Raw genomic sequence first — 57671 nt, 5'->3', positions numbered from 1 at the left:
AACAGGTGATTGGGCACCATGTCACGCAGTGCGCCGGTGTGTTCGTAAAAACTGCCACGGGTTTCGACGCCGACGGTTTCGGCGGCGGTGATCTGCACGTGGTCGATGTAATGATTGTTCCAGAACGCTTCGAACAGGCTGTTGGAAAACCGGCTGACCAGAATGTTCTGCACGGTTTCCTTGCCCAGATAATGGTCGATCCGATAGATCTGCTTTTCGGACATCACCTTGAGCAGGCAGGCATTCAATGCTTCGGCGGTTTGCAGATCGGAGCCGAACGGCTTCTCGATCACCACCCTTCTGAACGCTTCCGGGGTTTCTTCAAGCAACCCGGCGCTGCCCAGTCGGCGCACCACTTCGCTGAAAAAGCGTGGCGCGGTGGCCAGGTAGAACACCGCATTGCCGGTGCCGCTGTCGGCGATTTTCGCCGCCAGCGCGGAATAAGTGCTGTCGTCCAGGAAGTCGCCCTGAACGTAGCTGATACCTTTGGCGAGCTTGGCCCACAAGGCCGGATCAAGCATCTGATCGCCCTTGCCGACCTTCGCCGCCACTTCGGTACGGATAAAGTCTTCGAGCTTCTGCGCGAAGGCTTCATCGGTAATGGCGTTGTGATCAACGCCCACGATCCGCAGATTTTCGTCAAGCAAGCCGTCGCGACTGAGGTTGTACAGCGCCGGCATCAGCAAGCGCTTGACCAGGTCGCCGTGGGCACCGAACAGAAACAGCGTGGTCGGTGGTGCGGGTTCTGCCTTGGATTTTCTGCGGATCGTATGGGTCATTTCTTCGGTGTCTCCACGTGGCCGCCGAAGCCGAAGCGCTGGGCCGAAAGAATCTTGTCGCCAAACGTGCCCTGACCGCGCGAGCGGTAACGCGAGAACAGCGAGTTCGACAGCACCGGTACCGGCACCGCTTGTTCCATGGCCGCTTCGATGGTCCATTGACCTTCGCCGCTGTCGGCAACCGAACCGGAGAAACCGTCGAGCTTCGGATCGCTGGCCAACGCGTCGGCGGTCAGGTCGAGCAACCACGACGACACCACACTGCCACGGCGCCACACTTCCGCGATGTCCGCTACGTTCAGATCAAAACGCTGATCTTCCGGCAGGCGCTCGCTGGATTTGGTCTTGAGGATGTCGAAGCCCTCGGCGAACGCGGCCATCATGCCGTACTCGATGCCGTTGTGAATCATCTTCACAAAGTGCCCGGCACCGGCAGGACCGGCGTGGATGTAGCCGTGTTCGGCGCGGTGGTCGTCGGACTTGCGATCCTTGGTGCGCGGGATGTCACCCATGCCCGGCGCCAGTGCGGCGAACAATGGGTCGAGGCGCTGCACGGTTTCAGCGTCGCCGCCGATCATCATGCAATAGCCGCGTTCCAGGCCCCAGACGCCGCCCGAGGTGCCGACGTCGATGTAGTGCAGGCCTTTTTCGGCCAGAGTCTTGGCCCGGCGAATGTCATCCTTATAGTTGGTGTTGCCGCCGTCGATGATGGTGTCGCCGGCTTCGAGCAGAGTGCTCAGGGTGTTGATGGTGTCTTCGGTGGGTGCGCCGGCCGGCAGCATGACCCAGACCGCACGCGGCTTGGCCAGGCCGGCAACCAGTGCCGGCAAATCGGCGACGCCAGTGGAGCCCTCGGCGACCAGGTTATCGATGAAAGCGGTATTGCGGTCGTAAACAACGGTGGTGTGACCGTTGAGCATCAGACGTCGCGCAATATTGCCGCCCATGCGGCCCAGTCCAATAATCCCGAGTTGCATGTGCTGATGCTCCTTACTACAAATAAATGTGTGTCATTGGTTATAGCCCAACGCGACTGATGGAGGTTAGTCCAGAGCGTTGCGATGAAGTTTCCGGGCATTGTGCCCGATCCAGACTGATAACGCCCCGAATCATGCAGAAGACACACCGACCATGAAAAATAAAAAAGTTCCATTCACAGGCAAAAGAAATCAAAATCGGCGCCGATAGTAGATCTGTACCGCAAGCCGGGACGACCTACAGTTGATGCACGCCATTTGCGAGGTGAGCAATGGGCACAGTACACACAGCAATGCCGCCACAAACCCTGTACGTGACGATTCGTCGCGATGAATTGCGTCAGTTGAAAGACGAACGCGACCAGTTGAAGCAGGAGCTGGCGCAATTGCGCCTGTTGACCCAAGGTGCGCAACCGCAGCCTTTGCCGGTCGTTCAGCGTCATCCCCACGCCTGATCCCCCGCCTGATTCGGGAACGGCAGCGGCTGTTCCCGACACGCTACCCTCTGGCCGCATGCCCCACGGCAAAAGCGCCGCTTAACAAAACTTTCACATTCTCTTCGTAATACTCCGCCCCATTCTGGCCGTACCTGCGTGTACGGCCTCCGTTCGTCGGCTTCATGGATGTTCCGGCGGTGGTTGTAACGAGTGAGCTGGAGCGCCGAATGGCATTGTTCAAACGCAGCAAAACGACTGCGACAGGTTTCGACTGGGCCGGTTTTCTCTGGCTGTTTGTATTCTTCTGGTACTTCTCGGGTATCACCCAACTGCTGATCCAGCTGACCGGTACCTCCGGATTCACCGGGTTCCGTCAGGCGTTCGTCATGAGCGCGATCTGGCTGGCGCCGATGCTGCTGTTCCCCAAACGCACCAAACTGCTCGCCGCCATCATCGGCGTGGTGTTGTGGGCCTGCTCGATGGCCAGCCTGGGTTACTTCTTCATCTATGAGCAGGAATTCTCCCAGAGCGTGATCTTCATCATGTTCGAGTCGAACGTGTCCGAAGCCGGCGAGTACATGACCCAGTACTTTGCCTGGTGGATGGTGCCGGCGTTCCTCGCGCACACCGCGTTCGCTTACTTCCTGTGGACTCGCCTGCGCCCGGTGTACATGCCCCGTGGCCGTGCATTCGTCGCAGCGATGGCCATCCTGATTGCCGTAATCGGTTATCCGCTGGTCAAACAAACCATGCGCATGGGCACCTTCGCCCAAGGCTTCGAGAAATTCGAAACCCGCATCGAGCCGGCGGTGCCATGGCAGATGGTCGTGGCCTATCACCGTTACCAGGAAACCCTCGCCGACATGCAGGGCATGCTGCACAACGTGAGCAAAATCCCGCCGCTGAAAAACCTCAAGGACGGCTCGGCCGACCAGCCGAAGACCCTGGTGCTGGTGATCGGCGAATCGACCAACCGTCAGCGCATGAGCCTTTATGGCTATCAGCGCAACACCACGCCGGAACTGGACAAGCTCAAGGATCAACTGGCGGTGTTCGACAACGTCGTCACTCCACGTCCGTACACCATCGAGGCGCTGCAGCAGGTCCTGACCTTCGCTGACGAAGAAAACCCGGATCTGTACCTGTCGACACCGTCGCTGGTCAGCATGATGAAGCAGGCCGGCTACAAGACCTTCTGGATAACCAACCAGCAGACCATGACCAAGCGCAACACCATGCTCACCACGTTCTCCGAACAGGCCGACGAGCAGGTGTACCTGAACAACAACCGTAACCAGAACGCCGCGCAGTACGATGGCGACGTGATCGAGCCGTTCAACAAGGCGTTGGCTGACGCCGCACCGCGCAAACTGATCGTTGTGCATTTGCTCGGCACGCACATGAGCTACCAGTACCGCTATCCACCGACGTTCGACAAGTTCCAGGACCGCAACGGCGTGCCGCCCGGCGTGCGTGACGACCAGGTACCGACCTACAACAGCTACGACAACGCCGTGCTGTACAACGACTTCGTCGTATCGAGCCTGATCAAGGATTACGCCAAATCCGATCCGAACGGCTTCCTGCTGTACCTTTCAGATCACGGTGAAGACGTGTTCGACTCGGTGGGCCACAAGACCCTGGGCCGCAACGAAAACAAACCGACCGCGCCGATGTACACCATTCCGTTTATGGCCTGGGCGTCGCCGAAGTGGAAGGCCAACCACGACTGGAACTTCGCCGGCGACCTCGATCGCCCGTACAGCAGCTCGCACCTGATCCACACCTGGGCCGACCTCGCCGGTTTGAGTTTCGATGAACTCGACCACAGCAAGAGCCTGGTCAGCGACAGCTTCAAGGTACGGCCACTGCTGATCGGCGACCCGTACCAGACTGAACAGCGGGCGTTGATCGACTTCAGTTTGATGAAGCCGAAGAAAATCGACAGCGCGCCGGCGGATGTCGCACAAAAGTAAAGCCGCTGTGGATTTACCGAGATGATGGCAACCGAAGAGCGCTTTGCCTGATCCATTGAAAAGCTCTGTATCGAAAGATGCAGAGCTTTTTTTTATCTTCAGAAATCCGGATCGCTCGGTGAACAATCCGTTCTGCAAACGCCTACCGCACGTCGGATTTCGGCCCTTACCTGTCAGATCTGACAGGTGCGAAATCCCACCAATGCGCTTTCAATCACTCCGTTACCTCACCGAACGGAGCTCGCCCCCATGTCCAACCCAACACCGGATGCCCTGAAGTCCCTCTACTTCCCTGCCCTGAACCCACTCGACCCAACGGAAGACTACGATGGCGGCATCCCCATTCGTGGCGTGGAAAACGGTTTGCAAGGCACTGTGCCTGCCTGGCTCTCCATGAGCATCGGCGACCGGGTCGAGGTTTTTTGGAACAACGCCACGCAGGCAGTGTGGAGCAAGACCATTCAATACGAGTCCGAACTCAATCGGGATGTGATCTTCACCCTGGCCAAGAATTTTGTGCTCGACGGTGATGCCACCAACGTTTACTACAAGATTTCCGGCAAGAACTATCCCGGCGAAGAATCCAGGCCCCGCTTGAAACTGCTGGTCAAACTCACCCGCCCCGGCGAATACGACGACATCCCCGGTGATGACGGCCACTCCGACCTCAATTTTTCCCTCGACCGCTACGAGGTCGATCAGGATTTTCCGCAAAACGGCGTGGTGACGATGCGCATCGTTCCCTACCGCAACCTGACCCGCTACGACCGCATCCACGCCCGCTGGGGCAGCCAGCAAGTGATGCATCTGGTCAGCCCGGAACAGGCGGCGGATCCGCAGAAAAACCCGATCGACATCACTTTCGATTACGACCTGATCAAAGCCGCCGGCGATGGCTCCGCGGTGGCAGTGGCGTTTCAGGTGGTCGACCGCTGCGGCAACTACCCGGACGAGCGCGCCCCGTGGTCGGCCCTACAGCGGGTGCTGGTGGACATGAACGGTGACCGCCTGGACGCACCGCTGGTGCTGGTCAAAGGCCAGCCAACTGATCGTGTGGACCTCGACACGCTGGGTGACGACGACGTCACCGTTCGCGTATACACCACTGCCAAAGACTTCGCCGTGAAAGATGAAGTGCTCCTGACCTGGACCGGCACCCCCGCGCAAGGTCCGCAAATCATCGTCGGCCCGTTATCGATGACGGTGGAATTCGTGCCCTTTCAGCTCGACTTCATCATCCCCAACGAAGCCGTACGCGCCATCGCCAAGGGCAGTGCGTCGGTGGGCTTTGTTCGGCGCCGCGAGGGTGAGACCGACCGCCCCTCGAAAAACGCCAGCGTCAGCGTCGTGGGCGATATCAGCCGATTGCTCGCACCTGGCGTCGTCGAGGCACCGGGCGGGACGTTGCCAGTCGATACGCCGTGGGCGACGGTGAGTGCGCCGTGGTACGTCGGTCGCAACGGCAGTGATCTGCTGAATGTGATCTGGGAGGCAAAGGCGCCCGGCGACAACCCTGTTTACTACGAGGACCCGCGCCAGGTCGGCAACGTAGCGGATGGCGAGCCCGTCTTGCGCGCCGTTGCCCAGAGCGATATCCAGCGTTTCGATGGCTTGAGCGTCAAGGTCTACTACGTCGTCACCAACAGAGACAATCTGCTGCTGAGCGTGCGCGAATCGCTGCCGTTCATGATGCAGGTGGGCGCGGCGAAGCCAATATTTGATCGCCCGGAAGTCGAAGAAGCAGACGATAACGACGTGCTGAATCCGGAAAACGTGCCGCCGACCGGCGCAACCTTGGTCTTGACCCACACCGATACCCAGGACAAGGACCGGTTTTACTTCAACTGGACAGGCTCGGCCAGCGGCGGCAGCTTCAGTGACCATATCGACCTGATCCCCGCCACCGCCGGCAAACCTGTGCGAACCACCGTGCCCAAACAGTACGTCACGGCCAACCTCGACGGCGCGGTGGTGGCGGATTACCGGATTGAGCGGGGGGGAGAAACGTTGGGGCATTCGCGGGAGTTGACGTTGGAAGTTGGCCAGGCAACAGCTCCATCTATCGATTCGGTGAAAGGCTCTCCTAGCGGTGTCGAAATCCCCCAAGGCGGGAGCACAGTAGAAACGGCCGTAACCCTGAGCGGCGTCGCTGCCAAAGGCCAGAAAGTCGAAATCTTTGACGGCGCTGTCTCCAAAGGTCCGGCAACTGCAGATCCCACAACCGGTGTCTGGACGCTGCTCGTCAGTGCCTTGGCTGTGGCTGCACACAGCTTTACCGCCAAGGCGTTGTACGGTTCCGGTGCCGTGTCTGCCGCCAGAACACTGACCGTCACCGCCGCCACCGCTCCGACTTTGACGTCGGTCAAAGGCTCTCTTAGCGGTGTCGAAATCCCCGAAGGCGGGGTCACGGTGGAAACGGCCGTCACCCTCAGCGGCGTCGCTGCCAAAGGCCAGAAAGTCGAAATCTTTGACGGTGCTGCCTCCAAAGGTCAGGCAACGGCGGATCCCACAACCGGTGTCTGGACGCGGCTCGCTGGTCTGGCTGTGGCTGCACACAGCTTTACCGCCAAGGCGTTGTACGGTTCCGGTGCCGTGTCTGCCGCCAGAACACTGACCGTCACCGCCGCCACCGCTCCGACTTTGACGTCGGTCAAAGGCTCTCCTAGCGGTGTCGAAATCCCCCAAGGCGGGAGCACAGTAGAAACGGCCGTAACCCTGAGCGGCGTCGCTGCCAAAGGCCAGAAAGTCGAAATCTTTGACGGCGCTGTCTCCAAAGGCCCGGCAACTGCAGATCCCACAACCGGTGTCTGGACGCTGCTCGTCAGCGCCCTGGCTGTGTCTGCACACAGCTTTACCGCCAAGGCGTTGTACGGTTCCGGTGCCGTGTCTGCCGCCAGAACACTTGCCGTCACCGCCGCCACCGCTCCGACTTTGACGTCGGTCAAAGGCTCTCCTAGCGGTGTCGAAATCCCCCAAGGCGGGAGCACAGTAGAAACGGCCGTAACCCTGAGCGGCGTCGCTGCCAAAGGCCAGAAAGTCGAAATCTTTGACGGTGCTGTCTCCAAAGGCCCGGCAACTGCAGATCCCACAACCGGTGTCTGGACGCTGCTCGTCAGCGCCCTGACTGTGGCTGCACACAGCTTTACCGCCAAGGCGTTGTACGGTTCCGGTGCCGTGTCTGCCGCCAGAACACTGACCGTCACCGCCGCCACCGCTCCGACTTTGACGTCGGTCAAAGGCTCTCCTAGCGGTGTCGAAATCCCCCAAGGCGGGAGCACAGTAGAAACGGCCGTAACCCTGAGCGGCGTCGCTGCCAAAGGCCAGAAAGTCGAAATCTTTGACGGCGCTGTCTCCAAAGGCCCGGCAACTGCAGATCCCACAACCGGTGTCTGGACGCTGCTCGTCAGCGCCCTGGCTGTGTCTGCACACAGCTTTACCGCCAAGGCGTTGTACGGTTCCGGTGCCGTGTCTGCCGCCAGAACACTTGCCGTCACCGCCGCCACCGCTCCGACTTTGACGTCGGTCAAAGGCTCTCCTAGCGGTGTCGAAATCCCCCAAGGCGGGAGCACAGTAGAAACGGCCGTAACCCTGAGCGGCGTCGCTGCCAAAGGCCAGAAAGTCGAAATCTTTGACGGTGCTGTCTCCAAAGGTCCGGCAACTGCAGATCCCACAACCGGTGTCTGGACGCTGCTCGTCAGTGCCCTGACTGTGGCTGCACACAGCTTTACCGCCAAGGCGTTGTACGGTTCCGGTGCCGTGTCTGCCGCCAGAACACTGACCGTCACCGCCGCCACCGCTCCGACGTTGACATCGGTCAAAGGCTCTCCTAGCGGTGTCGAAATCCCCCAAGGCGGGAGCACAGTAGAAACGGCCGTAACCCTGAGCGGCGTCGCTGCCAAAGGCCAGAAAGTCGAAATCTTTGACGGCGCTGTCTCCAAAGGCCCGGCAACTGCAGATCCCACAACCGGTGTCTGGACGCTGCTCGTCAGTGCCTTGGCTGTGGCTGCACACAGCTTTACCGCCAAGGCGCTGTACGGTTCCGGTGCCGTGTCTGCCGCCAGAACACTGACCGTCACCGCCGCCACCGCTCCGACTTTGACGTCGGTCAAAGGCTCTCCTAGCGGTGTCGAAATCCCCCAAGGCGGGGTCACGGTAGAAAGGGCCGTCACCCTGAGCGGCGTCGCTGCCAAAGGCCAGAAAGTCGAAATCTTTGACGGCGCTGTCTCCAAAGGCCCGGCAACTGCAGATCCCACAACCGGTGTCTGGACGCTGCTCGTCAGCGCCCTGACTGTGGCTGCACACAGCTTTACCGCCAAGGCGTTGTACGGTTCCGGTGCCGTGTCTGCCGCCAGAACACTGACCGTCACCGCCGCCACCGCTCCGACTTTGACGTCGGTCAAAGGCTCTCCTAGCGGTGTTGAAATCCCTCAAGCCGGGGTCACGGTGGAAACGGCCGTCACCCTCAGCGGCGTCGCTGCCAAAGGCCAGAAGGTCGAAATCTTTGATGGTAGCGGTGCGAGCGCAGTATCCAAGGGGGTTGCGACGGCCCATGCAACCACGGGTATCTGGGAACACTCGATCACCGTGGCACTGGGTGCTCGCCGGTTATATGCAAAAGCGCTTTATGCCGTGAGTCCGGTGTATTCGAACGTTCGCAACCTGACCGTTACAGCCGCCACCGCGCCTACGCTGACCTCCGCGAAGGGCTCGCCGAGCGGTGTTGAAATTCCCCAAGGCGGGGTCACGGTGGAAACGGCCGTCACCCTCAGCGGCGTCGCTGCCAAAGGCCAGAAGGTCGAAATCTTTGATGGCGCTGTCTCCAAAGGTCCGGCAACTGCAAATCCCACAACCGGTGTCTGGACGCTGCTTGTCAGTGCCCTGACTGTGGCTGCACACAGCTTTACCGCCAAGGCGTTGTACGGTTCCGGTGCCGTGTCTGCCGCCAGAACACTGACCGTCACCGCCGCCACCGCTCCGACTTTGACGTCGGTCAAAGGCTCTCCTAGCGGTGTCGAAATCCCCCAAGGCGGGGTCACGGTAGAAACGGCCGTCACCCTGAGCGGCGTCGCTGCCAAAGGCCAGAAAGTCGAAATCTTTGACGGCGCTGTCTCCAAAGGTCCGGCAACTGCAAATCCCACAACCGGTGTCTGGACGCTGCTGGTCAGTGCCCTGACTGTGGCTGCACACAGCTTTACCGCCAAGGCGTTGTATGGTACTGGGCAGACTTCTGCCGCGCGAACCCTTACGGTGGCCCCCGCGTTCATCATAGAAACCTCAACTTTAGTAATATCTGGTCGCAACTTTTCCATCGCGAATTCCGGTCCCAGATGGATTCGTACCGGAAAGGACCCCTTCGGCACCACAGCCGACCGAACCCCGTTAAGTGGCGTCCCCCCGTACACTTATAGGTCAGGCGACAGTGGCATCGCTTCGGTTGAGGAGACGACAGGGCGCGTGCGGAGTGAGTGGAACGGAACGACCCGTATCTATGTGACCGACAGCCTGGGACGCGACGCCAGCTACGAGGTAACCGTGAGCAATGTAATTAGGCTAATAAAGTACACGGGCGGAGGCTACACCTCGGCACAAGCACTAGCGTGGAGACAATCTCTAGGGGGCGCCCTCGTCGGGCGCGATGACATAGCATTATTAGCTAAATACACCAGGGTCGGATCCCCCGATTGGGACAGCGGGAAAGGCGTTTACATCGCACCCCTCCTCAGCCACCCAACAGTACCCCCACACCCTCGCCCAGGGCACTATATTGACTACCTGGACGGGGGCGGCAGCGAAGGGGTATGGTGGATAAGAGACGGAATAAACAATCCAACGCGCGACGACTTCATCCACACCAACTTGCTCGTATGTTTAGTACCATAATCGCCGAGCCATAACCCCATAAATAGCCAATAGGTTAATACGAAAAAACGTTAATCCACCTCATCCACGTCCGAGGACGCGGGTGAGGTTTGCTCCTAAAGCTGGCATTCTTTCGATGAACAGAAACTAACACAAGTGGCTATTGGACGGGGGTAACGCTTTCCCAGGAAAGTGAAGCCCCGTTCAATACGTCCGACATAAGTTTTGTCGAGATGCTTTTGTAGATCAAACTCTTCAAACAGGTCATTGACCACACGCACAGCCTGATATTAAACGGGGCCAGACCACGTTTTCCGATTTTTAGACTAAAAGGTCGCAGCCTTCTGCGGCTCAGATAACTGTGTAGAAGTTGCCGGAGATTGCGATTTTTTGTTTTGGGGAAAACTGGCGGAAGGCATCCGGCCGAACTTGTCCGGGATCGGATGCCGTCCCCGACCGCGTTTGAAGCTCGGCCGCGCCACCGGGTGCGATTGCCTTCCTTGAACTCATTGCGCGTCTGCATGGGCCAGGACGGCTAATAGGAATAGACCAAGTTCACCCAGACAATCTTCCGATCTTTTGCCTTTTAAACGCAGGTGTTTAAAAGACACCTCTAGACACGCCTTCAAGGCTACAAATTCTTGCGCCATTGCCTACAGCTACGCCAGAATCCGCCGGCTTGTGCGCCTTGGGGTCGGGTTCTATTGTGGTGCGGTCGCTGACGAATCAGCGATCGGGTTTAGCGACTCGAATTCAAGTTCAAAGGTGCATCAGCGTTCCAGGCTTCGTTGCGGATCTGTATTTTCGCAATTTCGTCATGGTGGCTGTATGCGGGAGACCCTCGGGTCTGCCGGGTGCCTTTGACCGGTTCGCTAACCTGCGTACAGCCGCCACCCCTCCTGTTTAGCGACAGGTTGTAGCGGCTCCACTTCAAAGGAGCTTCACCATGATCAAACCAACACCCAACCTACCCGAAACCGACGCCACCTCCCGCTACGAATCCCTCGATTCAAAAAAACTCCACGAAGCCGCCGACCGCGCCCTCGATCACTACCTCTGCCCACCCGGCTCGACCCCACCGCCACGCAAAACCCGCCGGATGTACGCCGTGACCGCGGAATTCAAAAACGAGGAACTGCTGGCCGATGCCAGCGAAACACTTGCCTCAGCCAGAACCATCGCCCATGACCTCGCCCATCTCATACCGGCGTCGCAGCGTCGTACTTTGTTGGGGATTGCACAGCTGATAATGCTGGGCGAACTGGCGGTGAATCGGGTGATGGATAATCTGGAGTTGCCGCAGTAGCAGGGATACAGATCGTTCCCACGCTCTGCGTGGGAACGATCATATCCACACCTGGGCCGACCTCGCCGGTTTGAGTTTCGATGAACTCGACCACAGCAAGAGCCTGGTCAGCGACAGCTTCAAAGTACGGCCACTGCTGATCGGCGACCCGTACCAGACCGACCTGCGTGCGTTGATCGACTTCAGTTTGATGAAGCCGAAGAAACCGATACCAACCGTCGCGGATGCGGTGGAGCAGTAAAACCGAAGGGGCCTTTATGGCCCCTTTTTCATGGCTACCGCTAGCCACGGAAGCATTGTCATGGTGAATTTGTCGGGCGTCGCCGATGCACCACGTCAACCTTCAGCAATCATCCCAAGTCCTGCTCCTCACACCGCCTTCGAAGGCAAGCAAGTGCGCCTCAAGGAAATACTGCAGCGGTTGACTGCCCTACCCTCACTCCCTATCCTCGCGCCTGTCACGACTCATTCGTGATCGGGTTTGACGGCTCGGCGGTTTTTAAGGTGTGCATTGTTCCCCAACTTTGCTAGCGCGCTCGCGTGCTCGAAACAAAGCTAAATGGTGACTGTGTGCGGGGCACTTTCGAGTGCGCCGGGTACCTTAGACCGGTCCGTCAACCTGCGCACAGTTGCCACCCATTCGTTTGACGGCGATCTGGTGGCAGCTCTTGATGACTAAGGAGTTACACCGATGACCGATCCAACCACGCTATCCACCCCCTTCGCCCCCTGCGACCACGTCGCCCACCACCTCTTCACCGTCCAACCCGACATCCCCCTCCTCGACGCTCTCGAACACGCCACCGTCTACCTCAACTGCGCCGAAGCCCTCGCCCACCAAGCCCCGACCGCCACCCGCCCGGAACACAGCGGCTCACTGCACTGGGCCAGTCAGCAAATGCTCAGCAGCGCCCGCGCACTGGTGCTGGCCTCCGTCGCCGGTTTGCATGCCGCACAGGCCGGAGGTGAAGCATGAGTTCGCACATTTCGATGACTCACAACGAGGGCAGCATTCCGGTATTGCTGGTCTCCACCGAAGCCCCGCTGGATGTCTTGCACAGCAGCGCGGCCAGTCGCTTTCTGGCGGTGACGCAGATGATGGAAAGTCTGGCCAGTCTGGATATCTCGTCTGCCAAGGGCGCCGATGTGCAGCAACTGGCCCATGCGGCGGCGATGTTGTTGCGTGATGGCTGTGATGTGATGGATGTGTTGGGTCGGCAGATTCGTTTGCGCGTCTGATACCCGCAAAGTCAAAAGATCGCAGCCTTTGCCAGCGCCTATATCGATCAATGTAGGCGCTGGCGAAGGCTGCGATCTTTTGCTTTTCAAGCGAGGTCGAGTCAAACCTCCGAAACACTTTCAAATAATAATATTTCTCGTTTGATACTAAATCCCAGCCGCACCTTTCGTCTTTGAACAAACGGAATTTTTCCCTCGAAGACAAGGAGTCGGCTGCGATGTTCGCGCCCATTACCCGTTCCATGACCCTCACCCTAGGCCTGTGCGGCGCTGCGTTCAGCGCCGATCTGCTGGCTGAAACCGAAGCCAAAAATCCGCAGCAGCCCGGTAATCCGGCGCTGGAGCTGGCCGCAACCAACGTCAGCGCGCAAGGCTTGGGCACCACCACCGAAAACACCGAGTCCTACACCACCGGAGCGATGAGCACGGCGACGCGGCTGAACCTGTCGATCAAGGAAACCCCGCAATCGGTGTCGGTGATCACGCGCCAGCAAATGGATGATTTCAAGCTCGGTACATTGTCCGAGGCCATGCGCCAGACCACCGGTGTGGTGGTGCAGCATCTGGATTCGGATCGGGTCAGTTACTCGTCGCGCGGCTATGCGATCAACAATTTCCAGATCGACGGGATGCTCAACACCTTCGATCGCATGAAGTCCGATTCCGACACGATCATTTACGACCGTATCGAGGTGGTGCGTGGTGCCACCGGGCTGACCACGGGTGCGGGTGATCCGTCGGCGACGATCAACATGGTGCGCAAGCGTCCGACCGCGCAGTGGCAGGCGCTGGCCGGGGTCAGTGGCGGCAGTTACGACAATTACTACAGCTACGTCGATGTCGGCGGGCCGCTGGCGTTCGACGGGCGCTTGCGCGGGCGCACGGTGTTGGCCTATCGCGACAACCAGTCGATCAAAGACAAATACGCGCTGCAACGGGAGGTCGGTTATGGCGTGCTTGAGGCGGATCTGAGCGATTCCACCGTGCTGGCGGTCGGTTACGACTATCAGAACAAGCATGTGCAAGGTTCATCCTGGGGCACCGTGCCCTACTGGAATGCCGATGGCAGCAAGGCCGGTCTTGGGCGCTCGACCAACATGGCGACGTCGTGGAGTTCCTGGCCGCTGCAAGACAAGACCGCATTTGCCACCCTCGATCAGCAACTGGCCGGCGGCTGGCGCCTGAAAGCCGCGTACACCCATCGCGAGAGCAACACCGATGGCAAGGTCTATTACGGTGGTGCCGGTTTTCCCGCAGCGGACCGCAGCGGCATGCTCGCCTACACCTCGCACATGATCGGCACACAGAAAATGCAGGCGTATGACTTCAATGTCTCCGGCCCCTACTCGCTGCTCGGCCGTGAGCACGAAATGATGTTCGGCTACGGTGAAGCCGAGCGCCGCTCGAATTCCCCGTACACCATTGCCGGTGCGCGTCCCAAGGACTATGGGAGCATCCGCGACTGGAAATACATGGGCGACATCGCCAAGTTCAGCGACACCGTCACCGACCTCACCGGGTCCAAGGACGATACCCGGCAGAAAGCCGGCTACATCGCCACGCGCCTGAGCCTGACTGATGATCTGCACGCCGTGCTCGGCAGCCGCTATGGCAGCTGGCAAGCGTCCAGTACCAGCAACAGTTACGACGCCAATCGGCAACTGACCGAGGTCGACTACACCAGTCAGAAACAGAACGACGTCTGGACGCCTTACGCCGGCCTGCTGTATGACCTGACCCCGGAATACACGGTGTACGTGAGTTACACCGACATTTTCAAACCCCAGGGCAACCGCGACAAGAATCGCAAATACATCGACCCGGTGGTTGGCAAAAACTATGAAGTGGGCATCAAGGGCAGTCTGCTCGAGGAGCGCCTGAACCTGTCCACCGCGGTGTTCTGGAGCAAGCAGGATAACGTCGCCGAACTCGATAACTCGGTGCCGGCGGATCCGGTTACCCGTGAGCAGTTCTACAAATCCGGCGGCAAGGGCAACAAGGTCAACGGCTTTGAAGCTGAAGTGTCCGGGGAAATCCTTCAGGGCTGGAACATGACCGCCGGTTACACCTACACCCACTCGGTCAACGGCGAAAGCGAGCGTACCAATACCAATCAGCCGATGAACCTGTTGCGCGTCTCCACCGCGTACCGCCTGCCGGGCGAATGGCAGGCGCTGACCGTGGGCGGCGCGGTGAACTGGCAAAGCGATGTGTATGGCACGTCGAGCCGACCGGTTGGCGGCGACACCGAACAAGCGCGAATCGCCCAGAGCGCCTATACCGTGGTCAATCTGATGTCGCGCTACGAGTTCGACCGGCATCTGTCGGCGTCACTGAACGTCAACAACCTGTTCGACAAGAAGTATTACGACAACGTCGGCTTCTATAACGGCGTGTACTGGGGTGACCCGCGCACCGTCACTCTGAGTCTCGACTGGAAGCTCTGACCCCCGCCTCTCGGGTGCGGCGCACCTGTGCTTGATGTGCGCCGCGTCTGTCCGATATTGCCCCGCAACATGCTGCAAAACCTACACTGAACCGGCGTTAACCCCGTGTTAATTCATGCCACCCAGACTCTCTTCCGAGATCTGCTTCATGGACGAACGGCTCCCACTTGTTCAGTAGGAGGCACCATGAAAATCACTACCGCAATCCTTGCCGGGCTGTTTGCCCTGGGTTCTGCCAGCGTCTTCGCCGAGGGCGGCGCTGAGCGCATGCGTTATTACTACGACAACTTCCCGGTTCAGCACGCCCAGAGCGAGCAGAAGAGCGACGCCAACGCGAAAGAAATTCGCGTTCCCGCCGACCAGACCGCGCAAGTGACCGAGTCCTATCGCAACTGAGATTTAGCGAGCAACCGATGGACCTCCCGTGGCTCCGCTCTGGCCTGGGAGAGGACAGTTTGGCGCCCTGATTGGGGCGCCTTTTTTTGTGGGCATTGAGCGGGGTGTTCGACCTTATGCTGTCGCGAGTTCGCAGATTGGGTTGGGTCAGCAAGAACCAACCCCCTCACCCCAGCCCTCTCCCCAAAGGGGCGAGGGGGAAAGGGAGCCGATTTTCATGCTTTTCAAAACCTACGTTCGGCTCGATGTTTCAGGTCGGCGTACCTTGCCCAAACACCTCGGTCAGTCCCCTCTCCCTCTGGGAGAGGGCTAGGGTGAGGGGCTTCTAGGCCTGCAAACTCTTGATCCAGAACTGCATGCGCCCGTGATCCGGGTCAAACATGCCCGGCGCGAAGCCGAACTTGCGGTAGGAACCCTGCGCCACAGCGTTACCTTCAAGCACTTCAAGGGTGATCTTGCAGCAACCGCGCTGACGAGAGATTTCCTCGACTTTCTGCAGCATTTTCTGGCTCAGACCGAGACCGCGAAACTTGCCCACCACCGCCACGTCGTGGACGTTGACCAACGGTTTGCAGGCAAACGTGGAAAACCCTTCAAAGCAGTTCACCAACCCCGCCGGTTCACCACCGACAAAGGCCAGCACGCTGAACGCATGCGGGCGACGGGCGAGTTCTTCGGGCAGTCGACGCAACAGGTCAGGGTCGAGCGAATGACCGCCGCCCATGGGGTCTTCGGCGTAATGATTGAGCACGAAACCGATGGCCTCGGCGTGCGTTGGATTGCTGTAGCTGGCTTGAAGTACAAGAATCTCTGCGGAATCCATTTCCATCCCCAAACACAAAAGCCCCGGCGCGCAAAGTGCGTACTGAAAGGCTGACTGACCTTAGCGCGGGGGTGATCGGGCGGGCAACCCGCAAATGCAAAAGATCAAAAGATCGCAGCCTTCGGCAGCTCCTACAGATAATCGGGTGCAGGAGCTGCCGAAGGCTCGGGCCGCGATCGGACGATCTTTGGCTTTTTCAGTGGCCCCAAATCAACTCTTCAGTCCAGCCCAGTTCGGCGAAATCCCCGGCGCGCAGGCCACTCTCGCCGATACAGAAAAACTCATCCAGTTGCGGCGGTTTCACCACGGTATCGCTGAGCATCGCATGCACCTGCCCCCGGTGATGAATCTGATGCTCGAACAGGTGCGACAGCATGCGCAAACGACTGTCGTGCTGCGGCGTATCACGGGCAATAGTGACGATCCGGGGCAGATCGGCATCGCGCAGTTGCTCGCAATAGGCAATCAGTCGCCGATCAACGTGAGCCTGCTCTTCGCGCAGTTGCGGGCCGCCGGTAAACGGCTCGTCCACGTTGAAAAACACGTAGCAATCGGGGTGAGGTTCAGCGCCGCGCAGCTCGCGCTCCAGCGCATCGACGTAGAACCAGTCGCAGGTGAGGATGTGATTGAGAGTCAGGCGAATGCTCGGAAAAAAACTCACCCGAGGCGCCGCCAGATCCGTCGCACTAAGCTGCGTCCAGGCCTTGGCCAGCCGATGATTGGCCCAGGCATTCTGATAAGCCATGGTCAGCAGATGATGGGATAACGCTTGGCTCATGTCGGCGCCCTCTTCACTCAAGCTTCGGCAAAACGTTGCAGCTGCATTTCCTGCAAGCGACTGAGGGTACGGCGGAACGGGAATTCCAGATAACCCTCGGTGTAAAGCGCGTCCATCGGCACTTGCGCCTCGATGTACAGCGGCACTTTGCGGTCATAGCACTCGTCGACCAACGCGATGAAACGCCGCACACCGTCATCGTGCACCGACAATTGCGGCAACTCGCGGTCACCGGCCACTACCCGTTGCGCGCCATCTTCAGTGCCGCGCGCGATGCGCCCTTCGCGTTTCTGTGCGCTGAGATTGGGCACCTCGCTCAACAGAATAGCCGTGTAGCGGTCGCACAGCGCGATGAAATCCATGGCGGCGAACGGTTGCTCGCACAGATCCGCGTAGCGGCACCACAACACCGTTTCACTGGCCTGCACCACGTTCAACCGGCGATGCCCGACCGACACCGGTTCGCTGCTGGCCGCTTGCCCGGCGGTCAGTGTCTGAAAGACTTCCTCTAGCGCGCTCACCGCAGACGTAGAGACAAAGTAGCGTTGCAGGCCCGCCCCCGGATGCAAACGATGATCCTCGGCGCCATTCACCGCAACCACCTGCATATGCGCCTTGATCGCGGCAATCGCCGGGACAAAACGGTCGCGGTTGAAGCCATCGGCGTACAGATCATCCGGCGGCAGATTGGACGTGCAAACGATCACCACGCCTTCGTCGAACATCACCTGAAACAGCCGACCGAGAATGATCGCGTCGCCGATGTCGTTGACGAACAGCTCATCGAAGCACAGCACCCGCACCTCGGCCGCCAGCTCCCTGGCCAACGCGCGCAATGGATCGGCAATTCCGGTCAACTGGAACGATCGCTGATGCACCCAGCCCATGAAGTGATGAAAGTGTTGACGTCGCGCCGGCACCCGCAGGCTCTGATAGAACTGATCCATCAGCCAGGTCTTGCCGCGCCCGACCGGCCCCCACAGATAAACGCCGGTGACCGAACGGGCACCGGCGTGCAGGGCTTCATGGCATTTTTGCAGCGCCCAGACCGCATGTTCCTGGGCTTCATCCTGGATGAAACCCTTGTGTTGCACGGCGTGTTGCCAGGCGCTGAGGGGGGAGTCGAAAGTCATGCGCGGCAGTATGCCACGACTGTTACTGCGCCAAAGATCAGCATTGGCAAATGCCCGTTCATCATCACGCCGCGCAGATCGAATGACCGTTGAGCAACAAGGCACTTGACGCTAAATATTACCAGCATCATATTGGCGAAAATATGTTGCTCGTAATTTTAATTCTTGCCACGTTTTCGATCTGGAGTATCGCCATGCATTACAAGGTTTTCGGCCGCAAGACCGGTCTGCGTGTTTCTGAACTGGCGTTGGGCGCCGGCAATTTTGGCACCGGTTGGGGTCACGGTGCCGAACGTGATGAAGCCAAGCGGATCTTTGATGGTTTTCTCGATGCTGGCGGCAATTTCATTGATACCGCCAATGGCTATCAGGGCGGGCAATCGGAGTCGATGCTCAGCGAATTCATTGCGCCGGAACGTGATCGGCTGGTGATCGCCACCAAGTACAGCATGGGCACAACCCCGGCCGACGGTATTTCCCACACCGGCAACAGCCGTAAAAACATGGTGCGCGCGGTTGAGGAAAGTCTCAAACGCCTGAACACCGATCACATTGATCTGTTCTGGGCCCACGTGACCGATGGCGTGACGCCCATGGAAGAAATCCTGCGCGGTTTTGATGACTTGGTGCGCGCCGGCAAGATTCACTATGCCGGCCTATCCAACTTCCCGGCATGGCGCATTTCCCGCGCCGACGTACTGGCGGAACTGCGCGGCTTCGCGCCAATTGCAGCGATTCAGGTCGAGTACAGCCTCGCCGAGCGCACTGCCGAGCGCGAATTGCTGCCGATGGCCGAAGCGCTGGGGCTGGCGGCGACGCTGTGGTCGCCACTGGCCGGTGGTTTCCTCACTGGCAAGTACCGCGGCAGCGATGACAACAACCGTGCGAGCAAACTCGGCATGCTGGTGCACGCGGAAAAAAGCGCCCGCGAAACCGCCCTGCTCGATACGTTGCTGGCCGTAGCCGCAGAAATCGACGCCAGCCCGACCCACGTCGCCATCGCCTGGCTTCGCGAAAAAGCCCGGCGCTCGACGACCGCGCTGATTCCGATCCTCGGCTCGCGTACCCGCGAACAACTGGATGCCACCCTCGGCGCGCTCGAGGTGCAACTGAGCGAACAGCAAATGGCTCGGCTGGAAGACAGCAGCAGCGTGCCGGCCGGTGTTCCGCACGAAACGATTGCCAGTGCCGCGCCGCGCTTTACCGGCCCGCAGACGTTGGACCTGCCGATCATCCCGGTGGCCTGACCCGGCTGTGGGAGCTAGCTTGCGAAAGCGGCTGGTCAGTCGACAAAGAGGTTGGCTGAGCTGACGCCTTCGCGAGCAGGCTCGCTCCCACAGGGGGGGATGCAGGCCGAGGGCTTGCTGCAGCCGGTGCGGGAAGTTGAGTTTTGACGTCGCGTTTCATCTGACCAGGCATCGGGCGCAGGTGCCGGGCAGTTGCCGCAAGCTCGGGCATTCGCCGATAGCGGCCAATAAAACCTGACCTTTCAGGCAGTTATTGCTCGTTGCCCTCGCCGCCCTCTTCCGGCATTCTGCGCCTCCATTTTCTGACCCGGCCCCGCCTCGCGGCGCAAAACACCATGACCGCCTCTGAAAAAGCCCCGCGCAACAACGACCTGATCTACGGCCTCAACGACCGCCCGCACCTGACTGCCACCGTGTTTGCCGCGCTGCAACACGTGTTGGCCAGTTTCGTCGGCATCATTACTCCCACGTTGATCATGGGCGGCGCCCTCGGTCTGCAAAGCGAAATCCCCTACCTGATCAGCATGGCGCTGTTCGTCTCCGGCCTCGGTACTTTCGTTCAGGCCAAGCGCTTTGGCCCGGTCGGTTCGGGATTGTTGTGCCTGCAAGGCACCAGTTTTTCCTTTATCAGCGTGATTCTCAGTGCCGGGTTCATGGTCAAGGCGCGCGGTGGCGGCACCGATGAAATCCTCTCGACGATCTTCGGCGTGTGTTTTTTCGCAGCCTTCATCGAAGTGGTGTTGAGTCAGTTCATCGGCAAACTGCGCATGCTGATCACCCCGGTGGTCACCGGCACCATCATCACGTTGATGGGCCTGTCGCTGATCAAAGTGGCGATGACTGACATCGCCGGCGGTTTCGGCGCGCCTGATCTGGGCGCGGCCAGCCACATTTTCCTCGCAGCGCTGGTGATCGGCACCATCGTTGTGCTGAATCGCGTCGACGTACCGTTCCTGCGCCTGGGCGCGATCGTCATCGGTCTGACCCTCGGTTACGTGGTCGCGTGGCTAATGAGCACGGTGGATTTCGCCTCGATGCCGGAGGTGCCGCTGGTCAGCGTGCCAGTGCCGTTCAAGTACGGCTTCAACTTCGACTGGGTGGCGTTCGTGCCGGTGGCGGTGATTTTCCTCGTGTCGCCGCTGGAGGCTGCCGGTGATCTGACCGCCAACTCGATGATTTCCCGGCAACCGGTCAAAGGCCCGCTGTACATCCGCCGGATCAAATCCGGCCTGCTCGCCGACGGCCTTAACTCGGCCATGGCGGCGGTGTTCAACAGCATGCCGATGGTGACCTTCGCGCAGAACAACGGCGTGATTCAGCTGACTGGCGTGGCCAGCCGTTACGTGGCTTTCTTCATTGCCGGTTTGCTGGTGCTGCTGGGGCTGTTCCCGATGATTGGCGCGGTGCTGCAACTGATGCCGAAACCGGTCCTCGGCGGTGCCGAACTGGTGATGTTCGGCACTGTGGCGGTGGCCGGGATCAAGATCCTCGCCGAGGCCGGCCTGCATCGGCGCAATATGCTGATCGTGGCGATTTCGCTGGGTATGGGCCTGGGCATCGCGGCGGTGCCGGAAGTATTGCGTGAACTGCCGCAAGCGCTGCGCAACATCTTCGAATCGCCGATCACCGTCGGCGCGTTGTGCGCTATCGTGCTGAACATCTTCCTGCCAGAAGAATTCATCGAGCTGGAAGAAGACGACTTCGACCCGGAAGCTTCTATTCTTCAGGTCATGGAAAACCCGGACATGCCGGCCAAAGGTGAACCTGCCCCAGCGGCGGCTGTCGCACAGTTGAACCGCTGACGTCTGGCCTTTAACAGAAAGGGCTGAGCCGGCAACGGTTCAGCCCTTTTTTGTTGAGAGACCGTTTATGCGCCGCGTCCAAGCCGTCATTCTGTCGTTACTGCTGCTGTCCCTCAGCGCCTGTGCGCTATTCCCCAACCGTGATCCGGTGAACATCAACGTGGTCGGCCTCGAGCCGTTGCCGAGCCAGGATCTGGAAGTGCGTTTCGCCATCAAGCTGCGTGTACAGAACCCCAATGAGACGGCCATCGACTACAACGGCATCGCCTTGGATCTGGAGGTCAACGGCCATTCACTGGCCTCCGGCGTGAGCGATCAGAGCGGCTCGATCCCACGCTTTTCCGAAAGCATCGTCACGGTCCCCGTGAGCATCTCGGCGTTCTCGGTCCTGCGCCAGACACTGGGCCTGAGCCAGACACAAACCCTCGACAACCTGCCTTACGTGCTGCGCGGCAAACTTGCCGGTGGCTTGTTCGGCACCATGCGTTTCGTCGACAGCGGCAAACTCAGCCTGCCCAAGGCCAGTGCCGCGACCTGGTAAAAATGCGCTAGCCTGCTTCGTTCCTTAAAGACACTTATGGAGGCTGCAGGTTTATGGAAGACATGCCGACGCTGTACACCGAACGACTGATCCTGCGCCCATTGCAACTGGCCGATGCCGAAGCCGTGCAACGCGAATTTCCGCGTTGGGACGTGGTGCGCTATCTGAACGCGGCCGTGCCATGGCCGTATCCGGAGGACGCTGCCCTCGCCTATCTGCGCGACATTGCCTTGCCGGCCGTCGCGGCGGGCAAGGAATGGGCTTGGACGATTCGCCTGAAATCGGCACCGGAGCAATTGATCGGCAAGATCAGCCTGATGGATCAGACGGATAACCACCGTGGATTCTGGCTGGCGCCGGCGTGGCAAGGTCAGGGATTGATGACTGAAGCCTGCGCAGTGGTGACCGATTACTGGTTCAACGTTCTGCAACGCCCGTTGATGCGCGTGCCGAAAGCGGCGCCGAACATCGGCTCGCGCAAGCTCTCGGAGCGTGCGGGGATGCGCTTGATCCGGACAGATGAAGGCGATTTCGTCGGTGGGCGTTTGCCTCGGGAGCTCTGGGAAATCACCCGCGAAGAATGGCTGGAACGCCACTGATTTCCAGACACACCACCGATCCATTGTAGGAGTGAGCCTGCTCGCGATAGCAATCTGTCAGTTAACGATTATGGTGTCTGGCAGACCGCTATCGCGAGCAGGCTCACTCCTACAGGATTCGGTGTCAGGCAGTACCCTATGTGTTGAAGCGCACGCCTGGTTTTGCCCGTTCATCCACACTCAACTCAAACACATCCGGCCGCGCATAGTGGCCGACCACATCGTAGTCATAGCGTGCACGCACCAGTTCATCGGTGTCGATTTCAGCAGTGAGCAACCCCGCCTCCCCCCGCAATGGCCCTGCCAGCACATCCCCCATCGGCCCGACAATCACGCTGCCACCGGCAATCAACGGCCGATCCGCCGGCCAATTGGCGACTTCAACGCCCAACGCCTGAGGCGAAGCCTGCACCTGACACGCACTGACCACAAAGCAACGGCCCTCATGGGCGATATGACGCATGCTGACCTGCCACATCTCGCGCTCATCGACGGTCGGCGCGCACCAGACTTCAATGCCCTTGGCATACATCGCCGTGCGCAGCAGCGGCATCATGTTTTCCCAGCACACCACCGCGCCGAGCTTGCCGACCTGGGTGTCGAACACCGGCAACGTCGAGCCATCACCCTTGCCCCAGATCAGCCGTTCGGTGCCGGTCGGCATCAGTTTGCGGTGTTTGCCGACAAGCCCGCCCTGCGGGTCGAAATACAGCGCCGTGCAATACAACGTGCTGCCTCCGCGTTCGATCACACCGATTACCAGGTTTGCCCCGGTTCGCGCCGACATTGCCGCCAGCGCTTGCGTTTCGGCGCCCGGCACATCGATCGCGTTGGCGAAGTATCGGGCATAGGCTTCGCGCCCTTCTGGCAGGCGATAACCCAGTTGCGTACCGAAACCCTCGCCTTTCGGATAACCGCCCAGCAGTGCTTCCGGCATCACCACCAGCGCCGCGCCGGATTCGATGATCGCGCCTTCCCAACTCAGAATCTGTTCAAGAGTGGCGTCTTTGCCTTCAGGCAAAGCGCCGATTTGCAGCGCAGCAACAATAGATTTGGCCATTGCGGTGATTCCATCAGGTTCGGATGTTGCTGATTCTGCGGCGCCACGCGATCATGAATAAAGCCCCATTTACTGCTGAATGATATGAGTCATATGAATATCGCAACCATCGACCTCAACCTGCTGAAAGTCTTCGAAGCCCTGCATGAAGAATCCAGCGCCAGCCGTGCAGCGCTGCGTCTGGGCGTCACGCAATCAGCGGTCAGTGCGGCGCTGCGTCGGTTGCGCGATGTCTATGGCGATCAATTGTTCGTGCGTACCGGGCGCGGGTTGGCACCGACACTCAAGGCCAATCAATTGAAACCGGTGGTCAGTGAAGCGCTGAACAAGTGTCGGCAAAGCCTGGCAATGGTCGACCCGGCAGCCAATCAATACGATGGCCGCTCGGTTACCGTAGGGCTGTCGGACGACTTCGAGATTGCCTACGGTAGCCGGCTGATCGGGGAAATCGCTCGCAGCGCACCGAAGTTGCGCCTGATCTTTCGCCAGACCCACAGCCAGATCGTTGCTCGCGCCTTGATGGATCGCAGCATCGACCTGGCGATCACCGCCGGTGGTTTTGCCGAACGGTTGCTCAGTCGTCAGGTGTTGGGCGAAGGTGGCTATGCGTGTCTGGTCGATCCGGCGAGCCTGGCGCCCGGCCAGCAGCAGATCGATCTTGAGGAGTTCGTCGCCCGCGAGCACATTCTGGTGTCGTCCGGCGGTTTTATCGGGATCACCGATGAGGGCTTGGCGGCGTTGGGCCTGAGTCGCCGGGTGTGCGCGTCGACCACGCATTTCGCCGCGCTGCCGTACCTGCTCAAGGGCAGTCGCGCGGTGGCGACAATTCCGACGCATGCTGCCGAAAGTATCGCCGCGCTCAGTGGCCTGGCACTGTTGCCCTGCCCACTGCAGCTGCCGCGTTACCCGATCGAACTGGGCTGGCGCACCAGCACGCAGATCGATCCGGTGGTGGTCAAAGTGCGCGAGGCGATCGCCGCGACGTTCACCTGAGGTGTTACTTGTTGGCGGCCATCAGGCGATTGACTTCACTGCGCACCATGTTGGCGAACTCCGGCGGCGACATGCCGTCCAGTTCGGCGCGGACCCACTCGGCCCATTTGCCTTTGCGCTTGCCGCGCTCACCGAACAAACGCGCGGCTTCGCCTTTGGCTTTGCCCAGATTGTTCTGCCAGAGTTCGAACAGACGGGATTTCTCGTCTTCCAGCGCAGCGCGCTCTGCGAGGGATTTGTCGGCCAGATTGAAACTCATGGGGAATTATCCTGCTGCGTAAAATGGCGACATCTTACACGCTCGACGGAAATCTCCCGCGCAGGTTTTTGTTTCTGTCCTAAATTCAGTGCAACTTTTTACTCAGCGCCACACTCCATTGATCACTGTCCATTCAACTGCAAGGAGTCACCCAATGGCCCGCAAATCCGCCGTGCAAGCCGCCGAAGATCAAATCAAGGATCAGGCCTTCAGCGAACTTCAGGCTCTGATCGAAGAGTCGGACAAACTGCTCAAGAGCAGCGCCTCACTGGTCGGCGAAGAAGCGGAAACGCTGCGCGGACAAATCGCCCTGAAACTGCAGCAGGCGCTGGACTCGGTCTCGAGCGTACGTGATCGCACCAAACCGGCGGTTGATGCCACCGAAAGCTACATCGGCGGTCATCCATGGCAGACCGTGGCGATCTCCGCCGGTTTCGGTCTGGTGGTCGGTTTGCTGCTCGGCCGTCGCTGAGTCAAACGCACACAAAAAAGGCGAACCCGCGGGGTTCGCCTTTTTTATGCCTGCATTTTTTGCCGGTTTTGAACCAGTTCTGGGCTTTCAAAACCCGAGTTCAGCTCGATCTCTCACGTCGGCGAATCTCGCCCATTCACCTCGGTCAGTCCCCTCTCCCTCCGGGAGAGGGCTAGGGTGAGGGCCTTTCGATCTCCCCCGCCAACTCACGCAACTGCGCCAACGTCTGCGCATCCAGCACAATACCCTCAGCCAACGATTTGCTGCGCTGCCAATGCCGACGATCGCCCGGCAATCGCTTGAGCCCAACGCCGTGCATCTGCCGCACCAGTTCGCCACTGCGTTCGGCAAAACTCTGCCCGGCAGCCTTGCTCGGGTCGATGACGATCAACAACTGTCCGGTCCATGGCGTTTTCGCCCCGGGATGATTGGACCAGTCGAACTCGAATGAAAAATTGCCCCCCGTCAGCGCTGCCGCCAACAACTCGACCATCATCGACAGCGCCGAACCTTTATGGCCACCAAACGGCAACAACGCACCGCCTTCGAGAATCGCTTGCGGATCCTGGGTCGGCTGTCCAAGGCTGTCTACGCCCATTCCGGCCGCTAGCCGTTCGCCCTTGCGCGCGGCGATCTGCACATCGCCATGGGCAATGGCGCTGGTGGCCAAATCGAAGACAATCGGCGCGGCACCGGCCCGCGGCGCAGCAAAGGCAATCGGATTGGTGCCGAACAATGGCCGGTCGGCGCCGTGCGGCACCACGCAGGTCATGCTGTTGACCACGCTGAGCGCCACCAGCCCCTCATCGGCAAACGGCTCGACATCCGGCCACAGCGCGGCGAAATGATGGGAGTTGCGAATCGCCAATACGGCGATCCCGGCGTCACGGGCCTTTTCCACCAGCAACGACCGTGCAGCCGCCAGTGCAGGCTGAGCAAACCCGTTGCCGGCGTCCACCCGCACAAATCCACTGGCGACATCTTCGACTTGCGGCACGGCGTGGCCGTTGACCCAACCACTTTTCAGAGTCGAGACGTAACCGGGGATACGGAACACTCCGTGACTGTGCGCGCCATCTCGCTCAGCTCCTGCGCAGTTGGCGGCCAACACCCGAGCGACCTCGACAGAGGTGCCGTGGCGCAAAAAAATCGTTTCAAGCAGTTGCGTCAATGCTTCAAGTGATAACACCGACGAAGCGGCGGCAGAGACATGATCGTGTGGCGCAGACATCTGAAGCTCCAGAGTAATTATTGGAGGGAACACCAGCGTACGAACAAATTGCCCAGCGATTAACCACGTCACCCCTGCTCTCTGTCAACCCTTGGCCGATTGCAAAAAACTGCGAGCGATAACTATCTACCACCTGAGCGCCATCCCTTGCGCCTAGCCTTGAGCCTCATTTCTGGCGCCCATCGCGCTATTACCGAGACTCGAAAATGCCTGAGCCCGCTGCCCCGCTCCTGTTCCCCGAAACCCTGAACTTCCCCGGTCTCTGGAAAGAACTGGGCAAAACCCACAGCCTCAACAGCAAGGACTTCGACTGGCTGGCTCATGTAAAGCTCAGCACTCACGCGCTACGCAATCAACAATCCCCACCGATGCTCGCGCAAAGCATTTACATCGAAGTCGGCGCGGCAAAGCCCATACCGCTGGCCGGCAGTTTTATCCTCAGCGAAACCCCAGACGACAAAGGTGCGATCCTGTACACGCCGTACGACGGCATCAAAAAATACGAAAGCCTTGCGATCCTGAAGACACTGCTTGAGAAACGCCTGCAGGTGGCCGAGGAAGAGGACCCGCTGCTGGCGTTTCTTTCGCTCGCTCAACGCCGCAAAGTCAGCGAGCAGACGCACCGCACGCTGACGTATGAAACGATCAGAGACGACATCTTCGAAAGCCAGAAAAACCACATTCTCGCGGCCCAGCAAGTAAACGCCGTGGCCATGCTTGATGAGTTGAAGCGGCTGCCGGCGCTCACACCCCTGGTGGAAAAAATCCTCGATGATCTGTTGCGCGTCCGTTTACCCAACATCAATCAGGCGCTGACTCGCGTCAACTTCTACACCCATGCGCCCGTTGACGGCAGCGCCCCCGTGGCGGCGGCCAGGCCGGCCAGACACTGGCACGATTCAGTAAGCCTGAGTGAAGCGGTGCTGATGTATTACCGCAACCAGGATTGGCCAGCGGGCCAGCTGCATGAATTTGCCAATTCCCAGCGTGCTCCGTTCGATAACGATCAGGGCGTTTGGGAAGATGCCGTCAAACAGGCCGCAAACAAATTGCGGGTCCTGCTGTTTCGCGAGATGGAGCGCTATTGGGACGCGCCTTCTGCCACGGGGGCGCCAAGGCGCAAATTCTTTGGTGAGGCGCTTGAGGAACAGGCCCGTGCCGAACTGATGATCAAGCGCGAAACCAACATCATCGACGCCAGCCAGTTTGCCACCCTGCATCAGATGATTCGTCCGGCAGACTATCCGACCCGGCGCCCGACCATCGAAAACGTGCGTCTGTGGGAGTACGAACCCAACTATGTCGAGCTTGCAGGTTCGTTGATGATCAGTCACGCCAACGCCTTCCTGTACACGCCGACCATGGGTCTGCAGGTACTCAAGGATTACCAGGATCTGAAGGACACCGTATTGAGCAAGTTCCATGCGGCCGGGCACGAGGACGAACTGTACGGGTTGTTGAACCTTGAGGAACGCCAACGCTTTATCGGCTTTGACCGGCCTCATGTCACTGGAGAAAGCGTCGGCGGCGAGATCTTCAACGTGTTGTTCGAGGCCATTATCACCAAGCAGCGGCAGAACATCGAATACGCTTTGCAGGTGTCCCGTCACAGCGATGGCAGCGTGGATATCCATGCCCTGTTCGACAAAGCCCTGGATATCCGCGCCATGCTTCATCAGCGCTTGCTGGAAATGGAAACCGCGGCACGCTGGTCTACGCGGCCGGTGCTGACCGGTGTTCAACAGCCATCGCAGGTTCGCGCGCAGAAAGCTGCCGCCGTGGCGAAAACCTGCCAGGACATCGAGCCCTTGATCGCCAGTTCCTTCAAAGTTCAGCCTGTTACTCACGTCGAAGAGCAACGCCACTATCTGGAAAACATGAAATCACGGTTGGCCCACTCACTCTTTCTCGGCGTGACCGCAGAAGCGGCATTGCGAGTGCTCAGTGGCTCGCTGAAATCTGCCGAGCAGATGATCGTCGACACCGTGATCAATCCCGATCACACCAGACGCGACAATCGGCACTCACTCAACGGCTTTCGACCCGATGCCTGGTCACTCACGCTGAAAACCCCTGAGGCGAAAGCGCCTTTGTCGCTGGCCCACTGCTTCTTGCTGACCGAACGCGGCGGCCTCGACGACTTGCATTCGGGCAGAGTGATGGTCTGGACTCCGGCACTGGGCCTGGAAGCCTTCGAGAGCATTCGCGCTGCCCGGTTGGCACTGGGTCAGCGGCTCGAAGACCGGATTGGACGCCTGTCATTGCTGGAAAATCTTTTGCCTCAGGAGCGCCAGTACCATCGGCAATACACGCTGGGCACCTTGCGCTTGATTGAAGACAGTGTTCTGGAGAACCGCGTGCAGTCCGGCATTGAACACTTCATCGCACGCTGTGAAGAAGTTCGTGCGCGATTCAAAGGTCGGGCCGGATTGACCTCGGCGCTTGCTTACCTGACAAAAACGGCCTTCGATACCAATTTGCTGCGCACTATTCATCTGGCCAACGCTATCGATCAACAACAGTCACTTCCTGCCTGGCTGGGCATGGCACCGGTGGAGGAGCAGCAATTGCACCTCGAACTGCTTGAGCAATGGCGTCGCAGTGTTGTCGACCATAAGGACTATCTCAGCGGTTTGCCTACGCTGGCCGACTACGTACATCAGAGGTTGAAGGCGCTGCTTGACACTCGATTTGCAGGCAGCCGGGTTGATCCGAATGACATCCAGATCATTCCTGACCTCGCCCTGGCCGGTCCTGCCCGCGGGCTGCCCGAGTTTGCGCTCAACCATATCAATATCGCTCAGGGCACCGGTTTCAAAGTCGCCTCCAGGACCACTACCCCGCTACCGGCCAATCTGGATCCGGCGACGGTCAGACAACTGCTGTTGTCACTGGAGATCCCCACGACATTTGCACAAAAAACCACCGCTGCCCTCTCTGCGGACGATGCCGAGGCCACGCAGCGCAAGCAGCGCTTCTTGCGACAGCTGCCCTGGCAATTGCTGCAGCACGCTCATGGTTTGAAACTGCAACAACAATTGTCTGCCAGCGCATTCGACTGCATATGCCAAGTGCTGGACATCCCGGATGGCATCGCACGCAAGACGGTCGAAGGCGCCCACGCCATCGTGTATCCGTTGTCGCTGATCAAAACCGCGGGCTCGACTGCGGTAGAAGCACTGGGCCTGTATATGATCGGCCCGGGCAGCGGGCATCCGGGGCCGCTGGTGCTATATGCCCCGTACGCAGAAGACGTGTTTCGCGAGTTTGCCGACGAAGCGAGTGTGATCGCGGCCATCAATACGCCAGGCAGTTTTCAGGACTTGCTGATTCGTCGATTGCCGCCGGCACAGCAATCGGTATTTCGAGGGTTGTTGCAGTCGAGCGCTGGCGAGGTCAGCGAAATGACACTTGCGGGTAACACCATCACCGGCAACCTGTTGCAAAGGTTCTTCAGCGACAACCTCAAGTTGTTGCCGCAATTGCTGAACGGCCAGTCGTCAGCCAGCGCTCAAAGCGACTGGGAAGCAGCCAAAAACCTGTTCAGCCAAGGCACCAGTCTGATCTCGGGGCTGCTGCCCGGTAAACTTTCGTACGTGACCTTTCTGTGGCAGGCCTACAAAGACTTTAAGGATTCGGCAGAAAATCTGCAGGATCATCATTGGACGCAAGCACTGCAGTCATTTATCGCCGGTGCGGTGCAAATGATAAGCCTGGGGCGCCTGACGGCAGAGGCATCGGCAGCGACGCAAGCCACGCCCCCGAGAACGGCACAAACCGCGACTGAAACACCGCCAATCACTCGAGTCACTGACGAAGACGCCAGCGCGGTCGAAAGCTCGCCCGCGCTGGTCGCACCAAGCTGGTCACAGATCAGGATGACCTCACCCTCGCGCACCGAGTTGCAGCCTTTTGAAACGTCGGCCGTGGCGCTTGAAGACCTCAAGCGTGACGCGAAGAACGGCACCTACGAAAATCCGATCAATAAACGCCTTTACACGGCCATTGCCGGCAAGGTTCATCAGGTCGACCAACCGGGCGCCGTCTGGCAGATCTTCGGCGATGAGAAGCCCGGGCCGTCATTACGATTGAGTGGCTCGCGGCTCTTGCTCGCGCCAGACCGATACGCGGTTCACTACGGTAAAGCGATATCGAAACTGCATCAGCGCTACGCCGTAGAGCCCGTTCGCAGAGCCTTACTTGAAATCGAAGCAGTTGGCATGAACGAGATTCGCCGCCGCCATCCCGGTAAGGCCTTGCAAATCCAGCAAGCGGTCGACATGGCCCGTTTCTATGCCTTCAACAGCTTGCACAATCTGGCCCAGCTGAAAGCCAATGTTCCGGGCACGCGTCTGGACGGTTTTCTCCGGTTGTTTTTCGGCGTTGATCACATCGACAAAGCGTTACTGGCCAAGCTTCACAAGGCCATCGTGCCGATCTGTAATGCCCTGGTCGACCCCAGCGATGACCTGATGGATACCGAACGCTTTGTGGTGGGTTCCAATACCACCCTGTCATCCGCCATCGCGTTCGTGCTGGTCAATGACCGGCGCAAAATGGTGCACTTCACCGAGCACTTCTTCGATCAGAAACTCGGCTTCTACAAAGAAAACCTGACTGTGCCCTTCGACGTCGATGGCCACGCTCAGGCGGCAACACTGATCCACGAGTTGTCCCATCAATTCTCCGCCACCGAGGATTTCGCCTTTGTGGAAGCGCGCCGGCCGTTTTCTGATCTGATCAACACGCTCACCGCCTACGGGCGGGATATGCGGGATGCACTGGAAGAATTTCAGAGCAAGGCACTGTCGCTGAACACGCCCAAAGATCAGTTGTTCGCGCGCTGGAGCAAGAAACGCGGCTCGTACGTCGATCTGGACAAGTTTCCCGCGGCTGAGGATATGAGCAAAAAACTGCTCGCACTCACCGGCAGCCCGACCATTGATGACGCACGCAATGCGTTTTTTGATCGGCTTTCGCCCCATGCACGTATCGACGTCATCCTGCACAACGCCGACTCGATCGCGCGTCTGATCTGCGAGATGGGCCGGCAACTCGATCCGGCAGTTACGCCCTGACAAACGCAAAAAAAAGGCGCAGGTCGTGACCTGCGCCTTTTCTGCGGCCCTGGGAATCAGTCTTTCTGATCGCGCAGCACATTGCCCGATGCACCGTCGATGCGGAATTCGTAAACCACGCCGTCGGCCTTGCGCCCTTCACCTTTCCAGTAGCCGTCGTTGTCGGCTTGTATTTCGTAGACTTCGACGTACCCGGCCTTGGTTTTCACGATTTCGATGGCTTTCTCGATGGTGACCCAGCCAGCCCCGGGTTTGTCAGCCAATGCAGCACCGGCGCTTAGCAAACTGGCAGTGGCAATCAGTGCAGCAAACGTGTTTTTGATCATTTTTTCACTCCATTTATGGATAGTAGTCATTGGCGTCCTGCTTTTTGGGTGCTTGAGCGAAAAATAAGTTCCACTTTGATGGGTAAATGCCATGACTGTTGTTCTCGGCAACTTCCCGCAAAGGTTAGAATGTGCGAAATCAGGACGACTCAATGACCCAAGACACTCTCTCGGAAGCCGAATACGATGCGATCACCGATGCCGCTGCGCACTGGTGCATGCGTCTGCACGCCGCGGATTGCACGGAAGAAGAACGTCGCGCATTCACACAATGGCACGATGCTCATCCGCTGCATGCGTTCGAGTATGAAGCCATGCTGGAAATCTGGGACGTCGCCGAACATCTGCCACGCCCGGAATCCGCACCGCTTGTGCCGCTTCAGCAGCCGTCCCGTTCGTTGCGCCAGTACGCAATAGCGGCTGGTGTCTGCGCGCTCGCGTTACCGCTGGCGGCCTACACCGGATGGAGTCTGGGCTGGGTACCCGACAGTTATGAGCACTTGCGTGCCACCGACAATGTGCGTCAGGTCACGCTGAGCGATGGCAGTCAGATCGAGTTGAATCTGAACACTGATTTGACCTTCAGCAATTACAAGGACGAACGACGAGTCACGTTGAAAAAAGGCGAGGTGTTCTTCAACGTCAGTCACGACACCTCGCACCCGTTTGTCGTGCGTGCGGGCGAAGGCAACATTCGCGTGACCGGTACGCGCTTCAACGTATGGCTGTATGAAGACCAGGTACGTGTCAACCTGATCGAAGGGTCGGTGCTGGTGACGAGTAATCGCGCATTGCCAGGCGATGGCCTGCGTCTGGAGCCGTCCATGCAGGCGCGTTACAAACCGGGCGACTACATGCCGCAGATCAGCCAGACCTATCCCAACGATACCTCGCTGGCCTGGCGCAACGGCAAACTGGTGCTGGACAATCTGGCGCTCAATGAAGCCCTGCCCCTGATCAACCGCTACCTCGACAGACCGTTGATGCTCGCCGACAACAGCACAGGTTCGATCAGAGTGGGCGGCATCTACAACATCAAAGAGTTGAACAACCTGGCCAACTCCCTGCCCAAAGTCTTGCCCGTCTACCTGACGCGCAACAAGGAAGGCAACCCAGTGATCAACCCGATGCCACAACAACCGCCAAAAAGCTGAAGGCCGCGCCCCTTGCGGTATGCGGCCTTCAGCTTGTTCTCAGGTCACGCAGCAGGTCACTGCGCGGCTACTTTCCCCGCCTTGTCCAGCGTCTCGCGAATGGTCTGCACCTGATACTGCGGATCGGCCTTGATCTGCTGCTCGGTGAAGGGCAACACACTCCATTGTTTCTTCGAAAAGGCCTCGGTCTGATCCCGCGAATACTTCGATGCCGGATCGCTCGACAGCGAAAACGCCAGCAGGCCCTGCGCGTGCGGCCCTTTTTCATCGAACGTCACCACTTGCAGGTAGCTGGTACCGCTGACCACCTCAAGCTTGCCGTCCTCGCGGGGCACGCTCTGGATGGCGTTGTAGATCCCCAGCTGACCCGGCCCGCCATGAATCGGTGTCTGTTGCCCGCCACTGCTGACCACCTGGATATCGCCCCAGCGGGTTTGCGGTTTGAGGCCCATCTTGTTCGTCGCTGCGACCGAAGCCAGCATCGCCTCTCGCAGCGACTGTGCCACGGCCGGCTGCTCGACCGCGAGACCGCGCGGGGTGTGTTGCGCGTCTTTCGGATCGAAAGCGACGCGCCAGATATCCGCTGAGTTTTGCATTGCCTGCATGATGTTCTGGAAATGCACCAGACCCAGACCCGAGTCCAGATTGGCGCGACCGTCCCATTCCTTGAGGCTGGTACAGACCGGTTTCAGAGTCCTGGCATCGGCGCCAAGCTCAGCGGCGCAGAACTTCAGCAGATCCGGTACGACCTGGGCCGCCAGATACACCTTATCGTCCATGACCATCTGCTGCAGGTCCTTCACTTCCAGCGGACCTTTTTTACTCAGGTTGCCCAAGCGATCCAGCGCAAACCGCGAACGCATGCCCAACGGTTGACCGTCCTGGCTGATCAGTGGCGAGAAGCCGGTGAGCGGCTGTGCCGGGTTGACCAGCCACGCGGAATCATTGGAGTGCTGGATAAAATCCTTGCGCAACAGTTGCGGCAGTTGGCTGGACGCATAAATGCCCTTCTGTGCAGCTTGCGGGTCGACGTCCCAGGCGCAGGCGCTGTTGGAACCGTCGAGCAGAATCATCTGCGTCCCGGCACGCGGGTCGCTGCACTTGGCCAGTTTCTCGGCGTTGACGTTGGGCACCACCGACAGATTCATGTACAGCGTCTGGCCCTTGTCGTCCACAGCGAGGGTATTGACCCACGGGATGCCCTGGATCTTGTGCACCGAGTCCTGCAGTTGCTCAAGCGAGGAAGCCTGGTTCATCGCATACCACTGCGTCAGCACGCGGTCATTGTCGAGGTTGGCATCGCGCAGGCTGTAAGCGAACTGATTATTCCAGTCGAGCTTGCCGGGCCATTGCACAACCGGGCCGAACTGCGAGCTGTAAATATCGTGCGCTACGGGCACTACCTGGCCATCGGCCTGCTTGACCTGGACAGTCACCGTCTGTTTGCTCATCGGCAAGGATTTGCCGTCGAGCAGATAACGCGTCGGATCTTTCGGGTCCAGTTGCAGACGATACAGCGTGAAGTGCTTCGAGGAATCGACCGTGTGGGTCCAGGCCAGGTGCTGGTTAAAACCGATATTGATCATTGGCAGGCCCGGCAAGGCTGCGCCCATGACATCCAGCTTGCCGGGAATGGTCAGATGCATCTGATAGAAACGCATGGCGCCGACCCACGGAAAATGCGGGTTGGCCAGCAGCATGCCGCGACCGTTGAAAGAACGCTCGCTGCCCACCGCCAGGGCATTGCTGCCACGATCGAGGGCAAATCGCTGCTGACGTGTATCAGCCAGCTGAAAGGCCTGTGCATCCTGGACACGCTGCGCAGTCGCCTGCGGCGGTGTCGCGCCCGCCAAGGCTTCGGCGAACTGTCCGACACCACCTTCAACCAACAGTCGACGGGTCAACTTGACCAGGTCTGCCGAGGTGATATCGCGCACCCACTCACCCTGACATTGCTGCGGCAGGCCTTGCTGACGTCGCTCGGCGAGATAGTGGTTATAGCCGGCAGCGTAACCTTCGACCAGATCACGCACCTGGGCCGGTTGCGCCTGCCAGAAGGTGTTGACTGCTTCGGGGGGATTGAGCCAGGTGAAGAAGACATCGCTGACGCGGTTCGGGCGTGCTTCGACAGTCACCTGGTCCGGGCCGAAATAGCGCGAACGCAGGCCGTTGACCGTGACGATCTCGTTGGCCAACAGGCAGAGATTGTCCTGTGCATAGGCATACCCGATGCCAAAGCCCAGGCCTCGCTCATCCTGGGCGCGGATATGCGGTACGCCAAAACCGGTACGACGGATTTCGGTACCGGTCTCGGCCGATGAACTCGGGCTGAAGGCATAGGCCGACACGCTGAATCCAAGAAACACACCGGCGAAGGCCAGTCCGGTCAATCGTCTGGAAAGAATGGTCACTGTAACTCCTGATCGAATATCAAAACCTGAGGGCGCAACGCATCCGTGCGCAGGGAGACTCCACAGGTAACGAAGATCAGGGAAAAAGATTTACCGCGACTCACAAAGATTTGTCTCGCAATCACGCAGAGAAGACAAATCGGCGACAAATTTTCTACATTTTTTCTTTCATGATTTGTCGTGCTCAAACGTCTTGTTTAGAGAGAGCAAGAAAACCCTTTCCCGATCAGGCTCTGAAAAGGAGTAATCGCATGTACAACTCGCACCTACCAATGGACGGTAGCCAGGCCCCCCAAGGAGCTTCCATGAGCCCACACGCGAGCGATTTCGGGCAACGCGGCGAACGTCACGGTAACGAACGCATTCGCCTGTTGCTGAAGAGTTTCGGTCTGCGCACCAGCCTGATTCGCCTGAAAGTCATCGACGCGCTGCTGGTGGCGGCGCAAAGCGACCGTCGCCTGGGGGTGCGCGGCGTCCACAGCCAATTGCTGGATCTGGATATTCCGCTGTCCTTCCTCAGCGTACGCGAAGTGCTCAAGCGTTTGTGCGCCGAAGGTGTGATCACCTTCAATGCGGACAAGAGCTACAGCCTGCATCCACAGGCTGCTGCCGTCCTCAACAACGATTGAAACGTGTAACGAACGCCGTCAGGGCTTGACCTTGCGGCGCATCACGCCGTTGATCACCACAACGACCACCGCCACACCGATGGCGATGTACTGAAAGGTCTTTTCATCGATCTTCCCGGCGTTTTGCAGCCAGGACAGACCGAGCATGATCGCCAGTACGGACACGGCGATCACAATCGAATAAATCAAGCGTTGCTTCTGGGTCATTACGGTTTCCTGAAACTTTGGAATGTATCCGGTTTGTATCCGCTTGCATGCCATGCGCTTACCGTTTTACGGGGATGCGCCGTGACAAACGGGGTCTCATGTTACAGCCGATGAAGAGTTTTGGCTTCATGACGGCATCACCATGAGGACTTTTCAAATGTTGCGTCGAATCACCTGGCTGATTCCCGTTCTAGCCCTGCTGACCCTGAGTGGATGCATCATCTTCCCCCACGGCGGTTGGCATGACGACCACCACCGTTACGACCGGGGAGGCCCTGGCTACTACCAGCATCGTTAGTGGTGAATACTTCGCCCTGCCCGCTCGCCCAAGATCCACCCTGTATTCACTTCGTTAGTTCACTCAAATAAACAATGCCCGCCCCTGTGCGGGCATTTTTCATTCCACCGACCTTCGAGCGTATTTATCTTCCGCTGTTTTTGGATCCAACTAATACGCTGCAAGCATTTGAAATTTAATGTCTTAGCAAACAACTAGGTCAGCCACTTGGCTAGCTCTAGTCTCTGCATGCCTTTTTCAACACACACAGACAAGGATGTGTATGCAGAGAACACTTATAACAATCGGGCCACGCCAGGTTATCGGATTTTGTCTGGCACTGACTGCGTTTGAACTGCTGACGTATATGGCCAGTGACCTGGTCATGCCGGCCATGCTGGATGTCACGACAGAACTTCAGGCCGACATTCGACATGTTCCCAACGCCTTCAATCTCTATTTGCTGGGGGGTATCTGCCTGCAATGGCTGATGGGGCCGCTCTCTGATCGTTGGGGGCGACGACGCCTGTTATTGATCGGATGTGCAATATTCGGTGTGGCCTGTTCGGCCGCTTTTGCCGCTCCCAGCATTGAAGCTTTCAATCTGTTGCGCCTGCTACAGGGTATGGGACTGGGCTTCGTCATTTCGGTCAGTTATCCGGCACTGCAGGAGGTGTTCTGCGAGGCTGATGCCGTGCGTCTCATGGCCTTGCTCGGCAATGTCGCGCTGCTGTCACCGTTGCTGGGGCCGTTGCTGGGCAGCCTGCTTCTGCAATGGCTGAGCTGGCGCGAGTTGTTTTTGGCGTTAGGCCTTGTCGCAGCGATGGTCTGGCTGGGGCTCTACGCCTGGATGCCGGAAACCGTGGGCGTCATACGTCGTGATGGGCAACATCAGGCGCCGATACCTTTTTCCCTGAAACGCACGCGACAGCGCTACATCGCCTTGCTCGGCAATCGCCGGTTCTTCGGTGCGAGCCTTGCGTTAGGGCTGATGAGCCTCCCCCTGATCGCCTGGATCGGGCTGTCGCCGATACTGCTGATCCAGCTGCTGGGCCAGACGCCACTGGAATACGGGTTGTGGCAGATGCCGATTTTCTCCGCCGTCATCGTCGGCAACCTGATTCTCAACCGCTTACTGGTCACGCACGCCTTGCCCGAGTTGATCAGGATCGGCCTCTGGCCGCTGTGCATGGGGCTCGTGGCGTTGCTCGGTTGCGCATTATTGGCTGCCGGCCCCGTACCGGTGGTAGCCAGCCTGGCGCTCTACGGCGTCGGACTGGGCATCTGCAACGCCACTCTGTATCGACTGGCGCTGTTCTGTACCGAGGACAGCAAAGGACTGGTCTCGGCCATGATCGGCATGATCTCCATCGCCGTCATGGGCCTCGGCGCCTCACTCATTGCCGCGATCGGCGGCGGCACACGCCTTGACTTCTTTGCGCTGTTGTCCGCCCTCGGTGGCCTGACATGCCTGCCCTTGCTGCACGGGTTCTTGCACGACGCCAAAGCCGCCTCTACCAAAGCTCAATAAAGGAATATTGATGATTCACTTACCCTCAAGCGACGCGCTCTGCGCGTTGCCGCGCCCTTACTGTCAAGACTCCGTACCGCCGGGGTTGTTCGACCGGGCCATGGCCGAGATCAGCCGATTTCACTGCCAGCAAACACCCGGCTATGAAGCCTGGCTCAATGCCAACGGACTGCACCTCAATGATCTCGACAGTCTCGATGACTGGTCACGATTGCCCCCTGTCTTCGCCAACTTTTTCAAGCAGCGATTGTTGCTCAGCAGCGTTGGCGAGGACGCGCTGGAACTGACATCCTCCGGCACCAGCGGACAGAAAAGCCGTATGCGTTACGACGAACGCAGTCTGGCAGGTGCGCAATGGATGGTTGCGCAGATATTTCGGCATTACGGCTGGGACACCGCGGATACGCCCTGCAACTACTTGCTGCTGAGCTACGAGCCACAAGGCCGGATCAGCCTGGGCACCTCGTTCACCGATCAGTTCCTGTGCCGTTTCGCCCCGGTCAACCGTGTGGTCTACGCCCTGCGCAGCACTGGCGAAGGTCATCAGTTCGACGTTTTCGGCGTCATCAGTGCCTTACAGGCGTTTGCCGAAGAAGGTCTGCCGGTGCGAATCCTCGGCTTCCCGGCGTTTCTCTGGCAGGCCCTGCAACGCATGCAGGCCCTCTGCATGCCAGACCTTGAGCTGCCTGCAGAGTCGCTGGTGTTTTTCGGCGGCGGCTGGAAAACCCGGGCCGCCGATGAAATCCCCAAGCAGCAGTTGTACAGCGCCATCCATCGTCAGCTGGGCATTGAAATATCCCGATGCCGCGATGGCTACGGTGCCGTGGAGCACGCCGTGCCTTACATCGAATGTGCCCGGCATCGTTTCCATGTCCCGGTCTACTCAAAGGTGTTCATACGCAATCCGACGGACTTCTGCGTTCAGCCTTATGGCCAGCAAGGCTTGCTCGGATTCGTCTCGCCCTACATCTCGTCCAGCCCTGCACACTCGGTGGTGATGAGCGATCTGGCAACGCTGCACCCTGGCACGAGTTGCGATTGTGGACTTGCCAGCGACTGGTTCGAACTCCATGGCCGGGCAGGCACCACGGCCGGCAGAAGCTGTGCCATGGCGGCTGCGCAATTGCTGGGGAGCCATTGATATGTACTTGATCAACGGCCAACTGCACGACGCTTTCAGCTTCGACGAAGCGCTTGCCTGCCTTCACGCCGATCTGGCGCAACACCTCGCTACCCCGCTGCAAAGCAGCACGGTCATCCACGCTGCCACTCACTTCGCAGAACGACTGCGCAGCGCCGATTCCGCACTGCCACTCGATGCCGAGCAACGCCAGGCATTGATCGACTTCTGCGAGCCGCAGGCGTTACACAGCAAACTGCTGCGCGAACTCGGCGCGCAGCCCGACTCATTGCGCCGTATCGATTATCGGCAAGCACGTTTCGAACGCTGGAGCCCGCTTGGCCTAGTGGTCCACATTACGCCGGGCAACGCGCCGTTGCTGGCGTTCTGCGCGGTGCTGGAAAGCTTGCTGGCCGGCAACGTCAACTGGTTGCGCCCCAGCAGCAGCGATGAAGGGCTGACCGCCCGCCTGCTCGGCGCCTTGCTGCACTGCGATCCGAGCGGCCAACTGGCTGGTTATATCGCCGTACTGCCGGTGAGTACGGCGCAAATCGCATCACTGTGCAAACACGCCAATGGCGTCGCGGCCTGGGGGGGTGAAGCGGCCCTGCAAGCGATTCGCCAACAGATTCCGGCCGGGTGTCGCTGGATCGACTGGGGGCACCGCATCAGCTTCGTCTATCTGACGCCCGATGCAGCCACCCCGGAGAATCTGGACGCCGTGGTTGACGAAGTGTGTCGACTGGATCAGCAGGCCTGTTCCAGCCCGCAGTGGTTGCTGGTGGACAGCGACGATCCGCAGGTACTGCGCAAGATCGGGGAACGCTTGTCTGCCGCCTTCGAACGGCGCGCCGGGCATTGGCCGGCACTATTGCCGACGCTGCAGGAGGCCGCGCAAATCACCACGCACATGCAAATGGCACGGCTGGGGCACAGCTTCGCCGAGCAAACCGGGGATATCTGGCACGCACCCGGCTGGCAGGTGATCTGGACGCACGAACGTCAACTCACGCCTTCACCGCTGTTTCGCAGCGTACTGCTGCATCCGGTACCCCGGTCACTGATCACTGCCACTTTGCTGCCATGGCGCAATGTCCTGCAAAGCTGTGCGCTGGTGTGCGGCGACAGCCAAATCAGCGCACTGGCACGTACATTGATCGCTGCGGGTGTCACGCGAATCACGCAGGTCGCTGGCATCCACGAGGGCTATGACGGCGAACCCCATGACGGCGTCTATGCGTTGCAGCGGCTTAGCCGACGCGTCTCGGCCAGCTTGCCCTGCGGTGTGCTTGCCAACCACGCCACCCTCGATCAGCCATCGCAGCCGATGACGTTGCACGGCCAGCCCATCATGGACAAGGCCGCCTTCACTGCCCAGCCGCTGAACGCTTCGGCGCAATTGTATTTTCGCTCTGGAGGCAGCAGTGGCACGCCGACACTGTCGGTCTATAGCTACCAGGACTTTCACCGGCAGATGCGTGCCACGGCTGACGGTTTGTTCGCCGCCGGCCTGGATCCGACGCGTGACCGAGTGATGAACCTGTTCTTTTGTGGGGGGCTGTACGGCGGGTTTCTCAGCTTTGCCAAAGTGCTCGAGTTGCTCGACATCACGCACCTGCCGATGGCCGCACCGTCCGATGACGACTACCGGGAAATCGCCGAGCTGATCATCAGTCAGCGGGTGACGGTGTTGATCGGTATGCCCAGCACGCTGCATCGGCTGTTCCTTGACGAACGGCCACGGTTGCAAGCTTACGGCGGGGTCGAAAAGGTCTTTCTCGGTGGCGAGCATCTCAGTGAACAAAGCCGCGACTTGCTGCGCAGTTGTGGGGTTTCCAGCATCCGCTCGGCGATTTACGGCAGTGTCGACGCCGGGCCGCTCGGCCACGCCTGCCAGGCCACGGGCGATGGCGTTTTTCATTTGATGAATGACACCCAGCATCTGGAAATCGTGGCACTGGACAGCTATCAACCTGTGGCCGGCGATCAGGTCGGCCGCTTGCTCTTCACATCGACCGCACGCCAGGCCCAGAACGTTGCGCGCTATGACATAGGCGACACCGGTCGCTGGTTGTCCGGCCCCTGCCCCTGCGGGCTGACATCGCCGCGCTTCGAGCTGCTGCAGCGCCACGGCAAGCTGATCCGCATCGGCACCGACTTCATTTCATTGAGCGAATTGGCGGTGCACCTGCAGGTGCCATTTCAACTGCGGCTGGATCATGCCGCCGATGGCCTCGAACGTATGCGCGTGTGTAGCGAACTGCAAGCGGCCGACGCGCAGGAACGGCTGTGCGGTTACTTGACCTTGGCGACACTTGTCGAGACCGGTCTGTTGATCGTGGAGTTTGAAGTCTGCGCAATCGAAAACTTCATTCGAAACACACACAGCGGCAAGACGCCGATATTGATTGATTCACGGCGCTGACACTTTCTGCGTTCGATCTGACAACTATAAAAAGGTGACCTATTGAAAACTTCTGAACCGCTGAACGAGTTGATCTCTTTCGCTCGTCAGCATTCGCCGTTCTATGCGAAACATCTGGCAGATGTACCCCATCAAGTAACTTCACTGACGCAACTACCGCTGATTGAGCCTCTTGCTTATTGGCAAAACAGTCAGTCACTGGATCATTGGCCGGTACTGACCGCGACCCGCGAGCGCGCACTGGTATTCAAAACCGGCGGTTCGACCAGCGCCGGAAAACTCTCCGTGTATACCCAGCGCGAGTGGCGTCGTTTGGTAACCGAGTTCGGCACAAGCCTCAGCTCGCAGTTCAAACCGGGTGATCGGGTAGCCAATCTGTTCTTCGCCGGCGACTTGTATGCCAGCTTCCTGTTCATCCACGATTCATTGGCGCATGTCGCCGTGAATATCACCGAGTTTCCGTTCACCGGCGACGTCGACTCATGTGTTCTGGCGCAATCGATCGAGCAGCACCGGATCAATGTGCTGGCAGGCCTGCCCGCCCACCTGCTGACGTTCGCCGAATGGCTCAAACGCCGGGAGCAGACAATGCCCGGCATCGACACCCTTCTGTATGGCGGTGAAAGCCTGTTCGCGTCGCAGCGCGAACTGCTCGAACGAGCGTTCCCTGATGCGCGCATTGCGTCGATCGGTTACGCCAGCGTCGATGCGGGCTTCATCGGCAGCAGCCAGCACGACTGTGAAGAAGACGAGCATCGCATGCATGAGCACCACGCCCTGCTGGAGATCATCGATGAACACTCCGGCGAAGTCATCGAGACCTGCGATCGCACTGGTTTGTTGGTGTTGACCAATCTTGACCGGCGCTTGATGCCGCTGATTCGCTACCCCGTTGGCGACCGGGCCTGTTGGCGAGAGCCCCCCGGCGCTGCGCAACGCAAATTCGCCCTGAAGGGCCGTAGCGCCAGCAGTCAACGCGTTCGCGTGGGGATTGTGTCACTGATACCAGAAGACATCGGCCAGATGACCCGAAGCATCGCCGCCAGCGATGACTGGCAACTGGTCATTGAACAGTCCGGGCACAGGGATGTGCTGAAGCTGAGATGGGTGGCGACCGCGCAATCTCCTGCCACGACCGAAGTCGATCGGCAGCTGAGAACCGAGTTGATCGCCCATTACCCGTTGATCGCGCAACTGCAGACCGATCATCTGTTGGTCCTGCACATCGAGTGCTGTTCGCTTGAGGATCTGCCGCGCCACCCCCGCTCGGGCAAATGCCTGCGCGTGCTCGATCTGCGCTGCTATGGAACGAGGAACAAGGAGGTGCCGGATGGAACCGTTGATTCTGCGTAACTATCGCGACAGCGATGCCGAGGCCGTCAGTGTGCTGTTCCGTCAGGTGTATGGCGACCATTACGTGCAACCCCATGTCTACCTGCCGCACATGATCAGCCAGAACCATGCCGACAAACGCTGGCACTCGCTGGTCGCGGTGACCGGCGAACAGATCTGCGGGCACGCCACACTGTTTCGCGACACCCACTCACCCATCGCGGAACTGGCCCTGAGCGTGGTTCACCCTGATACCCGGGGCCAAAACATTGCCACCCGCCTGGGCCAGCAACTGCTGACTCACGCACAGGCGCTGGGCTGTCACAACGTATCGATCAAGCAAGTGACTCATCATCCGTATACGCAGCGGATGGCGATCAACCTCGGTTTTCAAAACACCGGATTGCTGCCCGATTACGTCCCATCGCCATTCGGCAGCCCGGCGCCAGAGTCGATCGTTGTGGGTTGCCGCATGATTGACGGCTATCGCCGCCCGCTGCCCCGACAGACCTGGCCAGACAGTTGCCGGGACTTCATGCAGCATTTATGTCGGGCTTTCGGTACGCAGGAGCAAACCAGTCGCTGGCATGGTGCAGCGATTCGTCTGGAACAACACGCTAATCGTTATGACATGTACCTCAAGCATCTGCGGCCCGCCCTGCTTGAACAGATACGCGAATTGCCCCGGCACTGGCTGATTTCGATCCGGCTCAGACTGTCACAGCAATTTGCCTGGGACCTGAGCAGGCTCGCAGCTGTCGGATTTGTCTTTACCGGGCTGGCACCCGCCGAAGGCAAGGAAGAGGGATGGCTGGCACTGTTTCACCGAGGTTACCGGCTGCGCGGGTTGACACTGCAATGCCCGCACATGCAGCAGTTACATGATCAGGCTCAGCAGCAACTCGCCCTGCACCTGAGCGAAACACCGCGGTGACTTGAACGCATCGTGGGTCTTGCAAAATGACCCGCGCAATATGAGCGGGTCATTTTCTGTAGCCTCAAGCCTTGGCTTTGATGCCGTCTTTAGGGGGAAGCGGCGCGTTGCCTTCACCATAAGTCTTGAGGTTTTGCAGAACGTAGATCGCTTTTTTGAATTCAGGGATCAGGTTCTTGCCGTACGCGTTGCCATTGAGACCATTATTCTGGATCGCATCGAGCTGAGTCGCGAAATACTCCAGTGCGTTGAATTTGGCATCAATGTCTTTGGTCACGCCGAAACGGTCGAACTTGTCGCCGGCATTCATCAGCGTGAAGGAGGTGATCTCCGAGATCAGCCCTCGGCTGCGCAGCATGGCGCTGAGGTTGCCCATTTGCTTGACCGAGACGCTGGTCGGATCGAAGCCCTTGATATTCTTGCGCAGGCCTTGCTTGTCCATTTCGGCGACATTCAAGGCATTTGGATCGTTACCGACCATGGTGAGCATCTGCTGCACCTTGATACTTTGAGACACCTGTTTCTTCGCGCCGGTATTGCGCACCATGACGCCAGCCTTGCTCTCCCAACCGCCGACAATGCCGATTGTCATGAGAAAACTCCCTGTGAAATAAACATGAAATGTCCTTCGTTGAACCATTCGGATGCCGGGGAGTATCTACCGGCCACGTAATGGCACCAAACCTTTTCATGCATTTTTTTACAATTCTCGTACATTCTCGATACAAACCAGCAATGCCCATGGATGCTGGCTCGCGATGCGCCCGTTACGCGGTTTCGAAAAGATTTTGCGCCCCGACAGACGCGTGAGTCAGCCTCATGTATCAACGCCGATACTGACCAGTCGTCAGCGCACGCCTTTTTAGTACGCCTGTACCTCAAGCTTCCCGATGTAGCGACGATACGTTAGGGACACCCGCACTGTTTTACCCCGCCCCTAATAAGAATCGCAGCTCAAGGACCGGTTTCCATGCCCGCATTCCGCACTATTCAGGCTCGTTACACGCTGTTTCTGGTTCTGTTCATCCTGTTGCTGTCGGTACTGACCGTGGTCGGCATCAGCCAACTGGTCGCCCCCAAACTGCGTCACACCGAAGAACAGGTAGTGCTCAACCGCATCGCTGAGGTTGCCGAGCAGATTCAGGGCGAACTCAACAAGGTTCAGGCGCAACAGCGCAGCATCACCCAGACCATCCCGTTACTCGACAGCGCAGCCATCGACTCGGTGTTGCCGGGGCTGGTGGATCAGTACGGCGAGCTGAAAGTATTCGGCGGCGGGATCTGGCCGCTGCCGGGGCAGCGTGAAGCCGGGCGTAACAAATTCAGTACGTTCTGGCACCGCGACGCGTCGGGCAAACTCGCCGTGAACACGTTCTGGAACAGCGACGCGGCGCCCAACTATTACGACCAGAGCTGGTACAAGGGTGGCATGGCCACGCCACGCGGTCAGTGCGCATGGGCAGCGGCTTACAAGGACGACGCCAGCGCCGAACCACGCACCAACTGCGCCATGGCGATCCAGAAAAACGGTAACGCCTGGGGCGTATCGACCATTGACGTGACGCTAGGCTTCTTCAACGACCTGGTGGCTCGCAAGGAAAAAGACCTCAACGCCGAAATGCTCATCGTCGAGGCTGACGGCAAGATCATCAGCAACAGCTCGCGTATCAGCGGCCCCATCGTGCTGAAAAACATCAGTGAACTGGCCGCCAGTTCGACCTTCGCCAGCCAGGTCAAGGCCGGCCTGCAAAACCGCGAACAGGCGCAACGTGTCGAATTCGACAACGACGGCCAGGACAGCACTTTTTTCATGCGCCCGATCGAGGGTACGCCGTGGTTCCTGGCGACTGCCCTGCCGACCAAAATGCTCACCGCCCAACGTGACGACGTCCTCAGCACTCTGAGCCTGTTGCAGATTCCGATGGTGATTTTGTTGGTCCTGCTGCAGGTGTATGCGATCCGTCAGTTGGTGCAGCGCATGAAAGCGTTGAAAGCCAACATTGATTTGCTGTCCAGCGGCGATGCCGATCTGACCCGACGCATCACCATCCGCGCCGAGGACGAACTCGGCGCGATCGGACACTCGGTCAATACCTTCATCGCCTACCTGCAAAACATGATCGGCGAAGTCACCCAGGCCACGGGGGCGATGGCGTCGAGCCTCGACAACCTGCAACGCACCTCGGCCCACACCAGCCAGATCCTGCTGCGTCACGCCTCGGAAACCGATCAGACCGTTACCGCCATCACCGAGATGAGTTCAACCGCCGAGAGCGTCGCGCAAAACGCCGCCGAGACCGCTGCGTTTACACAGCGCGCCAACGAAAACGCCGACCGTTCACGGGTGGTCGTGGGCGAGGCGACCAACAGTGTGGTGGCGCTGATCGACGAAGTGGCCAGCGCCACACATAAAGTTGAAAACATGCAACAGGATGCGCAGCGCATCACCGAGATCCTCGGGGTGATCGGCGCGATTGCCGGCCAGACCAACCTGCTGGCCCTCAACGCGGCCATCGAAGCGGCTCGTGCCGGTGAACAAGGTCGAGGGTTTGCCGTGGTGGCCGACGAAGTCCGCGCCCTCGCCGCCCGGACCCAGGCCAGTACATCCGAAATCAACGAAATGTTGACCCGCCTGACGCAGGGCGTGAGCTCGTCGGTCAGCGCCATGGAAAACACCCAGGCCAGCTGTCAGTCGGCTGCCGATGCCACTGCCCGGGTCAACTCGGGTCTGGATGAAATGGCCGGCTCGGTCAGCCACATCAACAGCCTCAGCACGCAGATCGCCACCGCCGCCGAGCAACAAAGCGCCGTGACCGAAGAGATCAACCGCAGCATGGTGCAGATCCGCCACATGGTCGATGAGCTGGTGCAGAGCGGCAAGGCCAGCGAGCTCAACACCCACCAACTGCTTGAGGCCAATAGCCGGGTGAGCGCGATCATGGGGCGTTTTAAAGTCCGTTGATCGAAGCTCCCACAAGGATTCTCTGCCCAACAGATAACCCTTGTGGGAGCGAGCCTGCTCGCGAAAGCAATCTTTCAGTCCCCGCTTCAGTGTTTGAGCTACCGCATTCGCGAGCTGGCTCGCTCCCACAGGTTGGTGCTGCGTTTTGCAACAACTGGAAACATTGCGTTGATGCCAGGCGGGAAAAACCGGTCAAAATGCGTTCTTTTCTGATCGTCAGCCGAGCCGAGAATCCGTTATGCGAACCCACCTGCGTCTGGTCGCCTTGAGCGCCCTGTTCATCTCCTCCCTGGCTCAGGCCGCCGATCTGATCCCCATCGAAGTGCACCGCGACGCCAATTGCGGCTGCTGCAAAAAATGGATCAGCCACCTCGAAGCCAACGGCTTCAAAGTCGAAGATCACGTCGAAAGCGACATGAGCAGCTTCAAGCAGCAACATGGCGTGCCGCCGCGTCTGGCCTCGTGCCACACCGCGATCATCAACGGTAAATTCGTCGAAGGCCACGTGCCGGCGGAGCAGGTATTGGCCCTGAGCAAGCGCGATGACCTGCTCGGCGTCGCCGCACCGGGCATGCCGATGGGCTCGCCGGGCATGGAAATGGACGGCATGAGCGATGCCTATCAGGTCATCGGCCTGAAGAAGGATGGCGCTGACGTTGTCGTGGCGGATTACCCGGCCCATTGATCGGCGCCGCTTACTTCGGGCTGTTCTTTGCCGCGTTCGGTGCAGCGACCCTGTTGCCGCTGCAGTCCGAGGCAGTGCTGGTCGGTTTGATCGTCAGCGAGCGCTACTGGCTCTGGGGCCTGCTTGCCGTGGCGACGCTGGGCAACGTACTCGGCTCGCTGGTCAACTGGTGGCTGGGCCGTGGCATCGAGCGCTTTCAGGATCGACGCTGGTTTCCGGTCAGCCCCGCGCACATGGCCAGGGCGCGCAAACACTATGAGCGCTACGGGCATTGGTCGTTGCTGCTGAGCTGGTTGCCGATCATTGGCGACCCGCTGACGCTGATTGCCGGCGTCATGCGCGAACCGCTCGGGCGCTTCCTGTTGATTGTCACTCTGGCCAAAGGTGCGCGTTATGGCGTGCTGGCCATGCTGACGCTGGGCTGGCTGGGTTGAACGTTCGGGCGCGGGCATTGCCTGTGTTTAACGTCGGCATAATCCAGCCGTTCCAGCATCGGCCAATTTCAAACGGAGTTTGACCTTATGTCTGTCACGTTTTCCCGTTGGCTTCCCTCCTTGCTCCTCTGCGCCGCCCTGCCCCTGTCGGCGCAGGCGGCCACGTCAACCGCAGCCGCGCCGGAAGGCCCGGCCTATGGCCCGGAGTTGCAAGGCTTCGAATACCCTTACACGCTTAAACACTTTGCTTTTCAGTCCCAAGGCAAATCCCTGCAGATGGGTTACATGGACGTCGCCGCCCACGGCAAGGCCAATGGCCGCACCGTGGTGCTGATGCACGGCAAAAACTTTTGCGCGGCGACCTGGGACAGTTCGATCAAGGCCTTGAGCGAGTCCGGTTACCGGGTGATCGCGCCGGATCAGATCGGTTTCTGCACCTCGAGCAAACCCGAGAACTATCAATACAGCTTCCAGCAACTGGCGACCAACACTCAGCAATTGCTCAAAGCGCTGGGCATTCAGAAAGCCACGCTGCTCGGCCACTCCACCGGCGGCATGCTCGCCACCCGCTATGCCTTATTGTTCCCTGAACAGGTCGAGCAATTGGCACTGGTCAACCCGATCGGCCTGGAGGACTGGAAAGCCCTTGGCGTGCCCTACCGCACCGTGGATCAGTGGTATCAACGTGAGCTGAAAGTCAGCGCCCAAGGCATTCGTGATTACGAACGCACCACCTATTACGACGGCCGCTGGAAACCGGAATTCGACCGTTGGGTCGACATGCTCGCCGGCCTGAGCAAAGGCCCGGGCAAAACCCAGGTCGCGTGGAACTCGGCGCTGATCTACGACATGATTTTCACCCAGCCGGTGTACTACGAGTTCAAGGACCTGAGGATGCCGACCCTGCTGCTGATCGGTACCTCCGACACCACAGCCATCGGCAAGGACCTCGCGCCGCCTGAGGTGAAAGCGAAAATCGGCCACTATGAGGTGCTCGGCAAACAAGTGGCCAAGCTCATCCCGCAGTCGACGCTGGTGGAATTCCCCGGCATGGGCCACGCGCCGCAAATGGAAGAACCGGCGCAGTTCCACAAGGCTCTGCTCGACTGGCTGAATACATCCAATCCCGTTCGTTGATGAGGTAAGGCTGATGGCGGTGCAGATTGCAGTGATCGATGACTGGCAGGACGTGGCCCGCGATGTGGTCGACTGGTCGGTGCTCGATAGCCTCGGTGAAGTGACGTTCGAGCATGATTACCCGGGCGACAACGTGACACTGGCCGAGCGCCTGGGCCGCTATCAGGTAATTTGCGTGATGCGCGAGCGCACGCGTTTCGATGAAGACCTGCTCAAGCGCCTGCCCAATCTGAAACTGCTGGTTACTGGTGGCATGCGCAATGCCGCGCTGGACATGCAAGCAGCGGCAGGACTGGGCATCAAGGTCTGCGGCACTGACAGTTACAAGCATGCGGCACCCGAGTTGACCTGGGCGCTGATCATGGCGGCGACACGCAATCTGGTGAAAGAAGCCAATGCCCTGCGCGACGGTCAGTGGCAGCAAGGACTGGGTGGCGACCTGCATGGCAAGACCCTCGGTATTCTCGGCCTGGGCAGCATCGGTCAACGCGTAGCGCAGTTCGGCCAGGTGTTCGGCATGAAGGTGATCGCCTGGAGCGAAAACCTCACCGCCGAACGGGCTGAACAGGTTGGCGTGACGTACGTGAACAAGCAGCAACTGTTCGAGCAGGCCGATGTTCTGTCGGTGCATCTGGTGCTCAGCGAGCGCAGTCGCGGGCTGGTCGATGCGCAGGCGCTGGGCTGGATGAAGCCGACGGCACTGCTGGTCAACACCGCGCGCGGGCCGATTGTCGATGAAGCGGCGCTGATCAAGGCCTTGCAGAAACAGCACATTGCCGGCGCGGCGCTGGACGTGTTCGAACAGGAGCCGCTGCCGGCCATGCACCCGTTTCGCACACTCGACAATGTGTTGGCGACGCCGCATGTGGGCTATGTCAGTCGGCAGAACTATGAACAGTTCTTTTTGCAGATGATCGAGGATATTCAGGCCTGGGCGGCTGGGGAGCCGGTTCGCCTGTTGAATTGACACCTTCATGAATACGGTGGTGTAGCGACCATTGCTTTCGCGAGCAGGCTCGCTCCCACAGGGGATCGTCAGTGGGCAGAAAATCTGTCCCCGGCGCAGATCCAATGTGGGAGCGAGCTTGCTCGCGAAGGGGCAGTCACTGCCTCCCCAGCAACAAACTGCCCGCACCACAACAGTGCAACCGCGCTGCCCGCTAGCACAAAATCGTGACCACCCAGTCACCGTTTTGGCCCTCCCTCGCAGAAAAACCTGCACTTCGTCGGTGCGTTTACTGATCCAAAGCAAGGTAATTGCCGCCGGCCAACCGATTGTCGAACAATTTACCCATTTGCTCTGGCCCGCTCTAGGATCTGGCCTAGACTGACTTTCGCGGGGTAAAACCGACCGGTCACATTGCCGAAAAAAACTCGAAACTTTTGCGCGCAGCGGCGGGTCATCTGAAAGGCGGGGCCAAAGCGACTGGTGCAATCCTTGCAACGGCCCATTCACCCATTCTGCTTGCGCGTGTTGGGTAGCGTTTGCTCACCGATGCGTGGCGCGTTTGCGCCCGGCCACAGGACTTGGCCATGGACATCGCTTGTTCAAGACAAGAATCAGATCAACGAGACGGGAGATTCATATGATCAGTGCGGCATTGGATATTCAGGGAGAGCGTGCTCAGCAGGCGGTTGGTGAATCGAGCACCATCAGTGTTCCCGGCAGCCGACAGATCAACGTCCCCGGCACCAAAACGCTGACTCCAGTAGCGAGCCAGAACCCCAACAAGAAAAAAGTGTTGTTTGTGACCTCGGAAATCGCCGATCTGGTCAAGACCGGCGGCCTGGGTGACGTGTCAGCCGCCCTGCCCCGGGCCATGGCCCACCTGCACGACGTGCGCGTGTTGATCCCCGGTTACCCGCAAGTGATGCACAGCGAAAACCCGATTCACATCATCGGCGAACTCGGTGGCCATGCCGCGCTGCCACCGTGCAAGATCGGGCGCATGGACATGCCGGACGGGCTGGTCATCTACGTGTTGATCTGCCCTGAACTTTACGAGCGTGAAGGCTCGCCTTACGGCGCCAACAACGGTCGTGACTGGCCCGACAACCACATTCGTTTCGCCCGCTTAGGTCTGGCCGCTGCCGACATCGCCGCCAACCTTGCACAAATTCACTGGTGCCCGGACCTGGTGCACGCCCATGACTGGCCGGCCGGCCTCGCGCCAGCTTACATGCACTGGCGCGGGCAGCGTACGCCGACCCTGTTCACCATTCACAACCTCGCTTATCAAGGTGTGACCAGCCTCGGCTCCTGCCCTGAGCTGGGCATTCCCAACCATGCCCTGCAACAGGAAGGCATGGAGTTTTACGGCAAGATGTCGTTCCTCAAGGCCGGGATGGCTTATTCGAGTCACATCACCACGGTCAGCGCCACTTACGCGCAGGAAATCACCACCCCGGATTTCGGCTGCGGCCTCGACGGTTTTCTCGCCGCCAAGACCCAGCAAGGCTTGCTCAGCGGCATCCCCAACGGCATCGATGAAAGTTGGGACGCTGCCACCGATCCGCACCTGTTCGCGCCATTTGCCATCGGTGACTGGGAAGGCAAAGCGGTCAACGCCGCGCATGTGCGTGAGCTGTTTGAATTGAATGACTCAGAAGGGCCGCTGTTCGCCGTGGTGTCGCGACTGGTCTATCAGAAAGGTCTCGACCTGACGATCGCGGTATCCGAGTACATCGTGCAGAACGGTGGCCAGATCGCAATCATCGGTCGTGGCGAGCCGGAAGAAGAACAAGCCATGCGTGAACTGGCGCTGCGTTTCCCAGGCCAGATCGGCGTACGCATCGGCTTCAACGAAACCGACGCCCGGCGCATGTTCGCCGGCAGCGACTTCCTGCTGATGCCATCGCGTTACGAGCCTTGCGGTTTGAGTCAGATGTACGCCCAGCGCTTTGGTTCGCTGCCAGTGGCGCGCAATACCGGCGGCTTGGCCGACACCATTGAAAACGGCGTCACCGGTTTCCTCTTCGATGAATCCACCGCAGAAAGCTATCAGGAAGCCCTGAGCCGCGCGTTCAAGGTCTTCGCGTTTCCCGAACTGCTCAATGCGATGCGCTGCCGGGCAATGGCCGCGCCATTCAACTGGTGCAAAGCGGTTGAACCGTACGCCGAACTTTACGAACAACTGGTGGCCAAGGCGCTGGGTAAAGCGCACCACAAATAATCAGGGAGTTTTCAACGATGCCGTTACGGACCCAAGAGAACTGGCCCCACGGCGCGATCAAGCTGGACGCCGAACACACACAATTTGCGCTGTGGGCACCTGACGCGTTTTACGTAAGCGTTGAATTGGAAGATGGCCAGTCGCTGCCAATGCTGCCCCAGGCAGACGGCTGGTTTGTGATCAACGCCCGCTGCCCGGCGGGTACGCGATACCGCTACAACATCGATGGTGAACTGGAGGTGCCCGACCCTGCCTCCCGAGCCCAGGATGGCGGTCTCGACCGCCACAGCGTGGTGGTCGATCCGCTGAGTTATCAATGGCGACACACCGCTTGGCACGGTCGGCCGTGGAGCGAAGCAGTGATCTACGAGTTGCACGTCGGTGCGCTCGGTGGCTTCGCTGAAGTCCAACAGCATCTGGCGCGCCTCGCGGGCCTGGGCATCACCGCCATCGAACTGATGCCGCTGGCGCAATTCCCCGGCGATCGCAACTGGGGTTACGACGGCGTCCTGCCCTACGCGCCACAAGCGTCCTACGGCACGCCGGAACAACTTAAACACCTGATCGACAGCGCCCACGGCCACGGTTTGGCGGTGATTCTCGACGTGGTCTACAACCACTTCGGCCCCGACGGCAACTACCTGCATCGTTACGCCAAAGGCTTTTTCCGCGAGGACAAACACACGCCTTGGGGTGCGGCGATCGATTTTCGCCGCAGCGAAGTACGCGAGTTCTTCATCGAAAACGCGCTGATGTGGTTGCTCGAATACCGCTTCGACGGTCTGCGCCTGGACGCGGTGCATGCCATCGAAGACCCGGATTTCCTCACGGAGTTGGCCCAGCGCATTCGCGCGCAGATCGACCCGAGCCGACACGTCTGGCTGACCGTGGAGAACGAACTCAACCAGTCCAGCCTGTTGGAATACGACTACAACGCGCAATGGAACGACGACGGCCATAACGCCTTGCACGTGTTGCTCACCGGCGAAACCGACGCCTATTACGCCGACTACGCCGCACAACCCACCGAACAATTGGTGCGCTGCCTCAGTCAGGGGTTTGTCTTCCAGGGCCATATCACCCGCCACGGCGAACCTCGCGGCGAGCCCAGCGAACACCTGCCGTCCACGGCGTTCGTGCTGTTCCTGCAGAATCACGATCAGATCGGCAACCGTGCGTTCGGTGAGCGCCTGCATCAGCTGGCCGATCCGCGCGCCGTGCAGGCAGCGACCGTGTTGTTGCTGCTGTCGCCAATGATTCCGTTGATGTTCATGGGCGATGAGTTCGCCGCCGAACAGCCGTTCCAGTTCTTCACCAGTCACCACGGCGAACTGGCGAAACTGGTGCGCGAGGGGCGACGCAATGAATTCGCCGCGTTCAGCGCCTTCACCGATCCACACAAACGCGAACAGATTCCCGACCCGAATGCCGAAAAAACCTTCCACGCTTCACAGCCAAGGCTGATCGGCAATGGCAGCGCAAATCAGCAGGAAACCCTCGCGCTGTACCAAAAACTTCTGCAATTTCGCCATCAATACATCATTCCCCATCTGTCCGGCACGCAAGCGCTCGGTGCGCATATGCTCGGTTATGGCGCGGTCAGTGCACGCTGGCGTCTGGGCAATGGCAGTGAGCTGCGAATTGACCTGAACCTCAGCGACACGCCAGTGGTCAACCCTGCACAGACCGAGACTGTATGGCTGTTTCAGCAGCCATCCAGCGCCGATCTGTCGGAATCGGGCGAACTGCCCGCGTATTGCGCGCTTGTCAGCCTCACGGCCGCAACCCCTTTGCAACCTCTGGATGGAGAGCGCCTATGAGCGATGCGCAACTGGAAATACTCGCAAGCCGCGCCGGCCTCGCCGTCGACTGGATCGACGCCAACGGCCGCCCGCAGAAAGTCGCCCCGGCGGTGCTGCGCAATGTCCTGATCGGCCTCGGCCACCCCGCCAGCACGGCGCAGGAAATCGACGCTAGCCTGCTGGAACTGCAAGCCGTGCAACAAGACCGTCACTTGCCGCCGCTGTTGACCGCCGATGTCGGTGTCGGCGTGGATCTGGCGCGTTATTTCGCTCCGCAAACGCCGTGTGAAATTCACCTTGAAGACGGCTCGCGGCTGAACCTGAAACTCGATTCCGAAGCGATATTGCCGGGGCTGATCCCGGTCGGCTATCAACAGGTACACATCAGCGATCAGTATTTCACCCTGGCCGTGGCCCCGGAGCGCTGCTTCAGCGTCGGCGATGCGGTGGACAATCCGATTCCTCGCGTCTGGGGCCTGAGTGCGCAGCTGTATTCGCTGCGCCGCCCCGGCGACGGCGGTTTCGGCGACACCCAGGCGTTGGAAGACCTGGTGCGCGTGGCGGGTGAACGCGGCGCCGATGCGCTGGCGATCAGTCCGCTGCACGCCATGTTCAGCGCCGACACCGGGCGCTACAGCCCATATTCGCCATCCAGTCGGTTGTTCCTCAATTCTCTTTACGCAGCACCCGGGGCCATTCTCGGTGAGCGCGCCTTGCGTGATGCGATCGACGCGGCCGGCCTGGCCGAGCAGTTCGCGCAACTGGAAGACCTGACGCTGATCGACTGGCCGAGCGCCGCCGACGCCAAGCAGAAACTCTTGCAAGCGTTGTACGAAGGTTTCATCGCCGGTGACCATCCGTTGCACCCGGACTTCGCCAGTTTCCGTCACGCCGGTGGCGAAGCACTGGAAAACCACTGCCGCTTCGAAGCGATTCAGGAAATGCGCGCCGCCCGAGGTGAAAACCTCGACTGGCGGCAATGGCCGGAGCACTGGCACGACCCACGCGGCGCAGCGCTGGAAGCCTTTGCCGAAGAGTACGCCGAACGCATCGGCTATTTCGCTTTTTGCCAATGGCTGATCCACCGCTGCCTGGAACGTGCGCAAACCGCCGCCCGCAGCGCTGGCATGGGCATCGGCCTGATCGCCGACCTCGCCGTTGGGGCCGATGGCGCCGGCAGTCAGGCCTGGAGCTTCCAGGATGAGTTGCTCGCCTCGCTCACCGTCGGTGCGCCGCCGGACATTCTCAATCGCTCCGGTCAGGGCTGGGGCATTTCCGCGTTCTCCCCCGAAGGCCTGATCCGCAATGGTTTCCGCGCTTTCATCGACATGCTGCGGGCCAACTTCGCCCATGCCGGCGGCCTGCGCATCGACCACGTGATGGGCCTGCAACGCTTGTGGGTGATCCCCAACGGCGCCGCCCCGGCCGATGGCGCGTACCTGTATTACCCGGTGGACGATCTGCTGCGATTGTTGACCCTTGAATCCCATCGTCATCAGGCCATCGTCCTCGGCGAAGACCTCGGCACCGTGCCCGACGGCCTGCGCGAAAAACTCAGCGCGCGGGGGATGCTCGGCATGCGCGTGCTGTTGTTTGAACAGGACAACACTTATTTCAAACCGATACTCGACTGGCCGGACAACGCGCTGGCGACCACCAGCACCCACGACCTGCCGACACTCAACGGCTGGTGGCATGGCCGCGACATCGACTGGAATGCTCGCCTGGGTTTTGTCGATGCCAACGGTGAAATCGAATGGCGGCACCACCGGCAACGTGAGCGCGAAGGCTTGCGCAACGCCTTGAGTCAGGACCCGCAGAATTTTCGCGAGGAGTCCCACGAGGCCGATCAGGTGGTCGATGCCGCTGTGCGTTTTCTCGGCCACACCCGCGCACCACTGGTGCTGTTACCGCTGGAGGATGCGTTGGGCATCAACGAGCAAGCCAATTTTCCGGGCACCATCGACGCCCATCCGAACTGGTCGCGGCGTTTGCCCGGCACCAGTGAAGCACTGCTCGATGACGCCGACGCCGCGCGACGTCTGGAACTGCTCGCCTGTGCGCGTCTTCAGGCTGCCGAGCGTGACCAATGAATCAAACGCTCATTCAGCCCCTGCGCGCGACCTTGCGCCTGCAATTTCATAAAGGCTTCACTCTGGAACAAGCGGTGCCGCTGGTGCCGTACTTTGCCAGTCTTGGCATCAGCCACATTTATGCCTCGCCGCTGCTCGCGGCGCGGGCCGGCTCGATGCACGGCTACGACGTGGTCGACCCAACGCAAGTCAATCCCGAACTCGGTGGCGAAGCGGCGCTGCGGCGCCTGGTCAGCACCCTGCGCGAACACAACATGGGGCTGATCCTCGACATCGTCTCCAATCACATGGCCGTCGGCGGCAACGATAATCCGTGGTGGCTCGACCTGCTGGAATGGGGCCGACTCAGCCCTTACGGCGAGTTCTTCGACATTCAGTGGCATTCGCCGGACCCGTTGATGGAGGGCCAGTTGCTGTTGCCGTTTCTCGGCAGCGATTACGGCGTGGCTTTGCAGGAAGGCACGCTGAAATTGCAGTTCAACGCGCAGACCGGCAGCTTTTACGTCGAGCACTATGATCATCATTTCCCGATCTGCCCGAGTGACTACGGTGAGATCCTCAAACACCAAGAGACGCTGAAATCCCTCGCTGACCGGTTCAGCACGCTCAGTTATCAGACCGATGCACATTCGCTGGCGATGCCACTGAAGGAAGAGCTGCGCGAACTGGCGAGCGATCCGCAGACGCTTGAAGCGATTCACAGCAACCTTCAGCATTTCGACTCAACGACCGAAGCAGGCTTCCAGGCGCTGCATCAGTTGCTGGAGCGGCAAAGCTATCGCCTCGCCAGTTGGCGCACGGCGGCGGATGACATCAACTGGCGGCGCTTTTTCGATATCAACGAACTCGGCGGCCTGCGCGTCGAACGTCCGGCAGTGTTCGAAGCCACCCACGGCAAAATATTCCAGTTGATCGCCGAAGGCTTGGTCGACGGTTTGCGCATCGACCACATCGACGGCCTCGCCGACCCGCGTGGTTACTGCCGCAAACTGCGCCGCCGGGTTGATCTGCTGGCGCCGGGCAGGCACTTGCCGATCTACGTCGAGAAGATCCTCGGCGCCGGTGAAACCCCGCGCCGCGACTGGACGGTGGATGGCACCACCGGTTACGAGTTCATGAATCAACTATCGCTGCTGCAACACGACCCGGACGGCGAATACGTCCTCGGTGACCTCTGGCAACGGCGCACCGAACGCCCCGCCGCGTTCATCGAAGAAGCGCAACTGGCGCGTCAGCAGATCCTCAACGGCTCGCTGGCCAGTGATTGCGAGAGCGTCGCCCAGGCCCTGCTGCAAGTCGCCCGCGATGACCTGATGACCCGCGACCTGACACTCGGCGCGATCCGCCGGGTGTTGCAGGCGTTGATCGTGCATTTCCCGGTGTACCGCACTTACATCAGCGCCATGGGCCGCTCGGCGCAGGACGAAGCATTTTTCCAGCAGGCCATGGACGGTGCCCGGCAGACTCTGAGCGAGGCCGACTGGCCGGTGCTCGACTGCGTGGCCGGTTGGCTGGGCGGGACCCCATGGCGGCAAAAACCGCGTGGGCGCTCACGCAAGATTCTCAAGCATGCCTGCGTACGCTTTCAGCAACTGACCTCACCGGCA

43 protein-coding genes, 1 tRNA gene and 3 pseudogenes (2 of these 47 only partly in view) are annotated in these 57671 nt (G+C 59.6%); 34 read left to right on the top strand and 13 right to left on the bottom strand.

All coding sequences use genetic code 11. From position 1 onward, the window contains the following. Both zwf and gnd read right to left on the bottom strand, forming a co-directional pair. On the bottom strand, nucleotides 1–779 hold the 5' portion of the coding sequence (gene zwf, locus ACOYXJ_RS23460) for a glucose-6-phosphate dehydrogenase (RefSeq protein ID WP_150792657.1). 745 nt of this gene lie to the left of the window's left edge; 779 of the gene's 1524 nt are visible here — the first part of the coding sequence; it begins with the start codon at nucleotides 777–779; its stop codon lies beyond the left edge, outside the window. Beyond that, nucleotides 776–1756, bottom strand: a complete 981-nt coding sequence (gnd, locus tag ACOYXJ_RS23455) for a phosphogluconate dehydrogenase (NAD(+)-dependent, decarboxylating) (protein WP_007914838.1) — start codon at nucleotides 1754–1756, stop codon at nucleotides 776–778. Before gnd ends, zwf begins: the two co-directional genes overlap by 4 nt. Before the next feature lie 272 nt (nucleotides 1757–2028). Between gnd and ACOYXJ_RS23450 the strand changes: the two genes are divergently transcribed. The 3 genes from ACOYXJ_RS23450 (at nucleotide 2029) to ACOYXJ_RS23440 (ending at nucleotide 10049) form a co-directional block, all read left to right on the top strand. Continuing rightward, the gene (locus tag ACOYXJ_RS23450; protein ID WP_016983768.1) at nucleotides 2029–2211 is read left to right on the top strand and encodes a DUF6026 family protein; all 183 of its coding nucleotides are present in this window, start codon (nucleotides 2029–2031) and stop codon (nucleotides 2209–2211) included. Nucleotides 2212–2420: 209 nt separating this feature from the next. Continuing rightward, the gene (locus ACOYXJ_RS23445) at nucleotides 2421–4169 is read left to right on the top strand and encodes a phosphoethanolamine transferase CptA (protein WP_460371721.1); all 1749 of its coding nucleotides are present in this window, start codon (nucleotides 2421–2423) and stop codon (nucleotides 4167–4169) included. A gap of 249 nt (nucleotides 4170–4418) precedes the next feature. Beyond that, nucleotides 4419–10049, top strand: coding sequence for a hypothetical protein (locus ACOYXJ_RS23440; protein ID WP_460371720.1), 5631 nt, complete (start codon nucleotides 4419–4421; stop codon nucleotides 10047–10049). Between the two features lie 385 nt (nucleotides 10050–10434). On the opposite strand, the gene ACOYXJ_RS23435 is transcribed toward ACOYXJ_RS23440, so the two are convergent. Further along, a tRNA-Sec gene (locus ACOYXJ_RS23435) sits at nucleotides 10435–10528 on the bottom strand. Nucleotides 10529–10974: 446 nt separating this feature from the next. On the opposite strand from ACOYXJ_RS23435, the gene ACOYXJ_RS23430 reads away from it, so the two are divergent. The 6 genes and pseudogenes from ACOYXJ_RS23430 to ACOYXJ_RS23405 all read left to right on the top strand — a co-directional run bounded on the left by ACOYXJ_RS23430 (nucleotide 10975) and on the right by ACOYXJ_RS23405 (nucleotide 15416). Further along, the gene (locus tag ACOYXJ_RS23430; RefSeq protein WP_460371718.1) at nucleotides 10975–11334 is read left to right on the top strand and encodes a DUF6124 family protein; all 360 of its coding nucleotides are present in this window, start codon (nucleotides 10975–10977) and stop codon (nucleotides 11332–11334) included. 40 nt (nucleotides 11335–11374) lie between these two features. After that, a pseudogene (locus tag ACOYXJ_RS23425) lies at nucleotides 11375–11575 on the top strand (phosphoethanolamine transferase CptA); the annotation flags it as partial. Nucleotides 11576–12025: 450 nt separating this feature from the next. After that, a complete protein-coding gene (locus ACOYXJ_RS23420) occupies nucleotides 12026–12310 on the top strand; it encodes a DUF3077 domain-containing protein (protein ID WP_460371716.1) in 285 nt (94 codons plus the stop codon). Further along, a complete protein-coding gene (locus ACOYXJ_RS23415; protein ID WP_134175222.1) occupies nucleotides 12307–12573 on the top strand; it encodes a short-chain dehydrogenase in 267 nt (88 codons plus the stop codon). The genes ACOYXJ_RS23420 and ACOYXJ_RS23415 overlap by 4 nt, the downstream gene beginning before the upstream one ends. Nucleotides 12574–12791: 218 nt before the next feature. Continuing rightward, entirely contained in the window at nucleotides 12792–15020 is a 2229-nt protein-coding gene (locus ACOYXJ_RS23410; protein ID WP_460371714.1) for a TonB-dependent siderophore receptor, read from the top strand. Between the two features lie 186 nt (nucleotides 15021–15206). Then, nucleotides 15207–15416, top strand: a complete 210-nt coding sequence (locus tag ACOYXJ_RS23405; RefSeq protein ID WP_460371712.1) for a hypothetical protein — start codon at nucleotides 15207–15209, stop codon at nucleotides 15414–15416. Nucleotides 15417–15741: 325 nt separating this feature from the next. Here the strand turns inward: ACOYXJ_RS23405 and ACOYXJ_RS23400 are convergent, their stop codons facing one another. The 3 genes from ACOYXJ_RS23400 to zapE all read right to left on the bottom strand — a co-directional run bounded on the left by ACOYXJ_RS23400 (nucleotide 15742) and on the right by zapE (nucleotide 18150). Then, nucleotides 15742–16239, bottom strand: a complete 498-nt coding sequence (locus ACOYXJ_RS23400) for a GNAT family N-acetyltransferase (RefSeq protein ID WP_095118769.1) — start codon at nucleotides 16237–16239, stop codon at nucleotides 15742–15744. 196 nt (nucleotides 16240–16435) lie between these two features. Beyond that, nucleotides 16436–17017: a DinB family protein gene (locus ACOYXJ_RS23395; RefSeq protein ID WP_460371710.1), complete on the bottom strand. Its 582-nt coding sequence runs from the start codon at nucleotides 17015–17017 to the stop codon at nucleotides 16436–16438. 17 nt (nucleotides 17018–17034) lie between these two features. Next, nucleotides 17035–18150, bottom strand: coding sequence for a cell division protein ZapE (gene zapE / locus ACOYXJ_RS23390; RefSeq protein WP_460371708.1), 1116 nt, complete (start codon nucleotides 18148–18150; stop codon nucleotides 17035–17037). 194 nt (nucleotides 18151–18344) lie between these two features. Here zapE and ACOYXJ_RS23385 point away from each other — a divergent pair, with 194 nt between their 5' ends. From ACOYXJ_RS23385 to ACOYXJ_RS23370, 4 genes are all read left to right on the top strand, one after another. Continuing rightward, nucleotides 18345–19397: an aldo/keto reductase gene (locus tag ACOYXJ_RS23385; RefSeq protein ID WP_460371707.1), complete on the top strand. Its 1053-nt coding sequence runs from the start codon at nucleotides 18345–18347 to the stop codon at nucleotides 19395–19397. Between the two features lie 335 nt (nucleotides 19398–19732). Continuing rightward, a complete protein-coding gene (locus ACOYXJ_RS23380) occupies nucleotides 19733–21199 on the top strand; it encodes a nucleobase:cation symporter-2 family protein (RefSeq protein WP_460371705.1) in 1467 nt (488 codons plus the stop codon). Nucleotides 21200–21266: 67 nt separating this feature from the next. After that, nucleotides 21267–21740 carry an LEA/WHy family protein gene (locus tag ACOYXJ_RS23375; RefSeq protein ID WP_102900966.1) on the top strand — a complete coding sequence of 158 codons (474 nt, stop codon included), beginning with the start codon at nucleotides 21267–21269 and terminating at the stop codon, nucleotides 21738–21740. 53 nt (nucleotides 21741–21793) lie between these two features. Next, nucleotides 21794–22339 (top strand): GNAT family N-acetyltransferase, encoded by a 546-nt coding sequence (locus ACOYXJ_RS23370; protein ID WP_460371702.1) that lies wholly within the window; start codon nucleotides 21794–21796, stop codon nucleotides 22337–22339. 136 nt (nucleotides 22340–22475) lie between these two features. On the opposite strand, the gene ACOYXJ_RS23365 is transcribed toward ACOYXJ_RS23370, so the two are convergent. Further along, nucleotides 22476–23399, bottom strand: coding sequence for a carbon-nitrogen hydrolase family protein (locus tag ACOYXJ_RS23365; protein WP_102900964.1), 924 nt, complete (start codon nucleotides 23397–23399; stop codon nucleotides 22476–22478). 84 nt (nucleotides 23400–23483) lie between these two features. Here ACOYXJ_RS23365 and ACOYXJ_RS23360 point away from each other — a divergent pair, with 84 nt between their 5' ends. Beyond that, nucleotides 23484–24392, top strand: coding sequence for a LysR family transcriptional regulator (locus tag ACOYXJ_RS23360; protein ID WP_150792645.1), 909 nt, complete (start codon nucleotides 23484–23486; stop codon nucleotides 24390–24392). Between the two features lie 4 nt (nucleotides 24393–24396). Here the strand turns inward: ACOYXJ_RS23360 and ACOYXJ_RS23355 are convergent, their stop codons facing one another. Continuing rightward, nucleotides 24397–24651, bottom strand: coding sequence for a hypothetical protein (locus ACOYXJ_RS23355; protein WP_007917411.1), 255 nt, complete (start codon nucleotides 24649–24651; stop codon nucleotides 24397–24399). A gap of 154 nt (nucleotides 24652–24805) precedes the next feature. Here ACOYXJ_RS23355 and ACOYXJ_RS23350 point away from each other — a divergent pair, with 154 nt between their 5' ends. Further along, nucleotides 24806–25123, top strand: a complete 318-nt coding sequence (locus tag ACOYXJ_RS23350; protein ID WP_016982860.1) for an ElaB/YgaM/YqjD family protein — start codon at nucleotides 24806–24808, stop codon at nucleotides 25121–25123. A 172-nt stretch (nucleotides 25124–25295) separates the two neighbouring features. Here the strand turns inward: ACOYXJ_RS23350 and ACOYXJ_RS23345 are convergent, their stop codons facing one another. Continuing rightward, nucleotides 25296–26354: an Ldh family oxidoreductase gene (locus tag ACOYXJ_RS23345; RefSeq protein WP_095118758.1), complete on the bottom strand. Its 1059-nt coding sequence runs from the start codon at nucleotides 26352–26354 to the stop codon at nucleotides 25296–25298. A gap of 206 nt (nucleotides 26355–26560) precedes the next feature. Here ACOYXJ_RS23345 and ACOYXJ_RS23340 point away from each other — a divergent pair, with 206 nt between their 5' ends. Beyond that, nucleotides 26561–31432 carry a dermonecrotic toxin domain-containing protein gene (locus ACOYXJ_RS23340; protein WP_460371699.1) on the top strand — a complete coding sequence of 1624 codons (4872 nt, stop codon included), beginning with the start codon at nucleotides 26561–26563 and terminating at the stop codon, nucleotides 31430–31432. 56 nt (nucleotides 31433–31488) lie between these two features. Here ACOYXJ_RS23340 and ACOYXJ_RS23335 read toward each other — a convergent pair whose 3' ends face one another. Further along, the gene (locus ACOYXJ_RS23335; protein WP_110718592.1) at nucleotides 31489–31758 is read right to left on the bottom strand and encodes a PepSY domain-containing protein; all 270 of its coding nucleotides are present in this window, start codon (nucleotides 31756–31758) and stop codon (nucleotides 31489–31491) included. A 152-nt stretch (nucleotides 31759–31910) separates the two neighbouring features. Here ACOYXJ_RS23335 and ACOYXJ_RS23330 point away from each other — a divergent pair, with 152 nt between their 5' ends. Next, nucleotides 31911–32912: a FecR family protein gene (locus ACOYXJ_RS23330; protein ID WP_460371697.1), complete on the top strand. Its 1002-nt coding sequence runs from the start codon at nucleotides 31911–31913 to the stop codon at nucleotides 32910–32912. Nucleotides 32913–32968: 56 nt separating this feature from the next. Here ACOYXJ_RS23330 and pvdQ read toward each other — a convergent pair whose 3' ends face one another. After that, nucleotides 32969–35323, bottom strand: coding sequence for a bifunctional acylase PvdQ (gene pvdQ / locus ACOYXJ_RS23325; RefSeq protein WP_460371695.1), 2355 nt, complete (start codon nucleotides 35321–35323; stop codon nucleotides 32969–32971). Between the two features lie 251 nt (nucleotides 35324–35574). On the opposite strand from pvdQ, the gene ACOYXJ_RS23320 reads away from it, so the two are divergent. Next, complete coding sequence (locus ACOYXJ_RS23320; protein ID WP_095118754.1) at nucleotides 35575–35952, top strand: fe2+ zn2+ uptake regulation protein; 378 nt, start codon at nucleotides 35575–35577, stop codon at nucleotides 35950–35952. 18 nt (nucleotides 35953–35970) lie between these two features. Here ACOYXJ_RS23320 and ACOYXJ_RS23315 read toward each other — a convergent pair whose 3' ends face one another. Continuing rightward, nucleotides 35971–36159, bottom strand: a complete 189-nt coding sequence (locus ACOYXJ_RS23315) for a hypothetical protein (RefSeq protein WP_016985231.1) — start codon at nucleotides 36157–36159, stop codon at nucleotides 35971–35973. A gap of 157 nt (nucleotides 36160–36316) precedes the next feature. On the opposite strand from ACOYXJ_RS23315, the gene ACOYXJ_RS23310 reads away from it, so the two are divergent. The 6 genes from ACOYXJ_RS23310 to ACOYXJ_RS23285 all read left to right on the top strand — a co-directional run bounded on the left by ACOYXJ_RS23310 (nucleotide 36317) and on the right by ACOYXJ_RS23285 (nucleotide 43778). Next, nucleotides 36317–36457, top strand: a complete 141-nt coding sequence (locus ACOYXJ_RS23310; RefSeq protein WP_016985230.1) for a hypothetical protein — start codon at nucleotides 36317–36319, stop codon at nucleotides 36455–36457. A gap of 262 nt (nucleotides 36458–36719) precedes the next feature. Then, nucleotides 36720–37967 carry an MFS transporter gene (locus ACOYXJ_RS23305; protein WP_460371692.1) on the top strand — a complete coding sequence of 416 codons (1248 nt, stop codon included), beginning with the start codon at nucleotides 36720–36722 and terminating at the stop codon, nucleotides 37965–37967. A 10-nt stretch (nucleotides 37968–37977) separates the two neighbouring features. Then, on the top strand, nucleotides 37978–39108 hold the full coding sequence (locus ACOYXJ_RS23300; protein WP_102900958.1) for a LuxE/PaaK family acyltransferase: 1131 nt from the start codon (nucleotides 37978–37980) through the stop codon (nucleotides 39106–39108). A 1-nt stretch (nucleotide 39109) separates the two neighbouring features. After that, complete coding sequence (locus ACOYXJ_RS23295; protein WP_460371690.1) at nucleotides 39110–41512, top strand: aldehyde dehydrogenase family protein; 2403 nt, start codon at nucleotides 39110–39112, stop codon at nucleotides 41510–41512. A 42-nt stretch (nucleotides 41513–41554) separates the two neighbouring features. Then, on the top strand, nucleotides 41555–42865 hold the full coding sequence (locus ACOYXJ_RS23290; protein WP_460371688.1) for a phenylacetate--CoA ligase family protein: 1311 nt from the start codon (nucleotides 41555–41557) through the stop codon (nucleotides 42863–42865). Then, entirely contained in the window at nucleotides 42843–43778 is a 936-nt protein-coding gene (locus ACOYXJ_RS23285; protein ID WP_460371686.1) for a GNAT family N-acetyltransferase, read from the top strand. Before ACOYXJ_RS23290 ends, ACOYXJ_RS23285 begins: the two co-directional genes overlap by 23 nt. Nucleotides 43779–43842: 64 nt before the next feature. Here the strand turns inward: ACOYXJ_RS23285 and ACOYXJ_RS23280 are convergent, their stop codons facing one another. Next, nucleotides 43843–44370: a hypothetical protein gene (locus tag ACOYXJ_RS23280; protein WP_150792636.1), complete on the bottom strand. Its 528-nt coding sequence runs from the start codon at nucleotides 44368–44370 to the stop codon at nucleotides 43843–43845. Between the two features lie 378 nt (nucleotides 44371–44748). Here ACOYXJ_RS23280 and ACOYXJ_RS23275 point away from each other — a divergent pair. The 10 genes and pseudogenes from ACOYXJ_RS23275 to ACOYXJ_RS23230 form a co-directional block, all read left to right on the top strand. Then, nucleotides 44749–45831, top strand: a pseudogene (locus tag ACOYXJ_RS23275) (cache domain-containing protein); the annotation flags it as partial. A gap of 381 nt (nucleotides 45832–46212) precedes the next feature. Then, nucleotides 46213–46740, top strand: a pseudogene (locus ACOYXJ_RS23270) (methyl-accepting chemotaxis protein); the annotation flags it as partial. 238 nt (nucleotides 46741–46978) lie between these two features. Beyond that, the gene (locus tag ACOYXJ_RS23265; RefSeq protein WP_077572718.1) at nucleotides 46979–47425 is read left to right on the top strand and encodes a DUF411 domain-containing protein; all 447 of its coding nucleotides are present in this window, start codon (nucleotides 46979–46981) and stop codon (nucleotides 47423–47425) included. Then, nucleotides 47425–47859, top strand: a complete 435-nt coding sequence (locus ACOYXJ_RS23260; protein WP_095119026.1) for a YqaA family protein — start codon at nucleotides 47425–47427, stop codon at nucleotides 47857–47859. The genes ACOYXJ_RS23265 and ACOYXJ_RS23260 overlap by 1 nt, the downstream gene beginning before the upstream one ends. Before the next feature lie 87 nt (nucleotides 47860–47946). Then, complete coding sequence (locus ACOYXJ_RS23255; RefSeq protein WP_460371684.1) at nucleotides 47947–48996, top strand: alpha/beta fold hydrolase; 1050 nt, start codon at nucleotides 47947–47949, stop codon at nucleotides 48994–48996. A gap of 13 nt (nucleotides 48997–49009) precedes the next feature. Continuing rightward, a complete protein-coding gene (locus ACOYXJ_RS23250; protein ID WP_460371683.1) occupies nucleotides 49010–49963 on the top strand; it encodes a D-2-hydroxyacid dehydrogenase family protein in 954 nt (317 codons plus the stop codon). Between the two features lie 619 nt (nucleotides 49964–50582). Continuing rightward, on the top strand, nucleotides 50583–52169 hold the full coding sequence (glgA, locus tag ACOYXJ_RS23245) for a glycogen synthase GlgA (protein WP_150792632.1): 1587 nt from the start codon (nucleotides 50583–50585) through the stop codon (nucleotides 52167–52169). A 17-nt stretch (nucleotides 52170–52186) separates the two neighbouring features. Then, on the top strand, nucleotides 52187–53989 hold the full coding sequence (gene treZ / locus ACOYXJ_RS23240; RefSeq protein ID WP_460371681.1) for a malto-oligosyltrehalose trehalohydrolase: 1803 nt from the start codon (nucleotides 52187–52189) through the stop codon (nucleotides 53987–53989). After that, complete coding sequence (malQ, locus tag ACOYXJ_RS23235) at nucleotides 53986–56064, top strand: 4-alpha-glucanotransferase (protein ID WP_095118742.1); 2079 nt, start codon at nucleotides 53986–53988, stop codon at nucleotides 56062–56064. Before treZ ends, malQ begins: the two co-directional genes overlap by 4 nt. Then, nucleotides 56061–57671 carry the 5' portion of a malto-oligosyltrehalose synthase gene (locus ACOYXJ_RS23230; protein ID WP_460371679.1) on the top strand. 1158 nt of this gene lie beyond the right edge of the window, so only the first 1611 of its 2769 coding nucleotides appear in the window; the start codon lies at nucleotides 56061–56063; its stop codon lies beyond the right edge, outside the window. The genes malQ and ACOYXJ_RS23230 overlap by 4 nt, the downstream gene beginning before the upstream one ends.

Source organism: Pseudomonas sp. Tul2A7 (assembly GCF_054790505.1).
Note: the sequence above shows the minus strand (reverse complement) of the source record. Positions and strands in the feature narration are given on the sequence as shown.

Coding starts and splice junctions, on each gene's coding strand:
- ACOYXJ_RS23340 (WP_460371699.1), top strand. CDS start 26,561: ATGCCTGAGCCCGCTGCCCCGCTCCTGTTCCCCGAAACCCTGAACTTC.
- ACOYXJ_RS23375 (WP_102900966.1), top strand. CDS start 21,267: ATGCGCCGCGTCCAAGCCGTCATTCTGTCGTTACTGCTGCTGTCCCTC.
- ACOYXJ_RS23330 (WP_460371697.1), top strand. CDS start 31,911: ATGACCCAAGACACTCTCTCGGAAGCCGAATACGATGCGATCACCGAT.
- ACOYXJ_RS23355 (WP_007917411.1), bottom strand. CDS start 24,651: ATGAGTTTCAATCTGGCCGACAAATCCCTCGCAGAGCGCGCTGCGCTG.
- ACOYXJ_RS23405 (WP_460371712.1), top strand. CDS start 15,207: ATGAAAATCACTACCGCAATCCTTGCCGGGCTGTTTGCCCTGGGTTCT.
- malQ (WP_095118742.1), top strand. CDS start 53,986: ATGAGCGATGCGCAACTGGAAATACTCGCAAGCCGCGCCGGCCTCGCC.
- ACOYXJ_RS23395 (WP_460371710.1), bottom strand. CDS start 17,017: ATGAGCCAAGCGTTATCCCATCATCTGCTGACCATGGCTTATCAGAAT.
- ACOYXJ_RS23415 (WP_134175222.1), top strand. CDS start 12,307: ATGAGTTCGCACATTTCGATGACTCACAACGAGGGCAGCATTCCGGTA.
- ACOYXJ_RS23315 (WP_016985231.1), bottom strand. CDS start 36,159: ATGACCCAGAAGCAACGCTTGATTTATTCGATTGTGATCGCCGTGTCC.
- ACOYXJ_RS23345 (WP_095118758.1), bottom strand. CDS start 26,354: ATGTCTGCGCCACACGATCATGTCTCTGCCGCCGCTTCGTCGGTGTTA.
- ACOYXJ_RS23305 (WP_460371692.1), top strand. CDS start 36,720: ATGCAGAGAACACTTATAACAATCGGGCCACGCCAGGTTATCGGATTT.
- ACOYXJ_RS23450 (WP_016983768.1), top strand. CDS start 2,029: ATGGGCACAGTACACACAGCAATGCCGCCACAAACCCTGTACGTGACG.
- ACOYXJ_RS23350 (WP_016982860.1), top strand. CDS start 24,806: ATGGCCCGCAAATCCGCCGTGCAAGCCGCCGAAGATCAAATCAAGGAT.
- ACOYXJ_RS23370 (WP_460371702.1), top strand. CDS start 21,794: ATGGAAGACATGCCGACGCTGTACACCGAACGACTGATCCTGCGCCCA.
- ACOYXJ_RS23385 (WP_460371707.1), top strand. CDS start 18,345: ATGCATTACAAGGTTTTCGGCCGCAAGACCGGTCTGCGTGTTTCTGAA.
- gnd (WP_007914838.1), bottom strand. CDS start 1,756: ATGCAACTCGGGATTATTGGACTGGGCCGCATGGGCGGCAATATTGCG.
- ACOYXJ_RS23335 (WP_110718592.1), bottom strand. CDS start 31,758: ATGATCAAAAACACGTTTGCTGCACTGATTGCCACTGCCAGTTTGCTA.
- ACOYXJ_RS23430 (WP_460371718.1), top strand. CDS start 10,975: ATGATCAAACCAACACCCAACCTACCCGAAACCGACGCCACCTCCCGC.
- ACOYXJ_RS23255 (WP_460371684.1), top strand. CDS start 47,947: ATGTCTGTCACGTTTTCCCGTTGGCTTCCCTCCTTGCTCCTCTGCGCC.
- ACOYXJ_RS23445 (WP_460371721.1), top strand. CDS start 2,421: ATGGCATTGTTCAAACGCAGCAAAACGACTGCGACAGGTTTCGACTGG.
- ACOYXJ_RS23250 (WP_460371683.1), top strand. CDS start 49,010: ATGGCGGTGCAGATTGCAGTGATCGATGACTGGCAGGACGTGGCCCGC.
- treZ (WP_460371681.1), top strand. CDS start 52,187: ATGCCGTTACGGACCCAAGAGAACTGGCCCCACGGCGCGATCAAGCTG.
- ACOYXJ_RS23380 (WP_460371705.1), top strand. CDS start 19,733: ATGACCGCCTCTGAAAAAGCCCCGCGCAACAACGACCTGATCTACGGC.
- ACOYXJ_RS23300 (WP_102900958.1), top strand. CDS start 37,978: ATGATTCACTTACCCTCAAGCGACGCGCTCTGCGCGTTGCCGCGCCCT.
- ACOYXJ_RS23310 (WP_016985230.1), top strand. CDS start 36,317: ATGTTGCGTCGAATCACCTGGCTGATTCCCGTTCTAGCCCTGCTGACC.
- ACOYXJ_RS23360 (WP_150792645.1), top strand. CDS start 23,484: ATGAGTCATATGAATATCGCAACCATCGACCTCAACCTGCTGAAAGTC.
- ACOYXJ_RS23400 (WP_095118769.1), bottom strand. CDS start 16,239: ATGGATTCCGCAGAGATTCTTGTACTTCAAGCCAGCTACAGCAATCCA.
- ACOYXJ_RS23420 (WP_460371716.1), top strand. CDS start 12,026: ATGACCGATCCAACCACGCTATCCACCCCCTTCGCCCCCTGCGACCAC.
- ACOYXJ_RS23320 (WP_095118754.1), top strand. CDS start 35,575: ATGTACAACTCGCACCTACCAATGGACGGTAGCCAGGCCCCCCAAGGA.
- ACOYXJ_RS23280 (WP_150792636.1), bottom strand. CDS start 44,370: ATGACAATCGGCATTGTCGGCGGTTGGGAGAGCAAGGCTGGCGTCATG.
- ACOYXJ_RS23285 (WP_460371686.1), top strand. CDS start 42,843: ATGGAACCGTTGATTCTGCGTAACTATCGCGACAGCGATGCCGAGGCC.
- zapE (WP_460371708.1), bottom strand. CDS start 18,150: ATGACTTTCGACTCCCCCCTCAGCGCCTGGCAACACGCCGTGCAACAC.
- glgA (WP_150792632.1), top strand. CDS start 50,583: ATGATCAGTGCGGCATTGGATATTCAGGGAGAGCGTGCTCAGCAGGCG.
- ACOYXJ_RS23265 (WP_077572718.1), top strand. CDS start 46,979: ATGCGAACCCACCTGCGTCTGGTCGCCTTGAGCGCCCTGTTCATCTCC.
- ACOYXJ_RS23410 (WP_460371714.1), top strand. CDS start 12,792: ATGTTCGCGCCCATTACCCGTTCCATGACCCTCACCCTAGGCCTGTGC.
- ACOYXJ_RS23295 (WP_460371690.1), top strand. CDS start 39,110: ATGTACTTGATCAACGGCCAACTGCACGACGCTTTCAGCTTCGACGAA.
- ACOYXJ_RS23440 (WP_460371720.1), top strand. CDS start 4,419: ATGTCCAACCCAACACCGGATGCCCTGAAGTCCCTCTACTTCCCTGCC.
- ACOYXJ_RS23365 (WP_102900964.1), bottom strand. CDS start 23,399: ATGGCCAAATCTATTGTTGCTGCGCTGCAAATCGGCGCTTTGCCTGAA.